The organism is Streptomyces sp. NBC_01089, assembly GCF_045162975.1.
GTDB lineage: Bacteria > Actinomycetota > Actinomycetes > Streptomycetales > Streptomycetaceae > Streptomyces.
In genome coordinates this window covers 8,170,961-8,227,571 of the sequence record NZ_CP108660.1, presented here as the reverse complement: position 1 = coordinate 8,227,571, position 56,611 = coordinate 8,170,961, and the positions used below count along the sequence as shown (strand labels likewise).

52 protein-coding genes and 3 pseudogenes (1 of these 55 only partly in view) are annotated in these 56,611 nt (G+C 69.4%); 21 read left to right on the top strand and 34 right to left on the bottom strand.

Annotated elements, in window-relative coordinates; all coding sequences use genetic code 11:
- A protein-coding gene (locus OG510_RS37010) for a hypothetical protein (protein ID WP_406134547.1) crosses the window boundary here: on the top strand, positions 1-15 show its end. Its footprint begins 1,107 nt before the window's first position; 15 of the gene's 1,122 nt are visible here — the last part of the coding sequence; its start codon lies off the left edge, out of view; it ends in the stop codon at positions 13-15.
- Between the two features lie 343 nt (positions 16-358).
- Here the strand turns inward: OG510_RS37010 and OG510_RS37005 are convergent, their stop codons facing one another.
- The 7 genes from OG510_RS37005 to OG510_RS36975 form a co-directional block, all read right to left on the bottom strand.
- Complete coding sequence (locus OG510_RS37005; protein WP_406134548.1) at positions 359-841, bottom strand: Mov34/MPN/PAD-1 family protein; 483 nt, start codon at positions 839-841, stop codon at positions 359-361.
- Positions 838-2,118, bottom strand: a complete 1,281-nt coding sequence (locus tag OG510_RS37000) for a ThiF family adenylyltransferase (protein ID WP_406134549.1) — start codon at positions 2,116-2,118, stop codon at positions 838-840. The genes OG510_RS37005 and OG510_RS37000 overlap by 4 nt, the downstream gene beginning before the upstream one ends.
- Positions 2,112-2,696 carry a hypothetical protein gene (locus OG510_RS36995; protein ID WP_406134550.1) on the bottom strand — a complete coding sequence of 195 codons (585 nt, stop codon included), beginning with the start codon at positions 2,694-2,696 and terminating at the stop codon, positions 2,112-2,114. Before OG510_RS36995 ends, OG510_RS37000 begins: the two co-directional genes overlap by 7 nt.
- The gene (locus OG510_RS36990) at positions 2,693-3,667 is read right to left on the bottom strand and encodes a hypothetical protein (protein ID WP_406134551.1); all 975 of its coding nucleotides are present in this window, start codon (positions 3,665-3,667) and stop codon (positions 2,693-2,695) included. The genes OG510_RS36995 and OG510_RS36990 overlap by 4 nt, the downstream gene beginning before the upstream one ends.
- A 1,436-nt stretch (positions 3,668-5,103) precedes the next feature.
- The gene (locus OG510_RS36985; protein WP_406134552.1) at positions 5,104-5,442 is read right to left on the bottom strand and encodes an SAVED domain-containing protein; all 339 of its coding nucleotides are present in this window, start codon (positions 5,440-5,442) and stop codon (positions 5,104-5,106) included.
- 14 nt (positions 5,443-5,456) lie between these two features.
- Positions 5,457-6,785, bottom strand: a complete 1,329-nt coding sequence (locus tag OG510_RS36980; protein ID WP_406134553.1) for an IS630 family transposase — start codon at positions 6,783-6,785, stop codon at positions 5,457-5,459.
- 45 nt (positions 6,786-6,830) lie between these two features.
- The gene (locus tag OG510_RS36975) at positions 6,831-7,784 is read right to left on the bottom strand and encodes an IS481 family transposase (RefSeq protein WP_406134554.1); all 954 of its coding nucleotides are present in this window, start codon (positions 7,782-7,784) and stop codon (positions 6,831-6,833) included.
- 162 nt (positions 7,785-7,946) lie between these two features.
- On the opposite strand from OG510_RS36975, the gene OG510_RS36970 reads away from it, so the two are divergent.
- A protein-coding gene (locus tag OG510_RS36970; RefSeq protein WP_371628382.1) for an IS5 family transposase occupies positions 7,947-8,805 on the top strand; the annotation gives its coding sequence in 2 pieces (ribosomal slippage) (positions 7,947-8,302 and positions 8,301-8,805; 861 coding nt in all).
- Here the strand turns inward: OG510_RS36970 and OG510_RS36965 are convergent.
- Together OG510_RS36965 and OG510_RS36960 are read right to left on the bottom strand one after the other, a co-directional pair.
- The gene (locus tag OG510_RS36965) at positions 8,739-9,845 is read right to left on the bottom strand and encodes a hypothetical protein (RefSeq protein WP_406134555.1); all 1,107 of its coding nucleotides are present in this window, start codon (positions 9,843-9,845) and stop codon (positions 8,739-8,741) included. The two genes, OG510_RS36970 and OG510_RS36965, sit on opposite strands and share 67 nt — an antisense overlap.
- 809 nt (positions 9,846-10,654) lie before the next feature.
- Positions 10,655-11,143: a GNAT family N-acetyltransferase gene (locus OG510_RS36960; protein WP_406134556.1), complete on the bottom strand. Its 489-nt coding sequence runs from the start codon at positions 11,141-11,143 to the stop codon at positions 10,655-10,657.
- Between the two features lie 147 nt (positions 11,144-11,290).
- On the opposite strand from OG510_RS36960, the pseudogene OG510_RS36955 reads away from it, so the two are divergent.
- Together OG510_RS36955 and OG510_RS36950 are read left to right on the top strand one after the other, a co-directional pair.
- A pseudogene (locus OG510_RS36955) lies at positions 11,291-11,803 on the top strand (GNAT family N-acetyltransferase); the annotation flags it as partial.
- A 75-nt stretch (positions 11,804-11,878) separates the two neighbouring features.
- A complete protein-coding gene (locus OG510_RS36950; RefSeq protein WP_406142729.1) occupies positions 11,879-12,406 on the top strand; it encodes an AAA family ATPase in 528 nt (175 codons plus the stop codon).
- Between the two features lie 837 nt (positions 12,407-13,243).
- Here the strand turns inward: OG510_RS36950 and OG510_RS36945 are convergent.
- Positions 13,244-14,023 carry an SGNH/GDSL hydrolase family protein gene (locus tag OG510_RS36945; RefSeq protein ID WP_406134557.1) on the bottom strand — a complete coding sequence of 260 codons (780 nt, stop codon included), beginning with the start codon at positions 14,021-14,023 and terminating at the stop codon, positions 13,244-13,246.
- Complete coding sequence (locus tag OG510_RS36940) at positions 14,020-14,586, bottom strand: PadR family transcriptional regulator (protein ID WP_406134558.1); 567 nt, start codon at positions 14,584-14,586, stop codon at positions 14,020-14,022. Before OG510_RS36940 ends, OG510_RS36945 begins: the two co-directional genes overlap by 4 nt.
- A 95-nt stretch (positions 14,587-14,681) precedes the next feature.
- On the opposite strand from OG510_RS36940, the gene OG510_RS36935 reads away from it, so the two are divergent.
- A complete protein-coding gene (locus OG510_RS36935; protein WP_406134559.1) occupies positions 14,682-15,074 on the top strand; it encodes a nuclear transport factor 2 family protein in 393 nt (130 codons plus the stop codon).
- Positions 15,075-15,271: 197 nt separating this feature from the next.
- Here the strand turns inward: OG510_RS36935 and OG510_RS36930 are convergent, their stop codons facing one another.
- A complete protein-coding gene (locus OG510_RS36930; RefSeq protein WP_406134560.1) occupies positions 15,272-16,300 on the bottom strand; it encodes a saccharopine dehydrogenase family protein in 1,029 nt (342 codons plus the stop codon).
- A gap of 111 nt (positions 16,301-16,411) precedes the next feature.
- Here OG510_RS36930 and OG510_RS36925 point away from each other — a divergent pair, with 111 nt between their 5' ends.
- The 12 genes and pseudogenes from OG510_RS36925 (at position 16,412) to OG510_RS36870 (ending at position 28,767) form a co-directional block, all read left to right on the top strand.
- Positions 16,412-17,398, top strand: coding sequence for a helix-turn-helix domain-containing protein (locus OG510_RS36925; RefSeq protein ID WP_406134561.1), 987 nt, complete (start codon positions 16,412-16,414; stop codon positions 17,396-17,398).
- A gap of 185 nt (positions 17,399-17,583) precedes the next feature.
- On the top strand, positions 17,584-18,804 hold the full coding sequence (hemA, locus tag OG510_RS36920; protein WP_406134562.1) for a 5-aminolevulinate synthase: 1,221 nt from the start codon (positions 17,584-17,586) through the stop codon (positions 18,802-18,804).
- A 72-nt stretch (positions 18,805-18,876) separates the two neighbouring features.
- A complete protein-coding gene (locus OG510_RS36915) occupies positions 18,877-19,773 on the top strand; it encodes a TauD/TfdA dioxygenase family protein (protein ID WP_406134563.1) in 897 nt (298 codons plus the stop codon).
- On the top strand, positions 19,761-20,720 hold the full coding sequence (locus OG510_RS36910) for a 3-oxoacyl-ACP synthase III family protein (RefSeq protein ID WP_406134565.1): 960 nt from the start codon (positions 19,761-19,763) through the stop codon (positions 20,718-20,720). The genes OG510_RS36915 and OG510_RS36910 overlap by 13 nt, the downstream gene beginning before the upstream one ends.
- On the top strand, positions 20,717-21,925 hold the full coding sequence (locus tag OG510_RS36905; RefSeq protein ID WP_406134566.1) for an acetyl-CoA carboxylase biotin carboxylase subunit family protein: 1,209 nt from the start codon (positions 20,717-20,719) through the stop codon (positions 21,923-21,925). Before OG510_RS36910 ends, OG510_RS36905 begins: the two co-directional genes overlap by 4 nt.
- On the top strand, positions 21,922-23,856 hold the full coding sequence (locus OG510_RS36900) for a phenylacetate--CoA ligase family protein (RefSeq protein WP_406134567.1): 1,935 nt from the start codon (positions 21,922-21,924) through the stop codon (positions 23,854-23,856). Before OG510_RS36905 ends, OG510_RS36900 begins: the two co-directional genes overlap by 4 nt.
- Before the next feature lie 62 nt (positions 23,857-23,918).
- Positions 23,919-24,917 (top strand): NADP-dependent oxidoreductase, encoded by a 999-nt coding sequence (locus OG510_RS36895; protein ID WP_406134568.1) that lies wholly within the window; start codon positions 23,919-23,921, stop codon positions 24,915-24,917.
- A complete protein-coding gene (locus tag OG510_RS36890) occupies positions 24,914-26,173 on the top strand; it encodes an MFS transporter (protein ID WP_406134569.1) in 1,260 nt (419 codons plus the stop codon). The genes OG510_RS36895 and OG510_RS36890 overlap by 4 nt, the downstream gene beginning before the upstream one ends.
- Before the next feature lie 70 nt (positions 26,174-26,243).
- Positions 26,244-27,518, top strand: a complete 1,275-nt coding sequence (locus OG510_RS36885) for a PLP-dependent aminotransferase family protein (protein WP_406134570.1) — start codon at positions 26,244-26,246, stop codon at positions 27,516-27,518.
- Positions 27,515-27,757 (top strand): annotated as a pseudogene (locus OG510_RS36880) (amidohydrolase); the annotation flags it as partial. The gene OG510_RS36885 and the pseudogene OG510_RS36880, both read left to right, overlap by 4 nt.
- Positions 27,758-27,843: 86 nt before the next feature.
- Complete coding sequence (locus tag OG510_RS36875) at positions 27,844-28,482, top strand: hypothetical protein (protein WP_406134571.1); 639 nt, start codon at positions 27,844-27,846, stop codon at positions 28,480-28,482.
- A gap of 96 nt (positions 28,483-28,578) precedes the next feature.
- Positions 28,579-28,767, top strand: coding sequence for a hypothetical protein (locus tag OG510_RS36870; RefSeq protein ID WP_406134572.1), 189 nt, complete (start codon positions 28,579-28,581; stop codon positions 28,765-28,767).
- A gap of 16 nt (positions 28,768-28,783) precedes the next feature.
- Here OG510_RS36870 and OG510_RS36865 read toward each other — a convergent pair whose 3' ends face one another.
- The 11 genes from OG510_RS36865 to OG510_RS36815 form a co-directional block, all read right to left on the bottom strand.
- Entirely contained in the window at positions 28,784-31,843 is a 3,060-nt protein-coding gene (locus tag OG510_RS36865; protein ID WP_406134573.1) for a BTAD domain-containing putative transcriptional regulator, read from the bottom strand.
- An 86-nt stretch (positions 31,844-31,929) separates the two neighbouring features.
- Entirely contained in the window at positions 31,930-32,181 is a 252-nt protein-coding gene (locus OG510_RS36860; RefSeq protein ID WP_406134574.1) for a hypothetical protein, read from the bottom strand.
- 329 nt (positions 32,182-32,510) lie between these two features.
- Entirely contained in the window at positions 32,511-33,044 is a 534-nt protein-coding gene (locus tag OG510_RS36855; protein ID WP_406134575.1) for a GNAT family N-acetyltransferase, read from the bottom strand.
- Between the two features lie 149 nt (positions 33,045-33,193).
- On the bottom strand, positions 33,194-34,165 hold the full coding sequence (locus tag OG510_RS36850; protein WP_406134576.1) for a 3-oxoacyl-ACP synthase III family protein: 972 nt from the start codon (positions 34,163-34,165) through the stop codon (positions 33,194-33,196).
- On the bottom strand, positions 34,162-35,640 hold the full coding sequence (locus OG510_RS36845) for an MFS transporter (RefSeq protein ID WP_406134577.1): 1,479 nt from the start codon (positions 35,638-35,640) through the stop codon (positions 34,162-34,164). The genes OG510_RS36850 and OG510_RS36845 overlap by 4 nt, the downstream gene beginning before the upstream one ends.
- Positions 35,641-35,707: 67 nt before the next feature.
- Complete coding sequence (locus tag OG510_RS36840; RefSeq protein WP_406134578.1) at positions 35,708-36,205, bottom strand: hotdog fold domain-containing protein; 498 nt, start codon at positions 36,203-36,205, stop codon at positions 35,708-35,710.
- A complete protein-coding gene (locus OG510_RS36835) occupies positions 36,202-36,678 on the bottom strand; it encodes a holo-ACP synthase (RefSeq protein WP_406134579.1) in 477 nt (158 codons plus the stop codon). Before OG510_RS36835 ends, OG510_RS36840 begins: the two co-directional genes overlap by 4 nt.
- Positions 36,672-37,493, bottom strand: coding sequence for a hypothetical protein (locus OG510_RS36830; protein ID WP_406134580.1), 822 nt, complete (start codon positions 37,491-37,493; stop codon positions 36,672-36,674). Before OG510_RS36830 ends, OG510_RS36835 begins: the two co-directional genes overlap by 7 nt.
- A 14-nt stretch (positions 37,494-37,507) precedes the next feature.
- Positions 37,508-37,792 (bottom strand): phosphopantetheine-binding protein, encoded by a 285-nt coding sequence (locus OG510_RS36825; RefSeq protein WP_406134581.1) that lies wholly within the window; start codon positions 37,790-37,792, stop codon positions 37,508-37,510.
- 92 nt (positions 37,793-37,884) lie between these two features.
- Entirely contained in the window at positions 37,885-39,249 is a 1,365-nt protein-coding gene (locus tag OG510_RS36820; protein ID WP_406134582.1) for a type III PLP-dependent enzyme, read from the bottom strand.
- The gene (locus OG510_RS36815) at positions 39,246-40,454 is read right to left on the bottom strand and encodes an ATP-grasp domain-containing protein (RefSeq protein WP_406134583.1); all 1,209 of its coding nucleotides are present in this window, start codon (positions 40,452-40,454) and stop codon (positions 39,246-39,248) included. The genes OG510_RS36820 and OG510_RS36815 overlap by 4 nt, the downstream gene beginning before the upstream one ends.
- 727 nt (positions 40,455-41,181) lie before the next feature.
- On the opposite strand from OG510_RS36815, the gene OG510_RS36810 reads away from it, so the two are divergent.
- Positions 41,182-42,189 carry a GlxA family transcriptional regulator gene (locus OG510_RS36810; RefSeq protein ID WP_406134584.1) on the top strand — a complete coding sequence of 336 codons (1,008 nt, stop codon included), beginning with the start codon at positions 41,182-41,184 and terminating at the stop codon, positions 42,187-42,189.
- Between the two features lie 124 nt (positions 42,190-42,313).
- On the opposite strand, the gene OG510_RS36805 is transcribed toward OG510_RS36810, so the two are convergent.
- Positions 42,314-43,099 carry an alpha/beta fold hydrolase gene (locus tag OG510_RS36805; protein ID WP_406134585.1) on the bottom strand — a complete coding sequence of 262 codons (786 nt, stop codon included), beginning with the start codon at positions 43,097-43,099 and terminating at the stop codon, positions 42,314-42,316.
- A 418-nt stretch (positions 43,100-43,517) separates the two neighbouring features.
- Here OG510_RS36805 and OG510_RS36800 point away from each other — a divergent pair, with 418 nt between their 5' ends.
- A complete protein-coding gene (locus OG510_RS36800; RefSeq protein WP_406134586.1) occupies positions 43,518-43,718 on the top strand; it encodes a hypothetical protein in 201 nt (66 codons plus the stop codon).
- Here the strand turns inward: OG510_RS36800 and OG510_RS36795 are convergent.
- Both OG510_RS36795 and OG510_RS36790 read right to left on the bottom strand, forming a co-directional pair.
- Positions 43,715-44,707 carry an aldo/keto reductase gene (locus tag OG510_RS36795; RefSeq protein ID WP_406134587.1) on the bottom strand — a complete coding sequence of 331 codons (993 nt, stop codon included), beginning with the start codon at positions 44,705-44,707 and terminating at the stop codon, positions 43,715-43,717. The two genes, OG510_RS36800 and OG510_RS36795, sit on opposite strands and share 4 nt — an antisense overlap.
- 514 nt (positions 44,708-45,221) lie before the next feature.
- Complete coding sequence (locus OG510_RS36790; protein WP_406134588.1) at positions 45,222-45,812, bottom strand: TetR/AcrR family transcriptional regulator; 591 nt, start codon at positions 45,810-45,812, stop codon at positions 45,222-45,224.
- Positions 45,813-45,941: 129 nt separating this feature from the next.
- Here OG510_RS36790 and OG510_RS36785 point away from each other — a divergent pair, with 129 nt between their 5' ends.
- Positions 45,942-46,673 (top strand): SDR family oxidoreductase, encoded by a 732-nt coding sequence (locus tag OG510_RS36785; RefSeq protein ID WP_406134589.1) that lies wholly within the window; start codon positions 45,942-45,944, stop codon positions 46,671-46,673.
- Between the two features lie 164 nt (positions 46,674-46,837).
- On the opposite strand, the gene OG510_RS36780 is transcribed toward OG510_RS36785, so the two are convergent.
- Positions 46,838-47,473, bottom strand: coding sequence for a TetR/AcrR family transcriptional regulator (locus OG510_RS36780; RefSeq protein WP_406134590.1), 636 nt, complete (start codon positions 47,471-47,473; stop codon positions 46,838-46,840).
- Between the two features lie 113 nt (positions 47,474-47,586).
- Between OG510_RS36780 and OG510_RS36775 the strand changes: the two genes are divergently transcribed.
- On the top strand, positions 47,587-48,504 hold the full coding sequence (locus tag OG510_RS36775; protein ID WP_406134591.1) for an alpha/beta fold hydrolase: 918 nt from the start codon (positions 47,587-47,589) through the stop codon (positions 48,502-48,504).
- A 424-nt stretch (positions 48,505-48,928) separates the two neighbouring features.
- Here the strand turns inward: OG510_RS36775 and OG510_RS36770 are convergent, their stop codons facing one another.
- The 7 genes and pseudogenes from OG510_RS36770 to OG510_RS36740 all read right to left on the bottom strand — a co-directional run bounded on the left by OG510_RS36770 (position 48,929) and on the right by OG510_RS36740 (position 56,378).
- Positions 48,929-49,099 carry a hypothetical protein gene (locus tag OG510_RS36770; RefSeq protein ID WP_406134592.1) on the bottom strand — a complete coding sequence of 57 codons (171 nt, stop codon included), beginning with the start codon at positions 49,097-49,099 and terminating at the stop codon, positions 48,929-48,931.
- A 112-nt stretch (positions 49,100-49,211) separates the two neighbouring features.
- On the bottom strand, positions 49,212-49,736 hold the full coding sequence (locus tag OG510_RS36765; protein ID WP_406134593.1) for a VOC family protein: 525 nt from the start codon (positions 49,734-49,736) through the stop codon (positions 49,212-49,214).
- Positions 49,737-50,263: 527 nt separating this feature from the next.
- A pseudogene (tuf, locus tag OG510_RS36760) lies at positions 50,264-51,235 on the bottom strand (elongation factor Tu); the annotation flags it as partial.
- 266 nt (positions 51,236-51,501) lie between these two features.
- The gene (locus OG510_RS36755; RefSeq protein ID WP_406134594.1) at positions 51,502-51,855 is read right to left on the bottom strand and encodes a beta/gamma crystallin domain-containing protein; all 354 of its coding nucleotides are present in this window, start codon (positions 51,853-51,855) and stop codon (positions 51,502-51,504) included.
- 495 nt (positions 51,856-52,350) lie between these two features.
- Positions 52,351-52,941: a hypothetical protein gene (locus tag OG510_RS36750; protein WP_406134595.1), complete on the bottom strand. Its 591-nt coding sequence runs from the start codon at positions 52,939-52,941 to the stop codon at positions 52,351-52,353.
- A gap of 3 nt (positions 52,942-52,944) precedes the next feature.
- Positions 52,945-54,318, bottom strand: a complete 1,374-nt coding sequence (locus tag OG510_RS36745; protein ID WP_406134596.1) for a helix-turn-helix domain-containing protein — start codon at positions 54,316-54,318, stop codon at positions 52,945-52,947.
- Between the two features lie 410 nt (positions 54,319-54,728).
- On the bottom strand, positions 54,729-56,378 hold the full coding sequence (locus OG510_RS36740; protein WP_406134597.1) for a helix-turn-helix domain-containing protein: 1,650 nt from the start codon (positions 56,376-56,378) through the stop codon (positions 54,729-54,731).
- Positions 56,379-56,611: the final 233 nt, after the last annotated feature.

The window sequence follows — 56,611 nt, the reverse complement described above, 5'->3', positions numbered from 1 at the left end:
AACGGCGCATGGTGACGCACAGCGCGCGGGCGTGGGGGTTCTGGTCCCCTCCCAGGGCCGCGAGGTGTCAACTCGCCGGGGACCAGGCGCAGTGCCCGTTCTGCTGATCGGTGGTCGTCTCAGGCGACCCTGAAAACGGCTGGGAATAGAGCCTTCTGCCGAAAAGCACAGACCATGCCGAGGCCTGGGTGAGCGGACCTGGTGACGGGCCCAAGCCTGCGCGGTGAGTTCACTGTTATCGCGGGTGCGTACGGCCGGGTTGAGGACTGCGGGCGGCGATGGCGGGTTCGTCGTGCGGTGACGCGGGTGCCGGCCGGCGCGGAGGCCGGAAGCGCCATGGCCGGGGAGGCGGGTCTTCTCACCTCGGCCCGTCCACGGGGCTTATGGTGAGTTCCACGGGGGCGACACGCCGGCCGTGGCAGGTCCAGGCGGCCCCCGTCCAACGGCCTTGCCGGGGAGCGAAAACCACTGCGATGACGCTGTGAAAGCCCAGCTCGGGATCGTCCAAGAGATCTCGGTAGGTGGCCGTGTCGCGCGCGCTGGGGACCGGACGCCCGGTGGGGTGGGTGTGCCATTCGCCGACCCAAACGCTGCTGTCGGCCGCGAAGGCCGCGTCGGCGAGCGCCTGAGCGTGCACGAGATCGCGCAGGAAGTACGTGGGGGTGCGTACGGCGGCGGGTCCGGGAGTTCCGGCGTGGTGGACCGTGACGGTGTCACGGGTGTGGTGTCCGAGCAGGATTCCTCCGGTCTCGGTGGTGTGGTCGGCCGTGCGCAGTTCGGTGGTGATCACGCGAGCGGCCGGGGCAGTGAGGTGCACGACGGCCACGGGCTGTTGTGTCATGGCTCTTCGCAGGTGGGGCAGCCGGGTCTGGGTGGGGTAGCGGGAAGCCAGCGCAGTTCGGCGGTGCGGTGGAGGTCGAAGGGCGGGGCCCAGCCGGGTTGGCGGCGCAGTCCGAGCAGGGCGTGCTCTCCGGGCAGGCGCTGGTCGGGGTGTCCGGCGCGTTCGAGGAGAGTGGCGACGGCGCTCTTCGCCGCGAGGTGGGCGACGAGGTGGAGGTCAGGTCCGACAGCGGTCATCGGCCGGTGCCGCGTGCCGGTGCCGTATCCGGCGTCCAGAGCGGGCTCGGGGTCGACGCTGCCGGCTTCGGCGAGGGTTTGCCGCCGACAGGTCAGGCAGCCGTGCTGGGGCCAGGGGCGCAGTCGGAGGATCTCGCCGAGGGCTCCGTCCTGCAGGACGCAGGCGAGGACGGCGGTGAGGCCCGCTCGGCGGGCCAGGTGGCCGGTGACGCGGCGTGCGGCCACGCCGTCGGCCGCGCACACGACGAGGTCGGTGTCTGTGAGGAGGGCTCGGATCCGGTCGGCGTGCTCGATGACGTCCAGGGCCAGGGGCGCCACGCGCGTGTCGGGGCGCAGCTGGGTGAGTTCCTCGGACAGCGCGGTGGCCTTGGTGCGGCCGATGTGTTTGCGGGAGCTGGTGTGTCGGACGAGATTGTGCCATTGGAGGCGGTCGGGATCGACGAGGGTGAGGTGGCCGACGCCGTAGCCGGCCAGCGCGTGCGCGGTGGCCGAGCCGATACTCCCCGCTCCGATCAACATGACGCGTGTGCTACGGAGTTCTTCGACGGGCCAGTGGCCCTCGAGCTGCGGAACCCCGGTGACTTCGGGCTCGACCGACACCTCAAGCGGCTGGATGCCCGCACGGGTGACGTGCCAGGCGAGGAGGTCGGGCAAACCGCTTTCGGGAAACGCGTCCTTCACGCCGGGGGCGTGGGTGATGGCCACATAGCCGCCGTCGCCCGGCGTCTTGAAACCGCTGGGTACGGCGTCCTTGAACGCATCGAGCTTCAAGGACGTACCGCGCCGTACTCGCAGGAGGTACCAGAGCGCCTGCAGTTCGCCGGTGGCCCGGTACCAGTAGCCGGTGGGAAGGGAGTCGCAGCCCGCCAGCAGCCGGTTTCCGGGTGCGGGATCCACCGAGATGATGGATCCGTCCGCTCCGTCGGAGATGCCGCTCACGACGGCAAGGTCGTCGGGCCGGCTGATGCGCAACGACAGCCGGCCCGATGGGCCCGCGGTGCGGAGTCTGGTCGCGGCGCCCCTTGGGATGAGGATCAGCACGCGGGACCGTCCTGCCCGGCGGTGTCCGGCTCACCGTGCCCGGTGGTGTCCGTGGGTGTCGGGGGCTGGGCCAGGAAGTGGTCGAGGCGACTGTCGGTGACTATTCCACTGCCGGTCATCCCCTCGATCGTCTGGTGCTTCATCAGCGCGTACTCGATCCGCCAGCCGGCGGCCTTCAGCAGCAGGTCGCCAACGGACTCGCGGCCCGTCCATACGTCGTCGCGCAGGAGGCACAGGCTGGAGTCGCCGTTGACATGCCAGCGGTGCTGGGTCCACTCGAACGGTTCGGGCAGCGGGTCCAGAGGGAAGATCCGGGGGGCCACCATGGGGTAGGCCTGACCGTATTCCAGGCGTAGCCGGAGGCCGCGCTCGCCGATCCAGTCGGTGAGGTGGGCGGGCTCGGGCCGGTCGAACGGCCAGCGAGGCAGCATGCCCTCCCATCCTCCCGCTCCCTCGTCGCTGAAGACGAGGTGGGGAAAGGGGGCGGGGATCTCCTCCTGGTCTCGTCGCAGTCGGCGTGGTTCGCACTCCCACCAGGTGATGGAAGTGCGGGTGCTGCGAGCAGGTACGGTCGTCATCCCTGGGGTGCGTCCTTGATGGGGCGGGGAGTGATGAGCGCGGGCGCGCCGATCAGCGAGGTGGTCTTGGAGGCAGGGGCGGGCGCCGGGAAGTCCTCACCGAAGATCTCCTGCCACAGTCGCAACGCCTCGTCGGTGTCGCCTTCGGCCGCCGCCGCGCAGGCCTGGTCCGCCAGGTCCGCGGCATTGGCGAACGCAGCCGACAGGCCCTGGCGGTCCAGGTCGGGCTGGACCTCGCCGCACAGACCGGCCGGGTCCCACACGCCCTCGTTGACCCGGGTCGCGGCGGCGGTGAAGAACGTCTTCAACCCCTGGGAGCGGTTTCCGGACATGGGCAGGCACTGCAGGGCGAGGACCTCCATGACGAGGGACTTGACGCGTCCCTCGACCGGTGCGTCGAGCCGCCACTGCTTGAGCAGCCTGACCATCGGCCGGAAGTATGACCAGGAACGCTGGTGTTCGGCGACCAGTTCGATCAGGTATTCGGGGTTGGCCGGCACCCACCTGGCGCTGAGCTTCTCGGGTATGAGCAGCGAGTTGTCGGGCTGCCGCAGCGCGGTCATCACGTCGACGGTGAAGGCCTCCGGGTCGTCGGGGTCGTCGAGGAAGCACTTGACAGCGTGGTTGCGCAGCAGGGTGTGTCGGACCACGGTGGCGTGGGTGCCTTTGCTCTGGCTCAGCAGCCGGTTGACCTGGGAGCGGATGTGCTCGAGGGCCTCCTCCGCGCTCGGCCCGCTGCTCCCCCACTCAGGGTGCTCGTCCGGGTCGTAGACGACCACGATGTCGACGTCGTGGATGGGCTTGAGCTGCGTGCTGCGGCTCAAGGAGCCCGATCCGAACGTCTCGAGGACATCGGGCTCTTTCAGCAGCGCCTCCTTGAACAGGTCCCGGCGCCCGCGGGCCAGCCTCGTTTTCTCAATGTCCTCGTCGACGGTCTGCTGCAGCGCGTCGAATGCCTCGTCGATCCTCATGCGGTGTGCCTCCTCGGGCTCGCCGTTCAGCCCGGTGCACGCCCCGGACGTGGCACCTCTGTGGTGCGCGGCCGAAAAAGGACGTTCGCTGGCTGCTCGTTGCCACGGTACGGGCCCCCACTGACAACACCCTTCGGATCAAACCGCGTTGATCTTCAGGATGAGGTGCTGTCCCGTGTCTGTCGCCGATCCGGCTGCCGGGGGCAGCACGTCGGGGCGGTTAGGAATCTGCCCCGGCAGGCATGGAACGCTCGCCCGTAGAGCGGGATCGCACGCAGTGCGCTCCCAGAAGAGCGCATTCCGACCGACGAGTTGGGGGGCATGAGATGGCTCGGGCACTTGAGGCGACTTGCGCTGTCCCGGGAAGGCGGCGGCACGATGGTGACGGCAGCAAGCACGGCCGTCGCGCTTGGTGTCGTGCCGAACATCCTGGAGCAGTTGACCAGCCGACCGCGGGTGTTCGCCGTGGTCTTCGCCGGTGCGCTGGCCCTGATCGTCGTGGGATGGGGACTGCAGCGCCCGCGCGGCCTCGGCGTGGTGATCAGCCTGTATCCGGCACGCCGCACGCGGGCCTCGCGGGTCGTGGCCTTCAAGGCAGGCCTCCCGCCAAGCACACAGCACGACGCTGGTCGTCCACCGCGCGGTCCTGTGGCCAGGCGAGCCCTCCGCCCCACACCGATCGGACGTCGTCGACTTCGTCGCCCGGCTCGTCGACGCGCAGATCGAGGAACTCCGGGCAGCGGGAGCAGCGGATCCCGAGGTCGTGCTCTACGTGCTCGCCCACCCACCTGCACGACGGATTCCTTCTGGGGCGACGCCTGACCGACGAAACGCAGTCCGGAGTCAGCCTCGGCAGTGCGCTGCGCGCCGAACTCGGCCCCCGCCAGCACGGCCGGCTCTGCCACCACCTGGCATCTGCCGCCTCCGGTCCTCCGCAGCTCATGGACATCCCACGAGTTCCCGGACAGCAGCGCCCCCGGGTCGCGCGCTGATCGTCCGTCTGGCATCGGCCGCTTCCATGGTCGACGACGCCCGCCACGTGGCAACGACCGGTCAGGTCGCCCACGGGCCGGGACACCACACCGGCTACCACCTCCGCCCGAGGACACCACCGGTGCGAACGGCCCGTGCGGCGCCTACCTCGTCATCGACACCGGCAACGCCTACCTGCCCGACGACTCCGCGCTCCATGCCGCCGTCACCACCCACATATGGGAGCGCTGGCAGACGGCACACCGGCAGTGGGCAGCGCAACTCGGCGACGCCACCCCGGTGGAGGAGCTGCTGATTGCTGTTCTTCCATGGCCCGCTGCCGATCGCTGTCGCGTTGGGCTGACGGCCCGTGACCGCCTCACCCTGGTCTCCCACGACCTGCACGAGGCGCGCTGAGCAACCGCTTCACCCGGGCAGCGTGATGGTGGAGATGCGGGCGGGTTTTACGCGTCGACGACGAACGCCTTTTCATACACCTGCTGTGCGTTGACGTCCTCGTACACGGTGGTGGGGCGCAGGCGGTTCCACCGGTTACCCAGCAGCAGAGCCAAGCCCATCGGGCTAGCCTGGAAGAGGTGGATCGCAGGATGCGCGCGGCAGGCACGACGCAGCAGATCCCGGATGCCGACGGCAAGGGCGCTGGCCGTCGCCGCATCCGGGACGGAGTTGTCCTTGGCGCCACCGGGCGGGCGCAGCACCAGCAGCCGGGAGACGGGTGCACGCTGCTCCCGCAGGAAGTCCAGCACATCCTCGGTGGGGTCGATGGTGACCGCGATGGCCACGGCGAGCTCCGGCCCTAGTGTTCTGCGCCTGAAATCCTGGCGATATATTTCGCTAACGAGTTGAGGATCTCGTCGGCGCTCTTGGTCCATGTGAAGGGTTTGGGGTCCTCGTTCCAGGTCTGGATCCAGGTGCGGATGTCGGCCTCAAGCGCTTGGACCGATCGGTGGGTCCCGCGGCGGATGAGTTTGTCGGTGAGGTGCCCGAACCACCGCTCGACCTGGTTGATCCAGCTGGAACCAGTTGGTGTGAAGTGGACGTGGAATCGGGGGTGTCGTCCGAGCCAGGCTTTGATCGCGGGCGTCTTGTGGGTGGCGTAGTTGTCGCAGATCAGGTGGACGTCGAGTTCGGTCGGCACTGCCTTGTCTATCTTGACCAGGAATTTCTTGAATTCCACGGCCCGATGGCGGCGGTGCAGGGAGCTGATGACGCTGCCGTCTTCGATGTCGAACGCGGCGAACAGGCTGGTCACACCGTGCCGTTGGTAGTCGTGGGTGCGCCTCTCTGGCATGCCGGGCATCATCGGCAGGACCGGCTGCGTGCGGTCCAGGGCCTGGACCTGGGATTTCTCGTCCACACACAGCACCACCGCCTTCTCCGGGGGGTGGTGGTAGAGGCCGACGACATCGACGACCTTCTCCACGAACTGCGGATCCGTGGACAGCTTGAACGTGTCCTGGACGTGCGGCTTCAGGTCGAACTGCCGCCAGATCCGTCCGATCGTCGACTTCGACAGGCCGGTCTGCTCGGCCATCGACGCCCGCGACCAGTGCGTGGCATCACGCGGCGACCTCTCCAGCGTGGTGGCGACAACCTCCTCGACCCGGTCGAGGAGGATCGACGGTGGCCGGCCCGGCCGCAGTTCGTCGGCCAGACCTTCGAGTCGCAGTTCAACGAACCGGCGTCGCCACCGGGCCACCGTGGACACCGAGGTCCCCAACCGGCCCGCGACCCGCTTGTTCGACGTATCCGCGGCGCACGCCAGCACGATCCTCGACCGCAACGCCAATGCCTGCGAGGACTTCGCACGGCGGGCCCAACGCGTCAGCTGTTCCCGTTCCAGATCACTCAGGATCAGGAAGGTCTTCGGCCGTCCCGGCCGGTCGGTGTCCTCCAGGCCTTCCAACCGTGACTCCGCGAACCGCTTGCGCCATTTGCCGACCGTCATGGCCGACACACCCAAGTCATCGGCAACCCGCGCGTATACGACGCCGGGCTCGGCACACCGCAACACAATGCGCGCCCGAACAGCCAACCTCGACGACCCCTGCGACCAGCGCACCAGCTGGTCACGCTCGTCAGCGGTCAACACGAACTCGACGGAAGAGCGCCCCGAAAACGACATCCAGAAACCGTAGCAACTTAACGCCAGGATTTCAGGCGCAGAACACTAGGTGTATTGCCTTGTGAGGTTGGGGACGCGGCTGGCGGGTGGTTTGCCTGCGAGCGCGGTGTGTCCGCGGTGGTGATTGTAGGTGTGGAGCCAGGCGGGGTAGGCGTCGCGTCGTTCCTGTTCTGAGTGGTAGGGCTTTGCGTAGGCCCATTCGTCGGGCAGGGTGCGGTTGAGGCGTTCGACTTTGCCGTTGGTCTGGGGCCGGTAGGGCCGGGTTCGCTTGTGGGTGATCCCGGCCGCTGCCAGGGCATCGCGCCAGAGGGAGGACTTGTAGCAGGCGCCGTTGTCGGTCAGGACGCGTTCCACGGTGATCCCACAGGAGAGGAAGAATTCCTGGGCGCGGCTCCAGAACCCGGTGGCCGTCTCCTTCTTCTCGTCGGTGAGGATCTCGCTGTAGGCCAGGCGGGAGTGGTCGTCGACAGCGGTGTGGATGTAGCTGTAGCCGACACCTGAGCGAGTCTTGCGTCCCGCTGGGCGGCCGAGTGTCTTGTGGCCGCCGCCCTCGGGGATGTTGCCGAGCTTCTTGATGTCGACGTGCACCAGTTCGCCCGGGTGGTCACGTTCGTAGCGGCGGATGACGCGGCCGGTGGCGCGGTCCAGGTAGGTCAGGCGGGCCAGACCGTAGCGGGTCAGTACGCGGTGGACGGTCGAGGGCACCAGCCCGAGTAGGTAGGCGATACGGGCCGGTCCCCACCGGCGTAGGACGCGGACCTTGATGATGCGGCGTTCGGTGCGGGTCGGTGTCTGACGGGGGCTGAGGTGGGGGCGGCTGGAGCGGTCGCTCATGCCGGCCTCGCCCAGGGCCCGGTAGCGGTCTGCCCACCGCCGGGCCGTCGTCGGGGAGACCTGGAAACGCTCCCCGGCCCGGCGCAGGGGCCAGCCGTCCTCAACAACGCAACGGGCAACCCGCAGGCGGCCGGTCTCGGTCAGGGGTGCATTACGGTGAACCACGAGGGCCTTTCTGGTCGGTGTAGACGTCGCAATCCACACCGAACCCGGAAGGCCCTCACCCGTTCAAGATCCCTCAGCCGAGATCTCCCTCACCCGACCACAACCTCCCCGGACAGAACACCTAGGCCGTGTCTTCAAAGCTGTTTTAGGTGTTGAGGGATCATGTCGGTTGTGGTGCGTCGTCATGAGCTGTCGGATGCTGAGTGGGCTGTCCTGTCGCGGTTGTTGCCGAGTTCGGGGACGGCGGGGCGGCCGCGGTCGGATGACCGCGTGGTGCTGAACGGGATTGTGTGGAAGTTGCGCACGGGGTCGGCCTGGCGGGATGTGCCGGAACGCTACGGCTCCTGGCAGACGCTCTACACGCGTTTCCGCAGGTGGGCACTGGATGGCACGTTCTCTCGCATGCTGCGGGCTCTGCAGGCGGAGAAAGATGCGGCCGGGGACATCGACTGGCTGGTGTCGGTCGATTCCACGATCGTGCGGGCCCATCAGCACGCCGCCGGCGGCAAAAGGGGTCACCGAGGGGGACGAAGCGGGTGATCACGCCCTCGGTAGATCCCGAGGCGGACTGAGCACCAAGCTCCACTTGGTCTGCGACGGACACGGCCGCCCACTCGCCTTCGTTCTGACCGGCGGGAACGTCAACGACTGCACTCGCTTCGAGGAGGTCCTGGACGCCATCTGCGTTCCCCGCATCGGTCCAGGCCGGCCACGCACCCGGCCCGACCACGTCATCGCGGACAAGGGCTACAGCTCCCGTAAGATCCGCGCCTACCTGCGAAAGCGCGGCATCCGCCACACGATTCCCGAACGCATCGACCAGGCCAGCGGCCGCCTACGCCGAGGCTCACGTGGCGGCCGACCACCGCGTTTCAACAGGGAGGTCTACCGACTCCGCAACGTCGTCGAGCGCTGCTTCAACCGGCTCAAACAATGGCGCGGCCTGGCCACCCGCTACGACAAGACCCACGAGTCGTTCCAGGCCACCGTCACCATCGCCTCAATCCTGTTATGGATCTGACCTTTGAAGACACACCCTAGGCCGAGAGCGTGCTCGTCGACCTCCGGGGCCAGCACAGCGTCGTACCCGGCAGCGGACGACCACACCTGTCCGCGCTGGGCCACGGCCAAGTCGACTCCAGTCACCATGCGGAAAGCCGCGCCGACCACGAACGCGGGTGCCAGACGCAGACTGCCGGTGACGGCGATGGAGGTCGTGCCCGGCGGCATCCGAAACGGTGCCGCTTCGATGTCCGCCTGCAACTGCGCCCAGGTCGCCGGGGCAAGCGGACGCCGCTTCACGTAGGGCGAGGCGCCCTCGAAGCGGTCCGCCCAGTCCACCGTGTAGTCGGCGTCCTCCGCCATCGGGTCCGGTTTCAAAGTGGCGACGGAAAGCACCGCCCGTGACGTGCCGGCCTCCAGACGCAGAGACCGGATCGCCTCCCTGACGTCCGCCAGGGACAGCCTGCGCTGCCCATCGGCGACTCGGCGGGCCACCCAGTCCGCGCCGGCGTGCATGGCCTCCTCATCGAACCGCAGCCCAGCAGCGAACATCAGCATCTGCAAGTGCTCATGCAGGTGCATCACGTCCCGTGCCAGGTCGAAGCGCAGCACCTTCAACAGATCCAGCAGCCTGTCCTCGCTCAGCCCGATACCGGCGGCCCAACGGCTGCGCGCCTGCCCCTTCTTCGATCGCGGTCCCTGCTGCGCCGCCTTCGGCACGAGCAACTGGGTGCGGGAATCCCTCAGTGAGATCAGCGGATCCCCGGCATCCGGGGACCGGTTGCTCAACAGGGCAAGATCGACCGGAGTGCCGCCCCCGGCGAGTTGCTGCCAGGCCTGCGCCACCTTGCGCAGGATCGACGGGCCGCCCTGGTCGCTTGGCTTGAGCAAGTACTCCTCGTTGACGGGTGAGGAACTGTCTGCGGCGTACTTGACCTGCATGTAGGTGTGGGGCGGCTCCTCGCGGTATAAGACGACGTCATCCACGTTTCCCACGCCGTCCACCTCAACACCGACCGCCACCACCGGGTTCGGCACGCGCAGCGCCGCGTCACGCACCGCCGTAACATAACCCTGCCACGCGACCAGCCACTGGTACCGGTCACCGGCGATACGAACACCCGTCGAACTCGGGGCAGGCAAGTCAGGCACGAAACACGGTCTCCCATTCGAGCGGCCGCCATACCGCAGCCAACGAGCAGATCATCACCCGCGAACCCTCCCCGCGCCCAGCCCATCAACGCTGGAAGCCCGTCGGGCTGAACGACGGCGTTCTCGGGCCCGCCCGACGCTGACCAGCTTGCAAAGATCAGAAAGGGCGCAGAGCGGGCATCTGCGCTCCCCCAGCCACTGCTCTATACGCGTCAGGAGCACTGGATGCCCAGTCCATGACAGACGCCCACCGGCAAGGGTTCGTCAGCCGAAGGCATGCAGACACCCCTGGCTGCTACCGGAATTCTCAATACATCTGCGGGATTCTCAACAAGCCTGCGGTACTGCAGCTCAAGGTCCTGATCCGCACGGAGAAAGCATAGCGAGGCATCTCTCAGCCATCTGCATCCTCGCAGGTCAGAGCGATCTCTCTACCGCAAGAGAAATGAGAACTCATAGGGGTCGGCGGCGAGAGCGGGCTCTGTTCCGCTTCGCGTGGTGCGGTGACGCTCGGTCACGCCAGTAGGACGCGTTTGCGGAGAAGTTCGAATCCTGCGCGGCCGAACATCTGCTCTTTCACCAGACGGTTCAGGCGGCCGGTGGTGAAGCGCCTCCGATCGGACCGGCCTCCATCTGCTCCCTCCCCCTCCAGGACACCGGTTCGGTCGGAAGCCCGGCTCGCACCCCGGGTGGCCGGCCCGGAGAAGGGCGAAGTCCTACGACAGGTCCTTGCGCATCATGGTGCATATCGTTTCGTGGCGGTACAGCGTCCCGTCGGGGGCCTGCTCTTCCCACGCGTCCGGCCGGTGGTCGTAGGCGCGGTAGCCCAGCCTCTCGTAGAGGGCACGGGCACGTGGATTGCCGTCCTCCACGCACAGCTCGGCCTGGCACAGATCCCGATTCCTGATGCGCTGTTCCAGGGCCTCGACGAGAACCGTGCCCACGCCACAGGACTGCAGTGCGGGGTGGACGGCGAGTTGCCACAGCGTGCCTACGCCGTCCTTCGCCCGGTAGTCGACACCGCCCTTGGCGATCGGAATCCCGGCACGGGCACACACGGCCAGATAGTCGACGTCGCCGGACGACCCGCGATCCAACTGCATGGCGACATTGTTGAGATGATGCGCGGATCCGGACCAGCCGCACGACGCCAGATCCGCTTGCACCAGATCCCGCACGGTCAGTCCCAGCACGACGCTCGTCACGTGGAACACCTCCGTAAGTCAGCATCCTCCCCCGTCCCGAACCGGTGCAATGCGGTTTTGGCCGCTCCGTACCGTCTCTCTCCCCTCTCTCATCCGGCCCGCGCGGGAAGGATGAGGGGGACACGCACACGAAAGGGGTCGCATTCCGTGAAGGGCACACCTGAGGGGCGCATCGAGGGCGAGGCCGTATCGCTCATTCCCGCCACCGAGCACCACCTGCCGCTGCTCGCCGGATGGTTCGCCGACGCCGAGTTCGTCCGCAACTGGGGCGGGCGGCCTCTCACCCGCGAGGAAGTGGCCGCCAAGTACATCGGAAGGCGGCGTCCCGCAGTGGTCTCGTTGCTGGTGCTCCGAGGCGGTGATCCCGTGGGGTACGCCCAGTACGTCGCCTCCGGCCCGCGCGAGGGCGGTGTGGACATGGTGCTCCTGCCGCGCGCACGGGGTCAGGGGTATGGCCCTGACGCCGCTCGGGCCCTCGTCCGGCATCTCCTTGCCGTCGGGGGATGGGACCGGGTGACAGTCGATCCCGAAGCGGCCAACCGCCCGGCGGTCAGAGCATGGAGCAAGGCAGGCTTCCGCCCGGTCGCCGCACGGGGAAGCCGAGTTCTGATGGAGTGCAGGACCGCACGGAACGGCCCATCACAGACGGCCCCGGCGGACCCTCCCTCCGAGGGGCCCCGCCCAGAGCCCCACGGGCCGGCACCGTCAGGGCTGACGCGTATACCCGCGGGACTCGTGGTCCTCGTCGGCCCGCCGGCTTCGGGCAAGAGCAGCTTCATCCGAGCGCTGATCGCACGCGGGCTTATCGACGAGGACGCTGTGGTGTCCAGCGACGAGATCCGCGCGGAGCTCTTCGGCATCGCACCCACCGAGGCGCACACCGACGCGGCGGACGCTCGGATCTTCATGGAACGCGACCGACGGATCGTCGCCCGGCTCGCCGGTGGACACACAGCAGTAGCCGAGTCCACGAACGTGACCCCCCAGGCGCGCGCCCGTCTCATCGCCATTGCGAGGCGCTTCGACGCTCCGGTGACCATGCTGCGGTTCAACCCGGATCTCGGCGTGCTCCTCGAACAGCAGGCGGAGCGTGGCCGGACCGACATCACCACCGCCGACGTCCATGCCTTCGCCGCGCTCATGGCCCGGCACGCCGGCAGCGACCAACTGCGCTCGGAGGGCGCACACGTCGTTCACGACGTTCCCGGGCGTAGTCAAGGGGTGACTCCCGCCGAAGCCGCGCAGCGCTTCTCGTTCAGCTGACAGACCGGCCCTACGCCCGCGCACTCGTCTTCTGCCGCCCCCACGAATTTGCGCGGAGCAGCCCCAGGGCTTCCTGGAGGCGCGGCGAGGGGGCAGACACCGGCCGGCCAGGTTGGAAAGGGCTGAGTGTGTACATGGATAGGGCCCAGTAGGCTATTCCGCTCTGCTTGCGGCCGATCTGGCTCTAGGTCAATTCCAGTGCCGTCGGTAGGGCGACTGCTGCTCGCCGGTCCGGTGCGCGAGCGCGGCCACCGTCACCCACAGGATTCCCTCCGCGCTCATCAGTATGCGATTAACGCATTTTAAATGCGAGATGGCATATTTTCGGAGCTCTTTCTTCCTCGGCCCTAGCAGCCGCTGCCCATCGGAGCTGCACGCGGGGCGCTCTGACGTACAGGGTGCCGGCCACCTGTCCGGCCCGCCTGTTCGCCCGCATCATTCATCTGCGGCTACCGACGATGAAGAGGACCGGGGCGCGGCGCTGGCGTCGGCAGGGTGGGCCGATGCGGGCCGCCCTGCAGAGCGGCTGCGCGCGGCGATCGGTGAGGCGCGGCAGGCCGCGGTGGTCCTGGCCGTGCGGGTGCCTCGGGTATTCCGGGTGGGGGCGGGACGTGTCGCGGCGGGGCTCCCGGCTGGGGCGTCGAAGCTGGGAAGGTGGCGACGGCCTGTAGGCAGTGCACGAGATCAAGTTGCTGGGAGAACAAGCTCGCTGCGGTCCGGGCGTACCGGCAGTCCGCCGGGGCACCTCGCGCCGCGGCAGGCCGCGATGTGAGGCCGGCCTGACCGTGGCGGTGGACGGCTGTCCGACGCTCGCGGATCTGGCGCCCGAGGCGCTGGTCACGGTGCCGTGTCCCTGACCGGCAGCAGCTGCGGGCGCCGCGCGCTGCGGCCGTCGCCGGAAGAGCGGCCTCGCAGTCGCCGGCCGAGCCAGGGTCCCAAATAGGAGGAGATCCAGCCGAGTTCGGTCAGCACGGTGCGGGTCACGGTCGGCGCTCCGATCGTCGGCAGGGGCCGCCGCCAGGCGTCGTCGCTGCCGGGCAGCTCCAGGGCGTGGGCGACCGCGGCTGCGATCCGGGCGTGGCCGAGGGGGCTCGCATGCAGCCGGTCGGCGCTCCACAGCCGCCGGTCGACGAAGACCTCCGCCCGGTCCGTCTCCGCCAGGGCGACGTCGTGACGGTCGGCGGCGGCGCGTATCCGGGCATTGAGGGCAGCGACCCGGCCGGCGAGCGGGCGGGCCACCGGGATCATCCGCCCGACGTCGGGGAAGGTCACCGTGGCCACCTTGGTGCCCGCGCCGGACAGCGCGGCGAACGTCGCCTCCAGGTGCCCGGCGGTCTCGTCAGCGTCGAAGGACGGCCGCATCAGGTCGCTGACCCCGGCCACGACCGTCGCCAGGTCGGGGCGCAGGGCGAGCGCGAGCGGCAGTTGCTCGGCGTGCACCTGTCCGGCGAGCCGGCCGCGCACGGCCAGGTTGGCGTACCGCGCCCCGGGGTCGAGCTCCGCGAGCCGCTCGGCGAGGCGGTCGGCGCAGCCGCGCAGACCGGTCCTGTCGTCGCCGTCGCCGACGCCCTCGGTCTGGCTGTCGCCGAGGGCCACGTAGCGCAGGTAGGCCGTCATCGGCCGGACCTCGCCGTGCGCAGGTCGAGGATCTCCAGAGCGCGCTCGCCCCACCGCAGGTTCTCCTCCTCCAGGGAGATGCCGCGCAGCAGCGTCAGGTAGGGGCCGATCCGCTCGCCGTCCCGCAGGAACTCCTCCTCGGTCATGCCCTGCAGCAGGTGGGTGCGCACGCGCTCGTACCGGGCCAGCTTGCCCGTGGCCCACGTCATGCGCTCCTCGATGTGGGTCCGTACGGCGGCTGTGTCGCCGAGGTCCGCGGCCTGCACCTTCACCATCAGCTCGTCGCGCACGGCGATGGGCCGCGGCTGCTTGGTGGTGAACGCGGCGAGGCCGGCACGCCCGCTGTCGGTGAGTGTGAACAGCCGCTTGTTCGGCCTGCGTTCCTGCGGGACGACCCGGGCCTCGATCAGGCCGTCGGCGGCGAGTCGTTCCAGCTCGCGGTAGAGCTGCTGGGGTGTCGCGGCCCAGAAGTTGGACACGGACACATCGAAGATCTTCGCCAGGTCGTAGCCCGAAGCCTCACCCTCCAGGAGGGCCGCGAGCACGGCGTATTTCAATGACATCTGGACACCGTACAGTGATGCGATTATTTTCATCCACACCTATTAAACAATTTGCGTATGGGTGCATCGGGGCCCGGATCAGGAGAGGTGTCGTCATGCAGGCATTCCGCAAAGCCGTGGAGGCGAACGACCACGGGGCGATCGAGGCGCTGCTCGCCGACGACGTCGTCTTCACCAGCCCGGTCGTCTTCAAGCCGTACCCGGGCAAGGCGGTCACGATGGCGATCCTGCGCGCGGTGACCCGCGTCTTCGAGGACTTCCGCTACGTCCGGGAGATCAACGACACGAGCGGGCGCGATCACGTTCTCGTCTTCGAGGCGCGCGTCGGCGACCGCTCGATCAGCGGCGCCGACTTCCTGCACGTGGACGACGAGGGCCTGATCGACGAGTTCACGGTCATGGTCCGCCCGCTGTCGGCGGCGAACGCCCTGCAAGCGGCGATGGCGGAGCAGTTCGACCGGATCGCGAAGGAGGCCGCTCAGGGCTGACGGCGTACAGACGCATGGAACCAGCTCGACAGCCGGCTCGCGTTGCACGCCTCGAACGACCTGGCCCCCTGGAACCTCCTGGAACCCCCGTGGTCGCAGACGAGACGCGGTGGACCCTCATCGGCATCGGCTGGGACGCCGCAGCCCCGGGTCCCGTCTGTGGAATAAGTACGGTGCATGTAGGGGCAGTTGGCCCGCTACGGCCGCAGTTCCAGGGTGATGTGCGGGGACAGTGCGCGGAGGAAGTCGGGGGCGTCGAAGATCTCTCCTGCGGAGGCGACGCCGTACGCATGGGTCCGGCCGGTGAGGATACGGTCGACCGCCTCCACCACGAGCGGCGCCGTGACGGCATAGATGTCCTGACCGCGGGCCACGGCGCGGCGTTCGGCGGTGCCCGAGCACACGACGACGTCGACGAGGAAGGTCTGAGCGGACCGGCCTCGCTCGTCGACCGCGGCCGGCGTCGGCGTGTCCGGGGCGGCGATGTCCCGGGCCGCCTCGACCGTCATATAGGTGCGCACTTCGGGGATGGACAGGTGGCTGGGTACGGTCACGGCCTCGGCCATCGTGAACTCCCCGATGACGGGACGGGGGCCCATCGGTTCGGGGAAGGGCCACTCAAGGGCCGGCGGGGCATCGTCACGGTGCTCCAGCCTCCCTTTGGTGTAGAGGATGCGCCGGCCGCCCCGCCGCTGCCGGGAGACCGCGCCCGCTGTGCGTGTCCCTGCGGTGGGGTGCCAGCTGCTCAGCCCGTACGCGATGTGTGCCTCGTCGGCCGCCGTCCAGTCACCCATAGCCGCGGTGGCCAGCAGGTCGCCGAAGCCGCCGAAGAAGGCCATCGCCGGGACGATCAGCGCTCCCGCGTCCCGTGCCCGGTCGGCGAAGTGCGCGAAGGTGTCGATGTTGGCCTCGATCTCGGCCGCCACGTCCAGATACGGGATCCCGGCCCGCAGGGCCGCTTCGATCACGGGGGCGGCCGTCGTGGCGAAGGGCCCGGCGCAGTTGATCACGGCGGCCGTGCCGGCCAGTGCGCGGTCGAGCGAGACCGGGTGCTCGACCGATGCCGGGCGGGCGTCCGACTGGGCTTCTTGCGCCAGCGTCTTCAGCTTGTCGGCGTCGCGGCCGGAGAGAACCGGGAGCAGCCCACGCTCCCTCAGTTCCGCCACCACGAACCGCCCGGTGTGCCCGTAGGCGCCGAACACAGCCACCTTCTGGCCCGATCCCATGAGTTTCTCCCCCGCACTCGGTGATCCGCTTCGCTCTGTCACGGACATCCTGACGAAGGCTGCCCACTCACCGCGACTGTCTGGAACGCCATCACCCATACAGTTCCGGACATGAGTACTGTCGCGCTGGCCGTCACCGACGGCATGCTCCACTTCGAACTGGCCCTGGTGTGCGAAGTCTTCGGAGCCGACCCACCCGGCGGGGCGGACCCGTGGTACCGCCTCTCGCTCTGCGGACCGGGCGCCGTGCGGGCCGGCCGCTTCTGGCTGGAGCCCGACCACGGGCTCGACCGTCTCGCGCGCGCCGACACCGTGATCGTCCCGGGCTGGGCCGACATCGGCCAGGACCCGCCGACCGAGCTGATCGACGCGGTGCGCGCGGCCCATGAGGCGGGCGCACGCGTGGTCTCCCTCTGCACGGGCGCCTTCGTGCTGGCCGCCGCCGGCCTGCTGGACGGCAGACGGGCGACCACGCACTGGGCGCACACCCGGGAGCTGGCCGAGCGCCACCCCCGTGTGACGGTTGACCCGGACGTCCTCTACGTGGACAACGGCAGCTTGCTCACCTCCGCAGGCAAGGCCGCCGCCATGGACCTGTGCCTGCACCTCGTCCGCCTCGACCACGGCTCGTCGATCGCCAACACCCTCGCCCGCCGCCTTGTCGTGCCGCCGCACCGGGACGGCGGCCAGGCCCAGTTCATCACCACTCCGGTGCCCGCACCGGACAACCACCCGCTCGCCGGACTCCTGCCCTGGGTGATCCAGCGGCTGGACCAGCCGCTCACCGTGGAGGACCTGGCCCGCCGGGCACGGATGAGCTCGCGCAACCTGAGCCGTCACTTCAGGTCAGTGACCGGCACCACCCCGCTGCAATGGCTGCTCACCCAACGGATCCGCCACGCGCAGGAGTTGCTGGAGACCACCGACGACACCGTCGACGCCATTGCGGCGGCCACCGGTATGGGCACCGCCACAACACTGCGCCGGCACTTCCACCGGACGGTCGGTGTGCCGCCGGACACCTACCGCCGCACCTTCCGCGCGCGGGCCCGCCCCGGCCCGGACGACGGCGGGCCACACCGTCGATGCCCTGCGTGATCGTAGCCACGGTCGGCATACGGTGTTGTGCCCCACTGCCCGGTGTTGCCACGATCATTCATCCGGACCCCAGCAGAAGTTCTGACGACCGCCCCAGGAGGTGCGGGAACGGAGAGGGAGCGGATCGGGAACGGATGGATCCATGGTGATTCCAGTCCGAGTCACCGACCCGAGAGGGCAGCACCGTGATCTCCACCCTTGCTCCGCCACGTGCCCCGGATACCTACGCCGGCCTCCGCGCCGGACTCGACCGTCTGAGGGCGGAAGGCCTTTACCGCGACTTCGTCGCCTGCTCCTACCTGGCGGAGGACCGGGGTCACGCCCTGCACCAGGGGCGCCGTATCCAGGTGTGGTGCACCAACGACTACCTGGGCATGAGCCAGCACCAGCACGTCATGAACGCCCAGCTCACCTCGACCCTGCGGCACGGGACGGGCAACGGCGGTTCGCGGAACATCGCGGGCACCAGCGAGGCGCACGTGGAGCTGGAGACGCTCCTCGCCGGCTGGCACGCCAAGGAGCGGGCGCTGATCTTCACCAGCGGTTACGTGGCCAACGTGGAGACGCTTGCCACGCTGCTGCGGGCGGCGCCGGAGACCGTGGTGTTCTCGGACGCCCTCAACCACCGTTCCTTGATCGAGGGGGTACGGACCTCGGGCAACACCAAGCACATCTTCGCCCACAACGACCTGACAGACCTCGAACTGGCGCTCGCCGGGCAGCCGCTGGACCGCCCGAAGCTGATCGTCTTCGAGTCGGTGTACTCGATGGACGGCGACATCGCGCCGATCCGTGAGATCTGCGACCTGGCCGAGCGGTACAACGCAGAGACCTACCTGGACGAGACCCACGCGATCGGGGTCTCGGGACCCACGGGCGCCGGTATCAGCGAGGCGATCGGCGAGGACCGGGTCACCTTCGTCCAGGGCGTGTTCGGCAAGGCGGTGGGCACCACCGGCGGCTATGTCGCCGGTCCCGACGTCCCGTTGGACTACGTACGCTCGCATGCCCCCGGGTTCATCTTCACCACGACCATCCCCCGGGCCTCCCTGGACGCCACCCTGGCGAGCCTGGCCGTCATCCGCAGCGCCGAGGGCGCCGCGATGCGGGAGGAGCTGCACAGCAAGGCGGAGCTGATGCGCCGTCGGCTCACCGAGGCGGGCATCGGCCATGTGCCTGCCCCCACGCACCTCGTCCCGGTCCTGGTGCCGGGCGGTGACCGGGTGAAGCGGATATCGCGCCGGCTGCTCGACGAGTTCTCCGTCTACGTGCAGCCCATCAACTTCCCATCGGTGCCGAAGGGCGGCGAGCGGTTCCGCGTGACCATCGCCCCCTTCCGCACGGAAGAGCAGATCGACCGGTTCGTCGAGGCGCTCGCCCGGTGCCTCGCGGACGACCCCAGCTGAACGGCTTCCCGTTCCGCTGCTCCCCTCGCTCCCCTTCACGTTCACGTTCCTATCCGAGGAGACGACAGAACCATGACCATGACCGTGCCCGACACCACCGCCACCGCCACCGGTATCCGGATCAACGACCTCACGCCGTTCATCGGCGCCGAGCTGACCGGAGTCACCTACGAGGATCTCCAGGACTCCGGGCTCTGGGACAAGGTGAGCACGCTGCTGCACGAGCGGGAGCTGGTCGTCATCCGCTCCCTGGACATCACCTCCGAGCAGCAGATCGAGCTGGCGAGCCGTATCGGCCGGCCGAAGCCCTTCCTGATGGCCAAGTACCGCCACCCGGAACACGAGGAGATCATGATCTCCTCCAACGCCAAGAAGAACAACATGGCGATCGGTGTCGCCCGGGTCGGCAACTTCTGGCACCAGGACTCCTCCTACCAGAAGGATGCGCCGCCCTACACGATGCTGCACGGTATCGACGTCCCCGGCACCAGCGGCCACACGCTCTACGCCAACGCGGCCGATGTCTACGACCGCCTGCCCCAGGAGTGGAAGGAGAAGATCGAGGGGCGTACGGCGGTCCACACCGTCTCCAAGCGCCAGCGCATCTCCGACAAGCACGCGGGCCTGTCCATCGCGGAGTTCAAGGCGCTGGTGGAGGTGGAGTACCCGCCGGTCCAGCACCCGCTGGTGAAGACCGACCCCACGACCGGCCGCCGGTACGTGTACGGGGCGCCGGAGTACATGGAGCGGGTGATCGGCTTCGACGCGAATGAGAACGAGGAGTTCTTCGCCCTCCTGGACCAGCTGATACAGGACCCGGCGCACGTCTACGAGCACCGGTGGACCCCACGGGACCTGGTGATCTGGAAGTGCGAGCTGACGTACCACGCGGCCACCGCGGTGGAGCCGGGCGTCGACCGCACCGTGCACCGCGTGAGCATCGAGGCGAGGGACCCGTGGGCGGCATAGTCGACTTCGACGTGTGCTTCCCGTCCGCGACGGCCGACATCCGGGACATGCATCAGGTCTCCGGGGTGTCCGTCGCGGACCTGGCCGCCATCACCCACACCGAGTCTTTCCCGGTCCTCGCGGATGGGGAGACGGCGTCGGGGCTGGCGGTCAGGGCCGCGTCCCGGCTGCTGGAGCGGCTGGGGACCGACCGCTCGGCCGTACACGAGGTGATCTACACAGGCTCTGGCGAGTGGGACATCCCGTTCTGGTCGCCGGCGGCCAAGGTGGCCGGCGAACTCGGCATCAGGAACGCCCACTGCTACGAGCTCACCAACTTCTGCAACGCGGGCCTGACGGCGATCCGGCTGGCGGCCGAGTCCACCGGCAAGAGGCCCGGCACGTACACGCTGGTTCTCCTCGGGGACCGGCTGAGCCGGATGGTGGACTACGGTGACCCGGATTCCAAGGCGCTCTTCAATTTCGGTGATGCGGGCGCGGCGGTGCTGCTGGCGGATGACAACCCTCTTTTCCGGGTCCTCCACTCGGCGATGCGCACCGACCCCGGATGGGCCGACTACTACCAGGGCGAATGGCGCGACGGCCGGGTCGTCATCCGGCGGGGTGCGCACCGGCGGGGTCTCGCCTCCGCCTACGTGGACAACTTCACCCGCCTGGTCGACGAAACCCTGACGGTGACCGGACGGACCATCGGTGATGTCGCGTGGTTCCTGATCAATCAAGGCGACAAGGGGATGCACGAGCGTCTGCTGACGACTCTCGGCATCCCCGCTGAGCGCAGCGTTTTCAACTACGGACGGCTCGGCCACATGGGCGGAGCCGACACCCTGATCGCCCTCGACGGCCTCATGGAGGAGAAGAAGCTCCGTGAGGGGGACCTGATCCTGCTGGTCACCAGTGCCATGGGATTCAGCTGGGGCGTCACTGCCTTGGAGTACTCCGGATGAAGATTCTCGTGATCCATCAAGTGCCCTACCGCAAGATCTCCTACCACCGCGGCGTCGACCACGACCAGCACGAGGTGACCTACATCGGCCGGCCGGCGTCACTGCGGCAGATCCCCGGGGACCTCCGCTGCTCGCGGATCCCGATGGGTGAGGACGACGGCCTGGTGGCCGGGGTGACGGCCCGGGTGAAACCGTCCGACGGCTACGAAAAGGTGTTGTCTCTCTCCGAGTTCGGGATTCTGGAAGCGGTACACATCCGCCGCCACCTGGGGCTCCCCGGTCCGTCGGAGAGCCGTACCGAACTCGTCCGCGACAAGGTCCGGATGAAGGAGGCGCTGAGGGGATCAGGAATCCGCCACCCCCGTTTCGTGAGCGCGCCTCCCCCGTGCGGACCGCTGCCCTGGAGCGGGAAGACGGTACTCAAGCCCCGCAACGGGGCTTCCAGCGACGGGGTCATGGTCCTGGAGACCGCCCGTGAGGCGCTCTGCGCCTACCGGAAGCTGGCCGACCCGGAGAACTACCAGATCGAGGAGCACATCGAGGGCGACATCCTGCACATCGACGGACTGATGCAGGACGGCAGGTTCGTGGAGCTGGAGACCAGCCGCTACATCAACAAGCCGGTGGAGTTCGCCGGCGGCCTGCCGCTCGGCTCGCACCAGATCCCGCTGACGGAGGCACACCGCGGCCTGGCGCAGGAGGTGTCCGTCGCCCTCGGTATCGAGGAGGGCTGTGTCCACCTGGAGGCGTTCCACACGGCCGACGACGAACTGGTCTTCCTCGAGGTCGCCAACCGGGTGGGCGGGGCGGGTGTGGTCACCGCGCACGAACGCCGGACCGGTGTCCACCTGCCGTCCCACGAGATCGCGGTACGCCTCGGTCTGGAACGCCCGCCGTCGGACGAGCCCAGCGGCCGCTACCACGGCTGGCTGGCCTTCCCGGGCCACCACCTCCCCGGTGGTACCGCCGAGGTCACGCTGCCCCCGGGGCTGGCCGGCCACCCCTGCGTGGACCAGCTGTACGTGCTGCCCGCCGACCGTCCGCTGACCGCACACATCACCTACCAGGAATGGGAGTGCCCCGTGTTCATCGAGGCCTCGCACACCGACGCCGCGGAACTGGGCCGTTTTCTGCGGGTGTGCGCGGACAGCATCACCGTCATCTCCCGGACCCGTGAGCCGGCCGTCCTGGGGAGCGCCGCATGAGCTGCCGCCCGGTCCGCCACTATCCGACCGATCTCCTGCTGGCCGTGGAGCACGTCCAGCAAGTACTGGCCGACGACGTGTCGTCGCCGGTGGCCAGGGCTCTGAAGGAGGCCGACCTTCTCGAAGTCGGCGGCCTGCTGGACGCCGACGCGCTGGCCCACGCCCTCGACGAGGCGCTCGGCGGTCTCAGCCAGTTCCCCTGGCGCCCGCTCACCGACACCGGCGACGTCTGGGAGCAGACACCGGTGGGCCGTGTCGTCCTCGACGACGGCCGGGCGGGCAACACACTGCGGGGGCTGCTGCTGGCCTGGGCGGTGGGCAACGCCGTTCTCGTCCGTACCTCCCGGCCTGCTCTGTGGACCACGGTGACCGAGGCGTTGCGCGAGCCGGGTTTCCCGCTGCCCGCGGCAGAGATTGCGGCGGCCGGGGCCGAGGTGGAGGGCACCGTCGTCGTGGTCCCTGACCTGGTGGTGCTCAGCGAGGAGGCGGTGTCCGCCTCGGGTGAGCTGTACGCGGGGGCCGGGCGCCCCGGGGTCCCGTCGGTGCGGGTCAGGGTGACGTCCGGTCAGGACGGCCCGCAGGCGCCCGTGGCCGACATTGACTGCAGGTCGCCGTGGTTCCGGCAGCTGTTCACTTCCGTCTATCTGGCCGGCACCTCGCTGGATGCCGCGCGCCGCGACGACCCCGGGCGGGCATCGCGTATGGACGCCAGGGTCCGTTATCTGGTCGGGATGGCCCGGCGCACGGCCCACTACCGGGACCTGCCGCGGGTCGAGGGTGTATCCGGTCTGGCCGCGCTGCCCGTCCTGGAGAAGGCGGCCCTGGAGGCGGGGTCCCTGCCCCGCGCCACCGGTATGTCCAGCGGTGCCCGCCCCAGCGGCGAGGTGCTCCGCAGCGGGGCGTCCGGCGGGGAGCCGCGGTACATCGTGTACTCGCGGACCGACTGGGAGAACATGGTCCGCGAGGCGATCCCGCTCCTGCGGGCGCTGGGTATCCACCCCGGGGACCGGGTCCTCAACGCGCTGGTCGGCGGCGGGTTGTACGGCGGACTGCTGACGACGTCCAGCGAGCTGACCCGGATGCCGGTGGAGGCCTTCTCCGCCGGCCAGCAGGTCACCGCCGACCTGGTGCTGATGCTGGTCCGCGACTTCTCGGTGAACGTCCTGCTGGGCCAGCCCGCCGTGGTGCTGCCCCTGCTCCGGGAGGCCAGGCGCAAGGATCCCGGTCTGCGTCTGGAGAAGGTCGTCTACGGCGGAACCCCGATGACCGAGTCCGACAAGAGGTGGCTGCGGGAGGAGCTCGGCACCCGGTCCATCACGAGCATCCTGGCGGCCAACGACGGTGCGCAGATCGGCTACCAGTGCGAGGGGCTCGGCGGCACGCTGCACCACGTCAACGACGACTACAACCTCGTCGAGGTCGTCGACGAGGACGGCGCCCCCCTGCCGGACGGCGAGACCGGGCACCTGCTGATCACCGCGATGCAGAAGTTCGAGGGGCCGCTGATCCGTTACCGCATCGGCGACATGGGCCGGGTGACCGAACGCGACTGCGACTGTGGGGTGTCCGGGCGGGTGCTGGAGTACCTCGGGCGCAGCGACGGCCTGCTGAAGTTCAAGTCGGCGACCGTGCACTACGGCGAGATCGCCGCCGCCCTGGAGGAGTTCCAGGTGTCCCAGCTCCAGGCGGAGCTGACAACCAGGGAGGGCACCGAGACGCTGGTGCTGCGCACCGAGTCGCGGGAGGAGCTGGACCCCGGGGCTCTGAAGTCCTTCCTTGCCGGCGCCTTCCCGGCGCTGAGCGGCGATCACCTCTACGACGACGGCCTGCGCCTGTTCGAGTTGGTGGTCGAGTGCCACCCGGAGGGCGGGCTGGAGCGTAACCCGGTCAGCGGAAAGATCCGGACCGTGATCGACCGCCGGCTCAGCTGACTTCCCGCCGCCCCGCACTTCCCCTCCGCCCGTCCCTCTCCGCACAGTTCTGGAGCTTTCCGATGTCTCAGACCGCCCGATCCGTTCAGCAGGTCAGCCGCCCCCGTGGCCGGCCGACCGGTGCCGAGTTCGTCTTCACCGAGGAGCCGGTGCCCGTACCGCAGGCCGGCACCGCGCTCGTCGAGAACGAGCTCCTGTCCGTGGACCCGTACATGCGGGAGAACATGGACGCCGGGTGGGAGCTGTCCGCCCCGTTGGAGGGCCGCTCCATCGGCCGGGTCACCGAATCCCGCGCTCCTGGCCTGAGGGAGGGCGACCTGGTCTTCCACCGTCAGGGCTGGCGCACCCACGCCGTGGTGCGCCCGGAGGACGTACGCGTCCTGCCGCGGACACCCGGAGTGCCGCCCGAGACCTATCTCGGCATCCTCGGCGGCACCGGCCTCACCGCCTACGTGGCTCTCAGCCGCATCGCCCGGCTCGCCCCCGGGGAGACGGTCTACATCTCCGCCGCGGCGGGCGGCGTGGGCAGTGCGGCGGGGCAGCTCGCACGGCTGATGGGTGCCGGCCGGGTGGTCGGCAGTGCCGGCTCCCCCGCGAAGGTCCGCCTCCTCACCGGGGAACTGGGTTTCGACGCGGCGTTCGACCACCGCGAGGGCCGGCTCGCCGAACAGCTGGCGAAGGCGGCGCCCGACGGGATCGATGTGTACGTCGACAACGTGGGCGGTGAGCACCTGGAGGCCGCGATCGGGGCGATGCGCGAGTTCGGGCGGATCGCCTGGTGCGGCGCGATCTCCCAGTACGACGCCACCGAGCCGCCCCCCGCGCCGCGCAACCTCTTCGACCTGGTGGAGAAGAGCGTCCGGCTGGAAGGCTTCCTGGTACGCAACCACCGTGACAGGCAGGACGAGTTGGAGCAGCTGCTGGTGCCCGCGCTCGCCTCGGGCACGGTCACGGACCGGCACACGGTCACCGAGGGCTTCGACCGGATCGTCGACGCCTTCCTGGGGATGCTGGCCGGCGGCAACACCGGCAAGGCGACGGTTCGGGTGGTGGGGTCATGATCCTGCGGGACACCACGGCGCGCACCATGCTCGGCTCGATGCTCGTGTCGAGCATCGGGATGGGCCTGTACACCCTGGCGCTCGGGCAGACGCTGTTCCACCACACCGGGGATGCCCAGGCGTTCGCCATGATCTTCGCCCTCCAGGGGCTGGGGGCGGTGGCGGTCCTCCCCTTCTCCGGGCCGGTGGTCGATGCCTTCGATTCCAGGACCGTCTACGTGCTCTGCAGCCTGCTGCGGGCCCTGACTGTGGGCGTCATCGTGGTCGCCCTGTCCACGGGCGACGGAAGTGTCGTCACCGTGGTGGGCACGGCCGCCGTGTTCCTGGCGGTCTTCGACAACATCCAGCGCACGGCGTTCTTCAAATTCACCGCGCACCGCATCGCGGGCGAACGTGCCGTGGCCTTCAACAGCCTGATCGGCATCGCGATCCAGGCAGGCAGCCTGATCGGGATGGCGGCGCTCGGCCTGGTCCTGATGATCGGTACGGCCACTCAGGCCCTGCTGGTCGACGTGGCGGTCTCCCTGGTGGCGGCGACGGTGGTCTCGAGGCTGCGTGCCCCTCGCCAGGAATCGGCGGGACGGCTCCGGGACAGCACCCTGCGCTCGGCGCTGCCCGATCTGCTGCGCGACTGGGCGGGGCTGTTCCGCCGGCACCGTCACGAGGCCGTGGTTTTCGGGATGGTCCTGATGTGCGCGGGTGACTTCGTGTACTCCTACAGCCTCTCCACCCTGGTGGTGCCTCTCGTCGACGCCTGGCACGGCGGGCAGCCGTGGGCGATCTCGGCTCTGGAGGGCACGCTGGGAGCTGGGATGATCGTGGCGACCTTCTTCACCCGGCACACCGTGCGTCTGGCGCTGCTCCCGCTCTGGGTGTCGCTCCAGGCGGTGATCGCAGTGGCGCTCGCCTTCACCGCCACGCCCGCCCTGCACTACGTCGAGTTCTTCCTGGCCGGCTTCGCCAACCTGAACGCCATCACCCTGCTCCTGACGCTCCTTCAGCAGCAGGCCGGCCCGCTGGACAAGGCGAAGATGGCCTCCCTGCGGCTGCTGGCGATCGGCGGCGGGACCGCCGCCTTGATGCCGGTGCTGGGCGTGGCCGCCCGGCAGTCGCTCACCACCGCCTTCCTCACCCTTGCCGCCCTGCTCGTGCCCTTCGCGGCCTGCGGGTTCTGGGCCGCGTTCCGCTTCATCCCCCGCGCCGCCGGCGCGGCGAAGGACGAGGCCGGGACGCAGCCGGAGCTGACGCCCGCCTGAACTGCCCGGAGCGCGCACCGCTCGTACCACCCTTCACGTCATCCGCCGTCCCACGTCTTCTGGAGACACCATGCTCTCGTGCCAGCCGGTCCTGCCCCTGGACACGGTCGCGGCCCCACCGCTGCTCCTCGCCGAGCGGGCCCGCCGCATGGTGCCCTCGGACACCAGGGCCTTGTTCTCCATGGCCGCCCGGGAGGACGTCGTCTCGCTGGCCGGGGGGATGCCCAGTTCCGAAGCGCTGCCGGCCCAGGCGCTGCGCACGGTCCTGGGGGACGTGCTCAGAACCGACGGGCCGGGTGCGCTCCAGTACGGCTCCGCGCAGGGGGACTTGGTGCTGCGCGGGCAGATCTGCGAGGTCATGGCGGCGGAGGGCATCGCGGCGACCCCGGACGAGGTCCTGGTCACGGTCGGATCGCAGCAGGCGCTCGACCTGGTGACCCGGATCCTCGTGGACCCGGGCGACACGGTGGTGACGGAGGGCCCCACTTACGTCACCGCGCTGAGCACCTTCGCGGCGGGCCAGGCCCGGGTGGTCGAAGTCGCCATGGACAAGGACGGCGTGGTGCCTCAGGCGCTGGCCGACGCCTTCGCCCTCTGCGCGGCGGAGGGACGCCCGGCGAAGTTCTTCTACACGGTGCCGACCTTCCACAACCCCACCGGCCTGGTGCTCGGCGCCGGCCGCAGGAAGGAGGTCCTGGAGATCTGCCGGCGGGCCGGTGTCCTGGTCGTCGAGGACAATCCGTACGGGCTGCTGCACTTCGGGGAGGAGCCGCACCGCGCTCTGTGCGCCGACGCCCCGGACGGGGTGGTCTATCTGGGCTCGTTCTCCAAGACCTTCGCTCCCGGGCTGCGCGTGGGCTGGGTCCGCGCTCCGCGCGCCCTCGCCGGCACGCTGGTGCTCGCCGCGGAGAGCGCGATGCTCTCCCACTCGGGACTGGCCCAGCGGGCGGTGAGCCGGTTTCTGGGCGAGTGGTCCTGGCAGGGGCATCTCGATGCCGCCCGGAGCCTGTACCGCGGACGCCGTGACGCCATGCTCGACGAACTGGCTGTCACCATGCCGGACGGGGTGTCCTGGACGGTGCCCGAGGGAGGGTTCTTCGTCTGGGTGACGCTGCCGGGCCGGCTGGATGCACGCGCGATGATGCCCCGTGCGATCGACAGCGGGGTGGCCTATGTGCCGGGTTCCGGGTTTCACACCCGGGGCGGTGCGCAGAACCTCCGGCTCTCCTACTCCTACCCGCCCGCGAGTGCTGTCCGGGAGGGCGTGCGGAGGCTGTCGGACGTGATACGCGACGAGGTGGCCGGGGCCGGCACGCACCGGCTGCGCGAAGCGGTGGCCCGATGAGCGGCCGCCCGTCCGACGGTCTGCTGGACGACGCGCGGAGCATCCAGGACGACATGGTCCGGCTGCGGCGGACTGTGCATTCCCGCCCCGAGGTTGGCCTGGACCTGCCGTACACCCAGGAGGCCGTGCTGAACGCCCTGGACGGGCTGGGGCTGGAGATCAGCACCGGGCGGCGGCTCGGTTCGGTGACCGCGGTGCTGCGGGGCGCCCGGCCCGGCCCGACGGTGCTGCTCCGCGGCGCCGGCCGCCGACACCTGCACGCCCCCGGCCCGTCAGTACTCCACGCCCCCTCGGGCCGGCCCAGTTCACGAACGAGGCGAACCTGATGTACAAGCCCTGCCGAGTCCTGCTGCTGACACCCGACGCCGGACTGATCCGGGCCGTCTCGGACACCGGGCTGGAGCCCTGGGCCCTGCGCCGCACCGGCGCCGGGGCGCCTGGCGGGATACCGCCGGAGCGGACCCTGACCACCGATGACCCGGCCCGTACCCTGCGGGACTTGGCCGCGGACGAGGACGCCGGGCACGGTATCGACTTCGTCGTGAGCGGCGGCGACACCGAGCCAGCCGTGCTCGACGCCCTGCGGGGACTGGCCCTCGGTCCCGGGCGGACGGGGCCGTGGCTTCCGGACCGGGCCGAACTGCGGGAGATCCTCGGGTGGGGCCCGGTGCCCGGGCCCGCCCCGGCCGGTGTCGAGCCGGCGCCGGTGTGCCAGGTCGACACGGTGTCCGTGAGCGGTATGCACCTCCTCCTGGGCATTGCCTGGCCGGAGTCTCGGCAGCCCATGGGTGAGTCGGAGCAGGCCGGCGTACGGGAAACGGTCCGTTGCCTGCTCGATCTGATCGGGCACCAGTTCGGAGGGACGCGGACGGACGTGGCGCTCACCCCCACCGGCCCCGACCCGGTCGGGATCGCGGGGACCTCGGTCCTGGTCTCTTCCCTCGGGCCGGGAACGAAGCGGTAACCGCCCGGGACCGGCTCCGGGCACCTTGGGATCTGTCGAGAGCGGGACGGGGAACCGGGCCGCTCACCACGTCCACAGATCTGCGAGGAGTTCGAGATGAACGAGAACCTGAACGGCAACCCGGTCCGGACCGCACGCATCGTCGGCGCGATCGTCGCCCTCGTCCTGACGGTGCCGGCGCTCATAGTGGCTGTCGGCAACGAACTGCCCGAGGACGGTGCGGCCGCGACAACCACGGTCCTCGCCACCAACGCCGGTCCCGCGACTCCCCCGTCGGCCCCCTGAGCCCGGGGCCCCGGGGTCAGGGGAACACGGTCTGCGGATTGCGGACGCCCATGAAGGCGTAGAGGCGGTCGGCCTCGGCCCGGTGTCCTTCGGCGTCCTCCCTGTCGCCGAGGGCTTCCTGCGCCCGGGCGATACCGGCCAGCGCGGACGCCTCCTCCGAGCAGAAGCCCATCTCCACGGCCGCCTTCCTGGCGTGCCGGTGAAGGACCAGGGCAGCCTCGTGGTCCCCCAGCGCGTACCGCAGATGGCCGATGATGTTCTCCACCTCCGCCAGCCGTACCGGCGTCGCCCCCGTGCGGACCACTTCCAGGGCACGCAGCGCGAGTTCCTCGGCGTCGGCTGCCCTCCCCCGCATATACGCCACCTTCGCGGACAGCGCGAGCACCAGTCCCACGTCCCCCGGCGCCGTCCGCAGTTCGCTCAGCAGCCGCGCCTGCGCCAGGTTCTCGTCCGCTTCCTTCAGTTCCCCCAGTCCCACCTGGGCGAAAGCCAGATCGGTCAGCGACATGACCAGGTTGCCGTGGTAGCCGATGGACCGGCTGATCTCCAGGGCCCGCCGGGCCGTGTCGGCTGCCTCCGTGTACCGGCCCCACTTCTCGTACAGCGTGCTCAGCGTGGACAGGCCCTCCGCCTCGGAGCGGCTGGCGCCCAGCTTCGCGGAGCGGGTGACGGCCTCGCTCAGCAGCGTCAGCGCCTCCTCGTACCGGCCGAGCATCGAGGCGAGGAGTCCGATGGTCGATTCGCTGTGGGCCTGGATGCGCCGGTCTCCGAGGCCCACGGCGACGTCCCGGGCCTCCTGCGCGGCTTCCAGGCCGTCGGCGAATCTGCCCACCTTCCAGCAGGCCACCCCGACGTTCGACAGGGTGACGCAGAGCAGCTGGGGATCGTCCAGATCGCGGGCGGCCGCCAGGGCTCTCCGGCAGATGTTCCACAGGTCGTCGAACTGCCCGCGGGCGTTCAGGTGGAAGCTGAGGTTACGGGTGAGGCAGACGGTGTGGCGGGGCAGGCGGTGCAGCACCGCCAGCGAGACGGCAGCCAGCAGTCCGCTGTGCTCACGGTCGAACCAGGCGCGGGCGGCCTCGGCGTCCTGGCAGGGCGGCAGGCTGCCGTCGTACGCCGGGATGCCGGTGTCGCGCTGCTCGCGTCCGGGGAAGAGGATCTGGCAGGCCGCGTCCGTCGCCGTGAGGTAGTAGCCGAGCAGCCGTTCCACCACCGCCGCGTCCTGCTGCGCCGTCGCCGGGCCGCACAGGCCGCGGGCGAAGCTGCGTACCAGGTCGTGCAGGGTGTAGATGCCCAGCTGCGGCTGCTGCACCAGCCGCATGTCCAGCAGGACTTCCAGGGTCGACTCGGCATCGTGGGGTCCAGTACCCAGCAGGGCGGCAGCCGAGTGGACGTCGACGCCGGTGCTCGGGTGGAGTCCGAGGGTACGGAAGGCCGCACGCTGGGGCTCGTCCAGTGCCATGTACGACAGGTGCAGCGTCGCGGAGACGCTGCGCTGTGGGGAGCGCAGTTCGTCGAGTCTGCGGGTCTCGTCGCGCAGCCGTTCGGCGAGGTAGCGCAGGGTCCAGGAGGAACGGTTGCGCAGCCGGGCGGTGGCTATGCGCAGGGCCAGCGGCAGGTGGCCGCAGAGCTCGGCCAGTTCCGCCGCCGACTCCGGCTCGGCCTCGACCCGGTCCGCCCCCAGGGTCGCCGCCACGAGGGCGGCGCTGTCCTGCGGCGTCATCAGACCGACGGAGACCCAGCTGACACCGTCGAGGTCCAGGAGGCGGGAGCGGCTGGTGATCAGGACCAGGCAGCCGGGGGAAGCGGCCAGCAGCGGGGTCACCTGGTCCACATGGGCGGCGTTGTCGAGGAGCAGCAGCAGCCGTCGCCCGGCGACCGTGGCCCGCCAGAGGTTGGCCCTGGCCTCCGTGTCGCTGGGGATCTGGTCGTCGTCCACGCCCAGCGAGCGCAGCAGGTGATGCAGCGCGGTGCCGGGCGGGACCGGAGGCTGCTCGCCCGGAGTGAACCCGCGCAGGTCCACGTGGAGCTGCCCGTCGGGGAACCGGTCGGCGAGCCGGTGCGCGGCCCACACCGCAAGCGAGGTCTTCCCGGATCCGCCCATGCCGTCGACGGCCACGACCCGGGCGGATCTGCTGTCGGAGCCTTCCTGCAGATCGGCCGCGTCGACGCAGTTCAGGAGTTCGGCGAGTTCCCTGGCCCGGCCGGTGAAGTCGGCCAGCGGCTGGGGCAGGGTGCAGACCCGGACGGGCGGGGCGGGGGGTTCGTCCGGGACGGGCGCGGACTCCTGCCACGGCAGCACCAGTCCGGGCTCGTCGCGCAGGATCCCCTCGTAGAGCTTGGTCAGCGGCGGGCCGGGGTCGACGCCCAGCTCGTCCGCGAGGAACTCACGGACCTGGCCGTACTCGTTGAGTGCCTCGGCCTTCCGCCCGGTGCGGTAGAGAGCAAGCATGAGCTGGCTGCGGAAGGTCTCGCGCAGCGGGTGGGCGGAGACCAGCATGCGCAGGCCGGCGACGAGTTCACCGCTGAGTCCGAGTGCCAGCCGCAGGTCGTAGAGCTCCTCCGTGGCCACCAGCCGGCGTTCCTCCAGGGCGGTGGCCGCCGCCTCGATGACGGAGCCGCCCTGGCCGGAGAGGACGGACCCGCGCCAGAGCCCGAGCGCGGCATCGAGTCGGGCGGCGGCCTCCGGCCGCCGGTCGTCGCGCAGGTCCTGTTCGGCGGCCCGGATCCGGGCGTCGAACTCCAGCAGGTCCAGCTGCCCCGGGGCCACGACCATGCGGTAGCCGCTGCCGTCGGTGAGGATGACCCCGTCGTCCGGGAGGCGGCGGCGCAGGTCGGAGACGGCCTTGCGGACCTGGTGGGAGGCGGTCGCCGGCGGATCCTCCCAGGCCGCCTCGACGAGCCGGGGCATGGGCACGACCCGGCCGGGTTCCAGGAGCAGCATGGACAGCACCCGCTCCTGCACCACACCGGACAGCAGGAGCCGCTTCCCGCTGACCGCTGCCTCCAGTGGTCCGAGGATCCGGAAGCACAGCCCTCTGGTCGTCGTCCCTCGTTCCGCGTTTTCTTCTTCCATGTTCTCGTCCCCCCGTGAGCGGCTCCGCGGCACTTCAGACGAGTGCTGCGGAGCCGCTGATTCCAGCCTGATCCAAACGAAAGCCCCTAAGCGGCGATGCGGCCGATCGCCCTGACCACCTCGTCGATCAGCAGGATGTTCTCCTTCTCCGCGCTGTCCCCGAGCGCGAACCGGTTCCGGCCGTATCCGTATCCGATCCCGAGACGCGGGCTCGCGAACACCCGTGCGCCGGCCGTGCCTCCGTGGCCGAGGGCGTACGGACCGAGGACCGGGATCTCCTCGCCATGGGCCGGCGAGCGAAAGCCGTGCGCGCAGAAGCGGGTGAGCTGCACAGTCAAGAGGCTCCGTATCCCCCCGTTCTCTGCGGGACGGGGCATGACGTGCGGGTAGCGCCGATGCCGCAGTGGTGCGTGCGGTCTCGGCGCAGAACGCCATATTAGAACGTCACATGCAACGGTCGGCCACTTCCGACCAGTTGGTGATACGCCCCTGCGCCGGACAGGCCATCGCGGGCCGCTCCCGGCTTACCTGCTGCGCCGCTCCCCCGCTCCCGTTCGCTCCGGGGTGGAGTATGTGCCGCATCCGCTTCTGCCTGCTGACAGTTTTGGGGCCACCTGCCGCCTGCCGGCACTGCACGGAGCCGTCCGTAGGTCACACGCCTGGCGTGTCAGAGCCCTCTCGTGGTGAACAAGGTGGTCCCGTGCACCGCGTCCGCTTCCTTCCGGCCGGTCTCGGTGAACCCGGCCTTGGCCAGCACTCGGCGAGAAGCGGTGTTCCAGTCCCAGACCGTGGCCCACAGACGTCCGTACCCAGACGATCGCGCCCATTCCACGACCGCCGACGCTGCCTCGGTCGCGTATCCCTGACGCCAGACCCGGCGCAGCAGCTCGAATGCCAGTTCCGGTTCCCCTGCCGGTCCTCGTCCGCTGTCGACCAGCCCGCAGTAGCCGATGACGTCACGAGAGGTTTTCCGTTCGACCGCCAGCAGCCCGGTCGACCACACCTTGTCGGTGCGGATCGAATCCTCGAGCTCCGCGACCGTGGGGTGTCCGTCCGCGTCGACTCGACGGTGGGGCGGCACCCGTGGATCACGTTCGGTCCACAGTTCACGCAGGACGACAGCCTCGGCTGCCCGCCAGGGTCTGAGCAGCAGGCGGCTCGTCTCGAGTGCGACCTCGCCGCCCGGTGTGCCACTTGCCATGACAGCAACCGTCTCACGGGCGCACGCGCTGTCGTGCCACGGGGCGCGGTCGGTCCTGCCGGGCGTGGACGCCCGGTATGCGGGACAGCCGCGATCAATGCCCGAGCGCCGTGTTGGGCCGGGGCCGCCCGGTGCGGCTGCGCGGAGGGTCAGATCGTGGTGAGGCGGGGCAGAGCGGGTGCCTGGTGCTGGAAGGTCATGGAGGAGTATGTGGCCCCCAGCCCGGAGGCCACATAGATGTAGTGGCGGCCTGGCTGTAGCCGGTGGGAGTCGCGAAGCTCGGTGTAGTTGAGGAACACGTCCGAGGCGAAACAGTGGCTGTACTCGGCCAGTTTTTCCAGGTAGACGCGCGCCGGGTCGATGCCCAGGTGTTTGACGGTCTCGGTCAGGGGCGCGTTGTGGGGGATGACCCAGTCAATGTCGTCCCATGTCAGTTCCGCCTGCTCGACGGCCTCCTGCATGACGTCGGCCAGGGCACGGGCGCTGTCGCGGCCGTACTGTTTGGACTCCTCGGGCGAGAGCAGGACTCCTCCGGAGTACTGGCCCATGGTTCGGGTCGCGTAGGACAGGACGCGGTCGCCGGCTGTGTCCGCGGTGGCCACCAGCATGGCGGCGCCGGCTTCTCCCATGAGGGCCCCGGTGTTGTACAGCAGCTGGTTGCCGGGGGTGAACGCCTTGTCGCCGGTGACGATCAGTACGCGGGCGTAGGGGTCGCCGTCGTCCTCCAGCAAGGTGCCCGCCAGTTCGATCGCGGCCAGGGCGGTGGCGCAGTTCTGCTGGGTGACGGCGAAGGAAGCGGCGTGCTGGAGATCGAGGGCGTCGCTGATCAGGGCGGCGGCGTTGAGGTGGGAGGGTGTGACTTCCTGGGTGGAGTGCACGTAGAGGACGTACCGGATGTCGGTGGGGTCGGGGACCCGGTGAAGCACCCGCCGGGCGGCGGGAAGGACCAGGTCGAGGAGGCTCGCGTCGGGGTCCTGGCGGATGCGGCGCAGCCCATGCACCTTCTGCAGCAGGCGGATCTGGGCACGCTTGAGGCCGAGGGGGCCGGCCAGTTCCTCGATGGTGTGGGAGTTGTCGGGCAGGAATGACTCGACGGCTTCGATGGTGGCGATGCGGTTCATACGGCTTCCTTGGGGTGCGGAAGGGCGGCCGGGGCCGGGGATGTGGTGTTGCGGCCGATGGCGAGGGCGAGGAAGGCGGCCAAGAGACACAGGGCTCCGGCGCCGTACCAGGCCATCGCGTAGTCGCCCAGCTGGTCGCGGACGGTGCCGGCGAGGATGGCCGCGGCTCCTGCGCCGACCTGGTGGGCGGTCCACAGCCAGCCGAAGATGATGGCGGAGGCGGAGCCGTAGCGCTCCTGGCACAGGGCCATGGTGGGCGGGACGGTGGCCACCCAGTCGAGGCCGTAGAAGATCGCGAACAACAGCATGCTGGGAGTGGCGGTCCGGGCGAACAGTGAGGGCAGGGCGAGCAGGGACACGCCGCGCAGGCCGTAGTAGACGAAGAGCAGGACGCGGGCGTTGAAGCGGTCGGTGAGCCAGCCGGAGGCGATGGTTCCCACCAGGTCGAAGAGGCCGGCCATGGCCAGCAGACTCGCCGCCGTGGTCTGCGGCATCATGTGGTCGCCCGCGGCCGGGATGAAGTGGGTCTGTACGAGTCCGGTGGTGGTCGCACCGCAGATCGCGAACCCCGCGAAGAGCATCCAGAACGGGCGGGTACGGCCGGCCGCCAGCAGGACACGGAAGGCGCCGGTGACACCGAGGGGGTTGTGTTCCGGTTCCGGTTCCGGGGCGGTCCGAGTGGCCTCCGGTGTGTCGGTGGTGTCGTCCTTCGGTGAGGTCGCGGGGTCCTCGCCGAAGGGGCGCTGGCCCACGTCCTTCGGGTGCTCGCGGATGAAGAACATGACCAGTGGAACGACCGCCAGGGCGGCGGCCGCCACCGTGAAGGAGGCGATGCGCCAGTTGGTGTGGTTGACCAGCCAGGCCAGGAGGGGCAGGAAGACCAGTTGTCCGGCGGTGCTGCCGGCGGTCAGGATGCCCGTGATGAGGCCGCGGCGGCGCGTGAACCACCGGTTGGTGACCGTACCGACGAAGGCGAGGGCGACGGCCCCGCTGCCCACGCCCACCAGGACCCCCCAGTACAGGGTCAGTTGCCAGGGGGAGCTCATGAACGTGGGCAGCGCGCTGCCCACGGCGATCAGGAGAAGGGCGGTGGTGACCACGGGGCGGATGCCGTACTTCTCCATCCAGGAGGCCGCGAAAGGGGAGACCGCTCCGTAGAGGACCATGTTGACCGACGCCGCGGTGGCGATGGAGGCGTGGCTCCAGCCGAATTCCATGTGCAGCGGGTCCATCATCACGCCGGGGACCGCGCGGAATCCGGAGGAGCCGGTCAGGGCCAGGAAGGACACGACGGTGACGATCCAGACCCAGGGCAGACGGGATGCCTTGCTCAGGCCGGCGGGGAGGCCGGTGCCCGCCCGGGGGTGGTCTTGCGGGGCGGAGTCGGAGTCGGTGGGTGTGTGCGTGGCGGTGTCGGTGGGTGTGTGCGGGTCAGCGTCGGTGGGTGTGTGCGTGGCGGTGTCGAGTTCGTTCATCAGCGGTTCCTGGTCAGTTGGTTCTGCAGAGCGGCGCCCGGCCGTATGCCGGTGGGCCGGGCGCCTTTCATCCGGCGTGGCGTGCGGCTTGTGCCTTGGCCATGGGGACAACGCTTGTGCCGGTGGCCCGGCAGACCACCTGGGATTCGCTCAGGACGGCCGCGCTGCTGGCGCCGTCCTGGTACCGGGCGGCGATGACCTTGCGGGCTTCGAAGGCGATGGTGCGGCGCAGACGTGTGTGGCGCCGGATGGTGCCTGTTACTTCCAGGAAGTCACCGGCGTGCACAGGGGCGGTGAAGCTGACGTCGGCGTAGCCCGTCAGCAGCCCTTCGTCGCTGTCGGTGCGGATGGTCAGCTCGGTGGCGACGTCGCCGAACAGTTCCAGGACTCGGGCCCCGGGGACGAGGTCTCCGCCGTAGTGCACGTCGCCCGCGCTGATCCGTACACGCAGGGTCGCGCTCAGACCCTCCGGCGGGAGCGCGCTGGTGGCGGTACTGGCGGTCGGGGCACTGCCGGAGGCCGGGACAGTGCGGGAAGTCGGGGCGGTGCGGGAGGGGGTCGTCACGGGGTGAGGCTCCTTTTCGGTAGGCCGAGGGCCAGGGCCAGGACCACGTCTCTCTTGTGCGTGAGGGTGACGGTGATGCCCGCCAGCCCCAGGGTGTTGCTGCGGTGGCGGGCGCTGCCGGCCAGCTGCACGTCGGGGCGGCCGGAAGCGGTGCGGTGTACTTCGATGTGCCGGGGCAGCACCTCGCCGAACAGACCGCAGTCGAGGACCTTGAGGACGGCTTCTTTGGCGGCGAAGCGGCCTGCGAGGAAGTCACGCCTGCGCCCGCCGGTGAGGGTGTCGGCATGCCGCAGTTCGGCTTCGGCGTAGAGGTAGCTGAGGACCCAGGGGCGTTGGAGCAGTGCGTCCAGCTCATCGAGGTACAGCAGGTCGATGCCGATGCCGGGCATGGCGGTGGCCGGCCCGGCCGCCTGCGCGGACGTGGTCTCCCGGGCCTCTGCGGAGGCCGGCCGGACGGCCGGGGCGCTCACCACGAGGTGCGCCGTCCTGTCAGATCGATGACGGCGGTGGCGCGGGCTCCCGAGCGCGGATCGACGTCGTGCAGGACGAGCGTTTCGTACTGGCGTCGCCACTGCGGCAGCCGGTTGCTCAGTTCGAGCCATACTCCGGTGCAGTAGGTGTCGGGGCGTGTGCGGTGGATGTCCGCCCTGGTGGCGGGGGGCAGTTCGGTCCGCTCACTGGTGACGAGCAGAGTGGCGCCGTGCTCCGGGGCGTCCAGCAGCGTATGCAGTGCGCCGAGGCTTTGGCCTTCGGTGCCGGCGCGCAGGACGCGCGGGAGGCCGCCGCCGTCAGCGTCAAGGCTCAGCAGCACACCGGAGTCGATCAATGCGGCGTCGTGCACGAGCGGGTCGTACGCGGGCAGCGTGGTCTGTTCCAGTACCGCGATGACGGCGCGCCGGCTGCGGCCGCTGCGCTGATAGGCCGAGACGATCTGCAGGGCCGTGAAGGGGGCGAGCAGGCCCTGTTCGGAGACGGCGAAGCTCCTGGCCCGGTCGCCGAAGTGGTGGTTGATGTAGGAGGCCGTCGTGGTGAAGGGGTGCAGGTCCGGGAGGGCATAGGCGACGATGATCAGGTCGGGGGCCGGGGCGGCCTCGGCCCCGTGGGTGCCGAGGAGACCGTCTGCCAGGTCGGGGAAGCCGACCTGGGGCCCGGTTTCCCACCGCTCTTCATCGAGGTCTGTGCCGTACGGGCGCAACAGGTCGGCGTGGTACTGGGCCAGGCCCGGAATGTCGGGGACGGGGCGTCGGGACGGGGCCAGCACGTGGTGGGTGGCGGTCAGGGTTGCCATGGTGTTCTTCCGCTTCAGTGGGCGGCGGCCGCGGCCGGTGCGTCGGCCGGGGTTCCCGTCGCGGCGAGTACGAAGTCGGTGAGGGTGCCGATCGTCCGGAAGTCGTCGGCGTCGATCTCTTCCGGGTCGACCTCGATGCCGGCCGAGTCCTCCAGGGACATCAGCAGTTCGAGGACGGAGGTGGAGTCGAGGTGCAGGTCCTCGAAGAGGCGGGTGCTCTGCTGAGTGCCGGTCACCTCACGGTCCAGGACCTCGGTGAGGGCGGTCTCGATGGCTGTGACGGCGTCGGTGCGCTGCATGATGGCTGCTCCTTCGTGTGGGTGGTGTCGTCCGGAACGGGATGTGCGGGGCAGCGGTCGTGCCGGGTGCGGCGGCCCGGCACTGAGCGCTGTCACAGGTCGATCAGGTGCTGCGGTTCGAGCAGGTCATCGAGGGTGGCGCGGCGGCGGATGAGGTGGGCGGCGCCGCCGTGGACCAGGACCTCGGCCGGGTGGCCGTGGCTGAGGAAGTTCACCGGTGAGGCGCTCGGGCCGTACGCGCCCGAGCGTTCTACGCCGATGAGGTCGCCGGCCTGGACCGGTGGCAGGGTGGCGCGCTTGGCGATGACGTCGTTGGGGGTGCACAGCGGACCGGCCAGCGTGTACTGCCGGGTGGCCGGGGCTTGGTAGTGCGTGAGCGAGGTGACCGGGAAGTTCCGTTTGACGAAGCTTCCGATGCCGACGGCCGCCATGTGGTGGTTGGTCCCGCCGTCGGCCACCACGAACTCTTCCCCGAGGGATTCCTTTACGTACAGGGCGCGGGTGACGTACGTGCCGGCCGGTGCGGTGAGGTAGCGGCCGAGCTCCATGATCAGGCGGCACTGCGGGTGGCGGGCGGCGAAGGGGGCGATGATCTCGCCCAGTCCGGCCGCCAGAGCCTCCAGGTCCAGGTCCTTCTCGTTGTCGAAGTACGCGATGCCCAGGCCGCCGCCGAAGTCGAGCGTCTCCAGGGCGATGCCGAGGTCCGCGCTGAGCTCTTCGGCAGTGCTGAGGATCTGCTCGGTGTTGTGCACGATGTCGCTGTGGTTGAGGAAGCGCGTGCCCATGTAGGCGTGGAGGCCGCTGACTCGCACGGCGCGAAGCCGGGCGATCTCGGGGGCGGCGGAGCGCAGAATGCCGGCGTCGATGCCGAATTGGCGGGGCTTGCCGCCCATCGCCAGTCCTGATCCCTTGGTATGGAAGTCGGGATTGACCCGCAGCATGGCGCGCACGCCGGTCAGTTGCTGCTCGGCGGCGAGCCGGTCCAGCAGACGCAGTTCTTCCAGGGATTCGCAGACGACGGCGTGTATGCCGGCGTCCAGGCATGCCTGGAGGTCCTCGGTGGTCTTGCCGGGGCCGAGGAAGATGATGTCGCGCGGGGCGACGCCGGCCCGCAGGGCGGTCTCCAGCTCGGCCCGGGAGGACAGTTCCGCCCCGGCGCCCAGCGAGTGCAGGTAGCCACAGATGCTGATGTTCGGGTTGGCTTTCAGCGAGTAGAAGATGTCGACCGCGGGCGGGAGGAGGTCGCGCAGGTGCTGATAGCTGTGGCGCAGGGTGTCGGTGTCGTAGATGTAGGTGGGGGTGCCGAAGGTCTCAGCGATCTCTGAGACGGGCACGCCCTGGAAGTGTCGCTCCGGGCCGGGAGCGGCATGGGCAGGCGCGGTCTGGGCGGGTGAGATCTGGGTGGGCGAGGTCTGGGTGGGCGAGGTCTGGGTGGGCGAGGTCTGGGTTTCGGTCATCGTGCGGCGCCTTCCTTGGTGCTGAGGCAGGCCAGCCGTGCGGTGGCTGCCGTGTCGAGCTGCAGCAGTCGTTCCTTGTCGGGAGCGAAGAGCAGGGTGTAGAGCCGGCCGTCGAAGCCGGCCGGGGAGACCTGGGCCTGTGCGTTGACGGTGCCGAAGCAGTTGATGACGACACCGGTGGTGTTCTCGTCGAGGCCGTCGTACGGGCCGAGTACTGCGCGGATGTCCTCGAACGTCAGGGGCCGGTCCAGTTGCAGCGGGTAGTGCTTGGCCAGCACGGTGCCGCCGTTGGGCGCGAGCATGTCGATGGCGTGGCCCTGGTAACTGGACATGTTCAGGCGGGCGTTGATCTCCAGTACGGGGTAGACGAGGTCGTCGGCGCCCAGGATGGCGTCCACGCCGACGACGCCGAAGAACCCGTCGGCGTACAGACGCGTACCGAGGGCGTAGGCGGCCTGCTCGATCTCCGTGGACTGCGGTGGGGTCAGTCCGGCGGGCATCAGGTGGCCCTTGTGGACACCGTTCTCCGTCAGGGCTTCCTTCACGAAGTCGAAGTACACCGAGCCGTCACGGCCGATGACGAACTGGTAGTTGAGGTCGGCCTTTTTCTCGAGGAAGCGCTCGACGACGACGTCGATCCGGTCCGAGCCCGACTGTCCGGCGCGCCGCTGCACCATCCGCAGCAGCCGGTCCGCCTTCTTCGGGCTGTCGATGACGATGAGGCCGCGTCCGGAGACGCCGTATGCCTCCTTGACGATGACGGCAGGGGAATCCGCGAGCCCCCAGGTCAAGGCGTCAGCCAGTTCCCCGGCGTTCTCGCAGCACCGGCCGGCGATGGTCCGCAGGCCCAGTTCGTCGGTGATCCGGCGGCTGTAGATCTTGCTGTTGACCTTTTCGGCGATATCCGACCGGGCGCTTGCCAGGCGCAGCCCGGTTTCTTCGGCTATTTTCTGTTCCTCTGCCGAGGTACCCATGGGCATGAGGTACGCCCCGTTCTCCGCCAATTCCCGTAACCGGGCGAGGAGCTGCGGTGAGGAGAGGACCGCTGCGGCAGTTCCCGCGCCCTCGGGACAGTTTTCAGGTATCAGTTCGGTCGGCGGCGTCAATCCGAGTGCTGCGGCGTAATCGCGGAATGAAGGGTCGAGCGGTTTTTGCACCAGCAGAAAATCGCTCTCCGCGCCGAGCAGCGCTCCGAGCTCTTCCATGCGCTGAACGGTTTCGTCCGATCCGGACAGCTGGGGCCCGGGCAGCCCAACGTAATCCTCTGCCCAATTCCGCTCCACCTCGAAATTGCAGAGAAAGACGAACACGGCGTCCGGGTCGCCGGCTACGGCCTTTTTCATCGCCCGCAAATAACTGGACATATGGCGAGGATTCCTCCCTTTCACTGGAACTGCACACACAGCACTGATTCAGCACTGATTCGGCACCGATTCTGAACGGCCTGGTCAGTCTTCGAATGTGTTGCTACGGTCGTTGGTTGTCCGGGCGCCGGCACAGTGGCGCGCCTGGAATGCCGGACGGGAACCGGACGAGAAGGGGCGGGGGAATGCACCACTCGACGCAGTCACGGAAGCTCCGGCGGCAGCCCGAGGGCCGCCCGCTCCCCTGTTCGGCAGGGGCGGTCTCTTGGCCTGCGGCGGATATCAGGCACGTCTTCCGTCCAGGATTCAACGAAAAGGCGCCGAGTCCTCACTGCGCCTCTCCCGCGGAGCGTGAGCGTCACCTCGGTGGCCCCTGTGGTCGCCAAGGAGCGAATCCCAGCCATCTGGCCTGAATTCTGATGAGGTTCCGATGAACCCTCGGTAAAAAGTCTGTCCGACCTCCACTTTGTGTACTGACGCGCCGTGGTGTTCGCCCCGCCAAGAACACTGCCGCATCTCTCACTGCGCCCGCGAGTAATGCCGGGCCAAAAAATGAAGGATCTGGGTCATGCCAGCAGAGTCTCCGCAACCCCACCGTGTCGCCGTCCTCGCCCTGGAGGAGGTGACCCCTTTCGATCTGGGCATTGCCGAACGGGTCTTCGCCGCCGCGAAGGACAGCACCGGCCGTTGCCTGTACGAGGTCATCACCTGCACGCTGGACGGCGCACCGGTCAGCACTGACGCCGGTTACCGGATTCATCCCGCGTACGGCGAGGATTCGCTGGCCTGGGCCGACACTGTCGTCATCCCCACCCCCAACGGCTCATCCGCCATCCGGGACGGGACCCTCCAGCCGGCCCTGGCTCACGCTCTGACCGCCGCCGCGGACGACACCCGCATGGTCACCATCTGCACCGGGTCATTCGTCCTCGCCGCAACAGGTCTCCTCGACCACCGGCAGGCCACCACGCACTGGTCCTACACGCAGCACTTCCGTTCGCTCTTCCCCGATGTGGAACTGCTCCCGGACGTCCTCTACGTCGATGACGACACCATCCTGAGTTCCGCGGGCGGCGCCGCCGGACTCGATCTGTGCCTGCACATCGTCCGCCGTGACCACGGCAGCGAAGTGGCCAACCGCGCCAGCAGAAGCTGCGTGGTGCCTCCCTGGCGAGAGGGCAACCAGGCCCAGGTCGTCGAGACACCCGTCCCCGAGGCGACCGGCAGCACCACAGGACCGACCCGGCAATGGATCCTGGACCACCTCGCCGAGCCCCTGGCGCTCCCCGACCTCGCCCGGCACGGGCGAACGAGCGTACGCACCTTCACGCGCCGGTTCCGCGACGAAACCGGCCTGAGCCCGGCTCAGTGGGTCCTCCAGCAACGCATCGCCCGCGCCCGCCACTTACTCGAAACCACCGACCTGCCCATCGACCAGGTAGCCTGCGACGCCGGCTTCGGCTCCGGTACGACTCTGCGCCAGCACCTGCGGGCCGCCGTGGGGGTCTCTCCCGGCACCTACCGACGCACCTTCCGCCACGAGCCGGGCGACTTCGGATCGCGCTCCGCCGGCTGACGGCCCCGCTGTCAGCCGGCGGCACCGTGACGCTCCAGCGTTTGCGCCCCAACTCGCCCCGGAACCGCATGAGATGGCGCACCGCATCGGGCGAGTCCCGTCTCGGCGCATACGGGGCGGCCGGTCAACACCGGGTGAGTGCGCGGATGTGGGCGGCGATGGCAGCGGGCTGCTCCGCGGGCGCGTCGTGCCCGGCCGGTACGCGGACAAGGCGGCTTCCCCTGATGCCCTGGGCGAGCTCGTCGGAATGGCTGGGGGCAACGAGAATGTCCTCGGACGCGGCGACGACGAGAGTGGGTGCATCGATGCGCCCAAGGTCGGCACGGACATCGAGATCGAGCGCGAGGTCGATGTGGTGCCGTGTGCCCGGCGCCATCCCGGTGACCATCTCCTGCGCGATCCGGTCGAGATCCGTGCCGTCCAGCTGCGCCAGGGCGGCCGGGCCGCACGAGAGCTGCATGAGGTAACGACCGAGCACCCGAGGATCGGCCTCCAGCAGATCCCGCCAGTTGCGCAGCGCCAACTGCAGCCGGCAGTCAGGCCGGGCGAATCCGGCGACCAGCACGAGCGCGGCGGTGCGGGCGGGGTGCCGGGTGGCATGCCGCACGGCGATGGCACCGCCCATCGAATACCCGACGACGCTGTAGCGATGGAGACCGGCGCGCTCGGCTGTCGCGGCGATGCTGTCGGCGAGCACGTCCAACTGAAGCGGAGCACCGGGGAGCGGGCTGTGGCCCGAACCGGGGTTGTCGACGGCGATGACGCGATGGTGCTCAGCGAGATACTCCGGCAGACTCCCCCAGCTGCCGGCGATGGAGCCGGCCACTCCGTGGACCAATACCAGCCCCTCCCCCTGTCCCCGCTCAAGGAAGTGGAGAACGACAGACTGCGCGGCGGAGAGGTCGGGCATAGGACTCCTTCGAATGAGGCCAACGGCGAACTCACGCCACCGTATGCGCCTCAAGGGGACGGGCGTCGGATGCCTGGGGCTCGCCTGGAAGGCGCGGTCGGCGGCCAAGTCCGTGGCGGGCGCGGTGGCGGGCGATCAGCCGTACTTGGGCCCCGGCACGCCGCCGGAGTCGGGCCGGCTGTTCGGCGAAGGGCCGGGGAGAGCTTCAGCGTCGCGTGCCCCTACGCGACGCTGAGACGCACTTCAGGCATGCCCCGAACACTGGCCTGCTCCGAACCACTGGCCTGTTCCGTCGGCGTCGCACCGAACACAAGATCGCCGGCCTTCACGCCGTCCCGTATGACACCGAGACCGGGTGACGTGCAGTGATGGCTGTCGGGTCGCCCGGAGAATTCAAGATGGCGCAACGGGAGGGTCCTTGGGCCGGACGGGTACCGGGCGCTGGTCTCCTACGGCGAGAGCGCCCCGGGCTCCGGCAACCGGGGCGATCCTGGCCGTCGGGCAGTACGGGGCGCCGCCGGCCCGCCCCGGGCTGGTCGTGACCGGCGAGGTCACCGGTGGGCGGGACGTCTACGACGTCGTCGAGCTGGACGTCGTACGCGTCGGGCCCACCGGCTAATCCCGAGCGACCTCAGCGGTGTGCGCGGGGGTGTAGCGCTCGCCCGTCACCTGGTCGCTCAGCGGGTCCAGCGCGGCCAGCGCCTCGGCGTCCAGGGTGAGTTCCAGCGCGGCCGCGTTCTGCTCCAGCCGGGCCGGGCTGCGGGTGCCCGGAATGGCCGCCACCGCCACCCCGAGCCGCTCGGCCTGGGCGTACACCCAGGCCAGCGCCACCTGGGCCGGGGTGGCACCCAGCCGGTCGGCCACCTCGCGTACGGTCTGCGCGATCTTCTCGTTGGCCTCGCCCGCCTCGCCGGCGAAGCGGGGGTTGGTGCGCCGGAAGTCCTTCTCGCCCAGTGCGGAGCGGTCCAGGGTGCCGGTCAGGAACCCCCGCCCCAGCGGCGAGTACGGCACCAGCCCGACCCCCAGCTCGGCCATCACCGGGGTGATGGCCTCGACGTCGCGGGTCCACAGCGAGTACTCGCTCTGCACCGCGGTGATCGGGTGCACCGCGTGCGCCCGGCGCAGCAGCTCGCCGTCGACCTCGGACAGGCCCAGACGGCGGACCTTGCCCGCCTCGACCAGCTCGGCCATCGCTCCGACGGTCTCCTCGATCTCCACGTCCTGGGGCGGGCGGTGGGCGTAGTACAGGTCGATCACCTCGACGCCCAGCCGCAGCAGCGAGGCGTCGCAGGAGCGCAGCACGTAGTCCCGGGCACCGCGGATGTGGCGTGCCCGGTCGCCGGCACTGCGGTCGATGCCGAACTTGGTGGCCAGCTGCACCTGGTCCCGGCGGCCGTGGATGGCCCGGCCCACCAGCACCTCGTTGTGCCCGGTGCCGTAGGCGTCGGCGGTGTCCAGGAACGTGATGCCCAGCTCCAGGGCCCGGTCGATGGTGGCCAGGCCGCCGTCCCAGTCGGCGGCGCCGTAGCTCTCGCTCATCCCCATGCACCCCAGGCCCATCGCGCTGACGGTGAGACCGGGCGAGCCGAGTGTGGTTCGGGTGTTCATGCGCGGATACTCCTCCTGCCCGGCGGACCGGGCGGTACTTCACGGGCTGACGAACGGCGCCGACACTAGGACTTGGAGCGCGCTCGAAGTCAACCCGGAGGACCGGCCCCGCAGGCGGGTCAGGCGCGGCTGAGCGGCTGAGGGTGAAGCGGTCCACCGGCAACAGGTCGCCACGGACGCCGTGTAGTACCGGACACGGCGTAGCAGGTGCCGTGCATCGCGGTGGTGGGCCCGCCGCCACCACCCGAGTTCACGTCGAAGGCGGCGGCCGTAAGAGCGCCCGGACCGCCACCCCGGCAGTTCTCGCCCTCAAAGCCTGCGGCGACCGCATCACAGTGCGTCTGCCGGTAGGCCCGGCCCGCTCCGCCTCGCCGAAGTGGTGTCGCCGAGGTGGTGTCGCCGAGGTGGTGTCCGGGCTTGACGACAAGACCGCGATGCGCTACGCGGGCTCCGCGCGAGCACCACTGGAACAGGCCGCTGAACAGTGGCTTCGATGACGTCCTGGCTTCTGCCGTCAGTTTTCGGAGGGCCGCGACGGCGTAGGTCTCAGTCCGTCCAGGGTGAGGTCGAGGAGGCGTTCGGCCCGCTCTCGGTGCTCGGGCCTGGCCGAGGTGAGGGCGATACCGGCGAGGGCGGCGAACATGTCGGTCGGGCTGATGTCGGAGCGGATCGTTCCGGCAGCGGTATTGGCGTCCATGAGGGAGGAGAGGGCGGTCTGGATCATCTCGTGGCTGTCGGCGTAGGGGTTGGTTCCCGAGGTGACGACGGCTCGCAGGGCGTCGGCCATGCCGAGTTTGGCGGTGGCGTAGTCGATGAAGCGGCGCGTCCAGGCGCGCAGGGCCTCAGGCGGCGACATCGCCGCGAGGAGGCCGGGGACGGCGTCGCACAGCCGGGCCACTTCGTTGCGGTACGCCGCCTCGATCAGAGCTTCCCTGGTCGGGAAGTTGCGGTAGAGGGTGCCGGTTCCCACGCCCGCTTCTCTGGCGATGCGCTCGAAGTGCGCGTCCAGTCCCTCCTCGGTGAACACGTGCACCGCGGCGGCCAGGATCTTGTCCCGGTTCCGCTGTGCGTCAGCTCTCAGCGGGCGTCCTGCGTCCCGGGCCATCGGTGGCTCTCCCCTGTCTCCATTTGCTAAGTGGAGGAGCCGCCACTTAGTGTGGATGAAGTGGCGGGGCCTCCACTTTCACTGTAGGGCATGGCCGCCCCCACTCCCCTACCGGAAGGACTGCCCATCATGTCGGGAATCGACGGCAAAGTCGTGGCGATCACGGGCGCCGGCAGCGGCATCGGCGAGGCGACCGCGCTGCTGCTCGCCGAGCGCGGCGCGAAGATCGTCCTCGGGGCACGCCGTCCGGAGCGTCTTGAGGCCCTGGCCGCCCGCATCGAGAAGGCCGGCGGTGAAGCCGCCTGGGCCCGCACGGACGTGACGCGGCACGCGGACCTGTCCGGCCTCGTCAAGCTGGCACGCGATCGATACGGCAAGCTCGACGTCCTCGTCAGCAATGCCGGGATCGGCCTGATCTCCCGTCTGGACGACCTGCGCGTCGAGGACTGGGAGGAGATGATCGACGTCAACCTCAAAGGGGTCCTGTACGGGATCGCCGCAGCCCTTCCCGTCTTCCGGGAGCAGGGCTTCGGACACTTCGTCAACACCGTGTCCACCGCCGGACTGCGCATCGTGCCGCTCCAGTCGGTGTACGCCGGCACGAAGAACGCCGTGCGCACCATCTCCGAGGGCCTGCGCCAGGAGGCCGGCGACAGCCTGCGCGTGACCGTCGTCTCGCCCGGCGCCGTCCGCACGGACTTCGCGGAGCGCATGGATCCGGCCGTGAAGGACCAGATCGACAAGATGATGGAGACCGCTCTTTCGCCGGACGCGGTGGCCCGCGCCATCGCCTTCGCCATCGAACAGCCGGACGGTGTCGATGTAGGTGACATCGTCGTTCGCCCCACCGCCCAGGGATAGTCCTGCGCGGCAGCCACGCCGCACCACACACCTATCCCTGTCGAACCCAAGGATACCCCCAGCTGGCACACACGGGCCGACCCCCGAATTCCCTCTGAACAAGCTTCAGTTCGGCTGAACCCACGGGCCTCCAACAGGCACGGGTGATGTTCCGGGAAATGGCGTCACTCCTGCGTCCGCGCCTCCGCGTCGGCAAGGTCGCCTCGGAAGATTCGGTTGAGGTGGTGGTTCATGACCGTTGCGGCCGACTCGGGGCTGCGCTGGCCGACAAGGATGCTGGTGCCGAGTCCTGCAGACATGGCGAGCAGGCTGACAGCTTCCAGACCCGCGTCCACCTCGGGCCGGATGAGATCGCCATCCTCTGCCTCCCGGAGGAGAGCGACGAGGGCGCTCTCGGCGGCATCAGGGTTCGTGATGAAGGGCTGGGCCGCGAGCACCTTGTCGGTGACGGACAGAACGGCGTACGAGGTGTAGACGAGGTGGAAGACGCGGCTCTCCGCGTCGATCGGCAACGCCGCCATCAACATCGCCTCGATCACGGCACGCGGTCCCGGATCATGGCCGGCGGCCCGAACACGGGCGGTGACCCGCTCCCCGAACCTCTCGGCCAGATGCTGCAGCCCGTAGAGCAGCAGCTTCTCCTTGGTCTCGAAGTAGTACTGCACCAGCCGCAGCGAGACGCCCGCCTCCGCTGCCACATCGCGCATACCCACCGCGTGCAACCCGCGTCGCGCCGCCACCCGAAGGAGCGCCTCGGCGATCTCGGCACGCCGCACTGCGTGGTCCACCCGCTTGGGCATCGACCGCTCCTCCGCTCGCCGCTTTCACCGGCCGGGGTCGCCCCCGTCGCCTTGATGGTACAGCCGTATTATCAAGGTGATACGTTCGTATCATCAAGAATCGACACCCGGAGGTGGCCGTGTCCCGGACCGAGACCCGCACCCAGGCCGACGTCGGCCGTTATGTGAGTGACACCCGGCGCGACCGCTACTTCGCGGCCTGCGACGCGGTCTATGCGATGGGAGCACTCGCTCACGCGGAGACGGACGTGGAGACCTCCTTCGGCACCACGCACGTCTACAAGTACGACCCCACGGACCCGGCCGCCCAGTCACGTACCCCCATCGTCCTGGTGCACGGAGCGGGCTCCTGCTCCGCCATGTGGTACCCGAACACCCCAGCCCTCAGCACCGCCCGCCCGGTCTACGCGATCGACACCCCGGGCGATCCCGGCCGTAGCGTCCAGCGCGCACCCATCCATCAACCCGAACGTGCCGCACAGTGGCTGGACGAGACGCTTGCCGGACTTGGGCTCGAACGCGTGCACCTGCTCGGCTCCTCCTACGGCGGTTGGCTCGCTCTGAACCAAGCGCACCGCAGGCCCGGCCGCCTCGCCTCGGTCACCCTCCTCGACCCCGGCGGCCTGGAAAAAGTCGGTCTGCGTTTCTTCGTCTGGATTTTCGCCAGCCTGTTCGCGACCTTCGCACCCAAGGCGCTGCGCCCACGATTGGCGGCGTGGCTGGAACAGCCGGTCCTGGTCGTGCCGGAGCTGCGCACCATGATCAGGCTGGGCGTTCGCGCATTCCGCATACGACGTCCCGCCCCGCTGCCTCTGTCCGAGGGCGAGCTCTCCACCATCCGCACCCCGCTCTACCTGGCACTCGGCAGGCGAAGCCTCCTTCTGCACCCGCACAGGCAAGTCGAGCGCGTCCCGCGCCTCATACCGAGTGCCCGAGCCGAAATCATCTCCGACACCGGCCACGGACCCCAGATCGACCACGCGGACGAGATCAACCGCCGGATACTGGGCTTCATGGACTCCACCGACTGACAGCGAGTTGGTCCTCCTGCCCCTAGCGGTACGCCTGACGGATCTGGCCCCGGCCGCCCTGGCGGATCGCGCGGGCGAGCTGGGGATTCCTGCACGGTGAGCTGCCGGTTCATCAGACGGCGACAAGTGTCGTCCATCGGGTCGACCAAGGCGAGCAGGTTCAAAGTCTTGCCGATCCGCCCGCACCCGGCCCTGGTGGGTGATGAGCGGCCCGGCCACCCGGAGCATGTCCGGCCAATGTGTTTCGATCCGCTTCAAGTTGACCTTGCAGCAGGCCAATGCCTCCAGCGGCCCGTACCCAACGGTCGGCACTTCTCCATTGGGCAGGCCGCCGGCGGAGGCGAGCAGGCCGCCGCCCCGCATCCGGGCCGGCTCGATGCGGGACTGGGCAGCGACCAGCGTGGCGTTCGCCGCGGCGAGGGTGTCAGCGGCGTACATAGTTCTGGTCTGCGCGGGACAGCCGCGGGCGGGCCAACGCCTCGCTCTGCGGGTCGATGACCGGGGTCAGACCGATGGTGCAGCTCTGCGAGACCAACAGGGCGACCAGAGAGACGAGCAGGCCCTCCTCCAACGCACGCGCCTGTGTCTGGCCCACCCCCATACTTCGCCGCCGGTACTCCAGGGTCGGGACGGCCTCGGTCGGGGCATCCGGATCGGGCTGACGGGCACAGCACGTCCACCCAGACACCGACGATCAGCCGGGTGGTTCAGTGGCGGGCCGGAGCGGAGATTCCTATCCCGCCTGGGAGGTCGGCACCGAATTGTGCGATGACCGCGTACAGGTCGAGTGGTGCGAAGGCCACGGGGTGCACCTCGTTCGTCCTGTCGGCGGGCACCAGCCAGCACACTTCGAACTCCAGGCCGTCCGGGTCGTTGGCGTACAGCGACTTGGTGGTGCCGTGATCGGTGTCGTAGGCCAGTGCACCTTTCTGCAGCAACGTGCCGCGGATCTGCTGGAGTTCGGCCAGGGTGTTCACCTCCCATGCCAGGTGCGCGAGTCCGGGGCGCCGGCCCGGGCTCTGCGGGGAAGCCGGGCCTTCGATCTGGAGGAAGGCCAAGTCGTGGTCGTTGGCCGACCCCTCGGCCTGCAAGAACGCGCCCTCGGGCACCTTGCCGCCGTCGGCGTGGAGGCGGAAGACGGTGCGGAAGTTCAGCAGGTCGGTGTAGAAGGCGACGCTGCGTTCGACATCGCGGACGTAGAGCACGGCGTGGTTGAGACGCTGGACCGGCATGTCACTCCTACGCTTGGTTACGATTAGTGCGTAGCCCCACCGTAGGGATGTATTGGGGACCTCACAAAAGGCACATCGATGTGCGCGAAGCACACCAGTGCCCCTGACCGCCGTGCCTCCGTCCCGCACCCGGGCGGCACCTGGCCTGGCCGACCGGTGGCCCCCACCGTGCGAGAGCCGGCCGGACAACGGCCGGAGATTCCGGGAGGCCCTCGAATCGAACCCGTCGGGGACGGCCGCCTCGGGTGCGCCCGCGCCCCTTGCCCGTCCCGCCCTGGAGATCGGTCCCCCAACGCCACCACGCCCAGGGCCGGCCGGGCCCGTCATCCGTCTCGCCGCAACACCCGATGTGCCGTTCCTCGAACGGGGAGAGCCGGGCGGCGTCCTCGTCCCGGATCTGGTGGCCTCGGCGCGGAGTTGGGTGACGGGCGCATCGAGGTAGCGGGGGTTCGGTGTTCCGCGGCGTCACGTGCGAGGGACCCGCAGAAGACAGCGTCCGAAGATCACGTGCCGATGGGCACGAGCGCCTACGGTTCCTGCCGCGCTCCGGCCTTGGCCACTACGCCGGCGCCCACCGTCCGGCCACCCTCACGGATGGTGAACCGCTGCCCGGCTTCCATGGCGATGGAGTGGATCAGGGTGACTTCCATGTTGATGGTGTCACCGGGCATGACCATTCCAACGCCTTCGGGCAGCTCGATGGCACCGGTGACGTCCGTGGTGCGGAAGTGGAACCGCGGGCGGTAGCCCTTGAAGAAGGGCGTGTGGCGGCCGCCTTCCTCCTTGCTCAGGATGTAGAGCTCGGCCTCGAACTGTGTGTGCGGCTTGACCGAGCCGGGACTGGCCAGGACCTGGCCCCGCTCGATGTCCTCGCGGCTGATGCCGCGCAGGAGCACCCCGCAGTTCTCACCGGCTCGCCCCTCGTCCAGCGACTTGCGGAACATCTCGACACCGGCGCAGGCCGACCTGACCGTGTCCTTGATCCCGACGATCTCGATCTCCTCTCCGGTTCTGATGACGCCGCGCTCGATGCGGCCGGTGACGACGGCGCCACCACCAGGAATGGAGGAGACGTCCTCGACCGGCATCAGGAACGGCTTGTCGATGGCCCGCTCCGGCTCGGGTACGTAGGTGTCCAGGGCCCCTGCCAGTTCAAGGACCTTGGCCTCCCACTCCGCCTCGCCCTCCAGGGCCTTGAGCGCGGAGCCGCGGATGACCGGCACGTCGTCACCGGGGAAGCCGTACTGCGAGAGCAGCTCCCGGACCTCCATCTCCACCAGCTCGACCAACTCCTCGCCGTCGACCAAGTCGCATTTGTTGAGGAAGACGACGATGCGCGGCACTCCGACCTGGCGGGCCAGCAGAAGGTGCTCCCGGGTCTGCGGCATCGGGCCGTCGGTGGCGGCGACGACCAGGATCGCTGCGTCCAGCCGTGCCGCACCGGTGATCATGTTCTTGACGCAGTCGGCGTGGCCGGGGCAGTCCACGTGTGAGTAGTGGACATCGACGGGGCGGGCCTTACGTCCGCCCAAGCCGTTGCCTACCACGCCGGTCGCGCAGCCACCGCCGGTCCTTTGCGTCACGGAGCCACCTGATGCCGGGGTACCGGCGCCGGCCACACCGCGAAGGCGCAGCCGGCTCGGCGAGCCATACGGAAACGGGTTCACGGCCGGGGGAACCGGCACCGTATATCCGCCGAACCGGCGTTACGCACGGCTCGAAGTCCAGGAGAACGGCTGCTCTTCGGACTCACCTGGTGAGGACGTCACAGAATTTCGATTGCGTTGACCTTCGGCGGGCGATTCGGGAAGGAGATCTCATGCCACCTGTCGACCTTCACCGAGTCGCCATTGTTGTCGTAGTAGATCAGGTCGTTGTTCCCTGTGGAGATCTTGTCCACCCACCATCCGCCGAAGGACGTCTTCCCGCGGTTCGCGTAGCAGTCGACACGCTGGGTGCCGCCGCTGTGCGACCAGATCTTCAGGAAGTTCTCACCGCCGCGGCAGGCGACCTTATCGATGGCGAAAGCGTTGCTGGCCGGCATGGTGACGGTGAACGCGGCGGCCACCGCGAGGGCCACGGCCGCAGAACGTGTGGCCTTCTTCAACTGTGAGATCACAGATCCTCCTTGCTCTGGATGGCGGACCAGGGGCTTTTCATCGCAGTGCGCCTGGATCCGGAGGCCAGAGGCCAGGCCAGGAACCAGGCCAGGGGTGGTCAACGCCAGCGATATTCACCCTGCAGATCAGCCATCTCTGCCTCATCTTTTACTTACTCGGCAGAGAGTCCTGCACGGACGGCGCATACGGCCGCCGGCGTTGCCGCAGAGGCCGGTTTCCATCCCTCGAATGTCCAAATCTGCGAATGCCGGTGGTTTTATAATCCGCATAATGCGCACACTCTCCGCTTGCGTATCGCAGCGGATCCCTGCCAGCGGTGCCGTTCCCGAATCGTTTCCCTGGCCGCCGGTCGCGGCCCGCATCTCCGCGAGCGGTGCGGCCGTACGCGCAGCCGCAGCCCTTGGCTCACTCGGGGCAGACCATCCCGTGCGGCCGTCCGGAACACTCATGGCGGGGCGGAGGGCGCTTTCTGACGGGTAAGACCGGTGTGGTCGTCAGGCGCCGATTCCGATGGCTCCGACGTAGGCGTATGCGGCGTAGTCGGAGTCGAGGTCGGTGATGATGTCGTCCCAGATCTCGTCCAGGGTGCCCATGTCGCCCTTGCCCCAGGCGTCGACCATGTCGTCCCAGACGTAACGCGCCTGCACGGAGCGCTCGCTGAGGTTCGCCCGGCGGTACTGCTCGGGGACGGTGGCCTGGTCGACGGGGTAGATCTCGATACGGCGGCCGCGGCCTTCGTTGTCCAGCAGCCGCTTGAGCGTGCCCGAGCGCACCAGGTTGTTCTTGCGGCGTTCCTGGTAGGCGCGGTCGACGGCTTCGAGCTTGGGGCGGCTGGGGTGCGCTCCTCGCTGCCAGGAGCGCAGGAGGCGGGTGGATACGCCGTGCTGGGTGAGGACTTGGCGTCCGGGGCGGGTGTTGAGGTAGCGCAGGCGGGCGAAGAGGCCGCGGTTGGTGGTGACGGGTGAGGCGATGGCGCCTTCGCGGGTGATGCGGTCCAGCTCGGTGGCGAGTGCCTGGGCGCCGCTCAGTCCCTGGGCGCCGTGTTTCTGCCATTGGCCCCAGAGGTCGGTTGCTCCGCCGGACACGGACTACTCCCCCAGTGTGTAGATGGCTTTGGCTTTGACCTGGGTCAGGTCTCGGCCTTCCGGGAACACCGTTTTCCAGTCTCCGGCGATATGCAGTTCGTCGGTGCCTGACATTTGAACGACCGTCAGCCCTGACGTGTGGGCTTTATGCGCTTTCAGCCACAGGTTCGCGAATGCCTGGGAGCGGATGATGTGCATCCAGTCGGGTCGCCGGATCTCCCGGTTCGCGCTGCTCTCGCCGATAGTGGACACGAACTTAGAATACATGGATTTCACGTATTCCAGGGCCACTTCGTCATTCCTGGAAATGGCGTCCTTGCGTACTTCGGCGAGTGCGCGGCGCATCTTTTCCAGGAGTCCTTCGGAGGCGCCGGATGTCCAGGATTCGTGGATGACGGGTGCGTCGCAGTAGCCGAGCTTCGCGCAGCGCAGCAGAAGGCGGAGTGTGGGTTCGGTGACCCACAGGTCTCCGGGTTCTTTGCGTGCGCCGAGTGGTGAGGGCAGGTCCGGCTGTTCCCAGGCGGCCGGAGTGACCCGGTGGATGCCGGAGCGCTTCGCGTCGTGATACCCGCCTTCGGAGTGCACCAATTTGCCGATCGGCAGCCATGATTTCAGCGCACTGAGGTAGGCGGCGTTCATGTCCAGGGCGGTCACTTCGAGGGTCACGTGGCCGCCGCGTGCGGCGCGGTGCAGTTCCTCGGAGCGCCATTTCGGGCGGGCTTCCCAGACCTGGTCCGCGCCCCTCTGTCGCGCCTTCGTGAGGATCGCCGCGGTGGGCGGGAACTCGGAGTGCTCGTAGCGGCCGCCTACCCGCGAGGCCGCGAACAGTGCCATCACGTCCGGGACCGCCGACTTGATGAGCGCGTTCCGCGCCGCTTCCAAGTCCCCTTCATGCGCGGTCAGTTCAGCCCGTACGCGGGCGTGGACACGGTCGGCGAGCGGGCCGGCGGGCGCTGCCACCCGCCTCGGGGGCGGTGGTGCGGCCACCCGTTTCGGGGCAGGTGGTGCGGCCGGCTCCGGGGCCGGCGCCGCCTTGGCCTCGGCCGCGGCGGGGGTCGGAGCCGGGGTGCGCCGGGGCGCCGGGGCCCGGGCGTCGAGCGGGATCAGCGTCTGTGTGCCGCCGCCCGCGATGCGGTCCGCGGGCAGCTTCGTCATGGCGTGCGTGGGACCGGCGAGCAGATCCAGTACGGGCATCCCCCAGTGCTCGGCGAGGCGGTCGACGTCCGTCAGGGTCCATGCGGCCTGTCCGCGCTGCCTACGGCTGATCTGACTCTGCGTCAGGCCCAGGGCGGCGGCCAGGACGGACTGCTGCTCACCGGTGCGGTGCGCGATCGCGGCCACTGTCACCCGCAGCGTTTCCTCGGTGCTCATCAGCATACCCACACAGTACCTATCGCATGCGGATACCGCATTCACGCTGCGGCTTAGGCATGCAGTCGGAGTGCGTACAAAACCGCTCGGCCTGAGCGTGCCCCGGCGAAGCGCTTGGAGCCGGGCGGGGTGCCGGTCCGCTGCCAGGACGCCGGTGATGGCGTCCGGCCCCGCGGTCGCGAAGTACGCGAAGTACGACTGGCCGTTGGCCGGGCTGCTGGTGGTGCGGGGACGGGTGGCGAACGGGGCCGGCACGACACCAGCGACCAGCACGGCCGCGCCGCAGAACCGCGAGGCCCAGGGCTACGCCGTAGACATCCGTTCCGAGGAGTGCCGTCGCAGCAACGAGCAGGCCGTCCGTGGCCCGGACAGGTCCTGCCCGTCGTGCGATGTGGGCAGGGGGCCGTCCCCGCGTATCACGGAGTGTCTCCTGCTTCCTCGGAGAGTGTGATCAATACGGGTTGCCCGGTGATGCGCAAGGTGTGTGGGGCTGAGGTTGTGGTGCCGTCCAGGGACTGGACGGTGTGTGCGCCGCGGTCGACGGGCATGGATGCGGTTCCGGATTCCGTCCAGCGGATGACGGCCGGGAGTGATGCCTTTCCGTCTGCTGCGGCCAGGAGATAGCGGCACTCCCAGATCGGGCCGGCCAGCCCGTCCTGCTGTCCGTGGCCGCATGACGTGATGCGGGCCCCGGCAAGCCAGTGCTGCAGTACGGCCACCGCACGGGCGGCGGCCGTCGGTTGACCACCGGCGGCCTGGAGGACGAGCGGGATCTTCGTGCCGCCCCAGTTGTAGAAGTACATGCGGTCGTAGCGCAGGTACATGCCGACCAGATAGAAGCGCGCCGCGTATGCGATGGCATCGGCCTGGTCCAGTGGCTGGTCCTCAGGGATGCGGTAGGTGGTTCCGGTGTTCCACAGGCGGGGGTGTACTCCGGCTTCGTGGAAGGTCTTTTCGATGGTCTGGGCGAGGCGGATGAAGGTTTCCGGAGGGTCGCCGTCGCTGCGGGGAGAAAGCTTCACTCCGGCGACGTCACAGTCCTGGTAGCCGCCGGCTGCCGCGAAGTCGCGCAGGAACCGAAGCGATGCCGGCTCCCAGAGATTTCCCATGGAGGGGCACACGACCGTTGCTTTCGGGTCGGCCCGCCGGATCACGGCGCCGGCCCTTTGGGTCATGCGGGCGAGCGTCGCGGCGTCGCCGGTGAAGAAATGCGGGGAAGGCGCGAGGGCCCATAGTTCGTATGCCCCGATCCTGCCCGCGTACTTGGTGGCGACCTTCCGGACGAAGTCGACCCAGTCGTTGATGTCGTCAGGCGGGGCTACACGTGACCTGTCGGTGTACGGGCCCAGCGGCGCATCCGGGGCTGCCCACGACGGGGTCGCTCCGAACGTGTACAGGACCGGGAGGTGTGCGTGCTCAGCCCCGTTAACCAGCCGGTCCAGGACAGTCCAGTCGTACCGGCCGCGTGCGGGCTCGACCTGTGCCCAGCGGGTCTCGCTGTCCCACAGCCGGACCGCCCCCACACGGAACGTGGGCATCGCCCCGCTGCCGTTGTTCATCGTCACCCCGTAGAACACAGAGGGCACCGCGGACGGGTACTGCGACCAGGCCGGGCCCGATACGCGCTGAACCGCCCGCGCGTCATGGTGCCGGGCGGGAGACGACGCCGTCGCCCCGAAAACCAGGGTGAGCAGGAGACAGCTCACGAACGCGAACCACCGCACCCGGCCGGACCGCCGACCGGGAAACCACGGAACACCCGCGTCCCGCACGGGTATCGGGGCCGGGGCGGGTGCCTCGCCGGCATCGTGAGGGGCGGGGACGGATTCAGCGGCTGCTCCGGCCCGGGCGGCGTCGGCTTGTTCCCACAGCTGGTAGAGCTCGGCCCGTTCGGCTCCACAGGTCCGGGCGATGCGCTCGACCATCCCGTAGCTGTCCGGCAGGACTTGGCCCCGGCAGTAGCGGTGCAGGGTGGAGGTACTGATTCCGCATCGAACGGCAAGTTCGGCGTAGCTGCTACCACTGCGTTGCTTCAGCTCATGCAGGCGTCCCGCCAGATCGGACATTCCCCAACTCCCCGATACGCATCCCCACTCCGGCGTCCCAGGCCGCCCCGTCGGAGCAGGTCAGAGGCCTCGTTTCATCCCTTCCCCTGCCAGGGACGCCGAAGCCTTGCCGCGCAGTTGCACCGCCCGGCACGCTCGATGTGCCGTGGCCCGCGGCGACCGTGGCCCGCGGCTCTGACATGCGGCGGTTCCTGCTGACTCGCTGCCTGAGCACGTGATCCGAAGGCAGGAAA

Coding starts and splice junctions, on each gene's coding strand:
- OG510_RS37005 (WP_406134548.1), bottom strand. CDS start 841: ATGACACAACAGCCCGTGGCCGTCGTGCACCTCACTGCCCCGGCCGCT.
- OG510_RS36995 (WP_406134550.1), bottom strand. CDS start 2,696: ATGACGACCGTACCTGCTCGCAGCACCCGCACTTCCATCACCTGGTGG.
- OG510_RS36990 (WP_406134551.1), bottom strand. CDS start 3,667: ATGAGGATCGACGAGGCATTCGACGCGCTGCAGCAGACCGTCGACGAG.
- OG510_RS36980 (WP_406134553.1), bottom strand. CDS start 6,785: ATGTCGTTTTCGGGGCGCTCTTCCGTCGAGTTCGTGTTGACCGCTGAC.
- OG510_RS36945 (WP_406134557.1), bottom strand. CDS start 14,023: ATGACGGCCTACCTGCGCTACGTGGCCCTCGGCGACAGCCAGACCGAG.
- OG510_RS36940 (WP_406134558.1), bottom strand. CDS start 14,586: ATGTCATTGAAATACGCCGTGCTCGCGGCCCTCCTGGAGGGTGAGGCT.
- OG510_RS36935 (WP_406134559.1), top strand. CDS start 14,682: ATGCAGGCATTCCGCAAAGCCGTGGAGGCGAACGACCACGGGGCGATC.
- OG510_RS36930 (WP_406134560.1), bottom strand. CDS start 16,300: ATGGGATCGGGCCAGAAGGTGGCTGTGTTCGGCGCCTACGGGCACACC.
- OG510_RS36925 (WP_406134561.1), top strand. CDS start 16,412: ATGAGTACTGTCGCGCTGGCCGTCACCGACGGCATGCTCCACTTCGAA.
- OG510_RS36915 (WP_406134563.1), top strand. CDS start 18,877: ATGACCATGACCGTGCCCGACACCACCGCCACCGCCACCGGTATCCGG.
- OG510_RS36905 (WP_406134566.1), top strand. CDS start 20,717: ATGAAGATTCTCGTGATCCATCAAGTGCCCTACCGCAAGATCTCCTAC.
- OG510_RS36900 (WP_406134567.1), top strand. CDS start 21,922: ATGAGCTGCCGCCCGGTCCGCCACTATCCGACCGATCTCCTGCTGGCC.
- OG510_RS36895 (WP_406134568.1), top strand. CDS start 23,919: ATGTCTCAGACCGCCCGATCCGTTCAGCAGGTCAGCCGCCCCCGTGGC.
- OG510_RS36890 (WP_406134569.1), top strand. CDS start 24,914: ATGATCCTGCGGGACACCACGGCGCGCACCATGCTCGGCTCGATGCTC.
- OG510_RS36885 (WP_406134570.1), top strand. CDS start 26,244: ATGCTCTCGTGCCAGCCGGTCCTGCCCCTGGACACGGTCGCGGCCCCA.
- OG510_RS36875 (WP_406134571.1), top strand. CDS start 27,844: ATGTACAAGCCCTGCCGAGTCCTGCTGCTGACACCCGACGCCGGACTG.
- OG510_RS36870 (WP_406134572.1), top strand. CDS start 28,579: ATGAACGAGAACCTGAACGGCAACCCGGTCCGGACCGCACGCATCGTC.
- OG510_RS36865 (WP_406134573.1), bottom strand. CDS start 31,843: ATGGAAGAAGAAAACGCGGAACGAGGGACGACGACCAGAGGGCTGTGC.
- OG510_RS36855 (WP_406134575.1), bottom strand. CDS start 33,044: ATGGCAAGTGGCACACCGGGCGGCGAGGTCGCACTCGAGACGAGCCGC.
- OG510_RS36850 (WP_406134576.1), bottom strand. CDS start 34,165: ATGAACCGCATCGCCACCATCGAAGCCGTCGAGTCATTCCTGCCCGAC.
- OG510_RS36845 (WP_406134577.1), bottom strand. CDS start 35,640: ATGAACGAACTCGACACCGCCACGCACACACCCACCGACGCTGACCCG.
- OG510_RS36830 (WP_406134580.1), bottom strand. CDS start 37,493: ATGGCAACCCTGACCGCCACCCACCACGTGCTGGCCCCGTCCCGACGC.
- OG510_RS36825 (WP_406134581.1), bottom strand. CDS start 37,792: ATGCAGCGCACCGACGCCGTCACAGCCATCGAGACCGCCCTCACCGAG.
- OG510_RS36820 (WP_406134582.1), bottom strand. CDS start 39,249: ATGACCGAAACCCAGACCTCGCCCACCCAGACCTCGCCCACCCAGACC.
- OG510_RS36815 (WP_406134583.1), bottom strand. CDS start 40,454: ATGGAAGAGCTCGGAGCGCTGCTCGGCGCGGAGAGCGATTTTCTGCTG.
- OG510_RS36810 (WP_406134584.1), top strand. CDS start 41,182: ATGCCAGCAGAGTCTCCGCAACCCCACCGTGTCGCCGTCCTCGCCCTG.
- OG510_RS36805 (WP_406134585.1), bottom strand. CDS start 43,099: ATGCCCGACCTCTCCGCCGCGCAGTCTGTCGTTCTCCACTTCCTTGAG.
- OG510_RS36795 (WP_406134587.1), bottom strand. CDS start 44,707: ATGAACACCCGAACCACACTCGGCTCGCCCGGTCTCACCGTCAGCGCG.
- OG510_RS36790 (WP_406134588.1), bottom strand. CDS start 45,812: ATGGCCCGGGACGCAGGACGCCCGCTGAGAGCTGACGCACAGCGGAAC.
- OG510_RS36785 (WP_406134589.1), top strand. CDS start 45,942: ATGTCGGGAATCGACGGCAAAGTCGTGGCGATCACGGGCGCCGGCAGC.
- OG510_RS36780 (WP_406134590.1), bottom strand. CDS start 47,473: ATGCCCAAGCGGGTGGACCACGCAGTGCGGCGTGCCGAGATCGCCGAG.
- OG510_RS36765 (WP_406134593.1), bottom strand. CDS start 49,736: ATGCCGGTCCAGCGTCTCAACCACGCCGTGCTCTACGTCCGCGATGTC.
- OG510_RS36745 (WP_406134596.1), bottom strand. CDS start 54,318: ATGCTGATGAGCACCGAGGAAACGCTGCGGGTGACAGTGGCCGCGATC.
- OG510_RS36740 (WP_406134597.1), bottom strand. CDS start 56,378: ATGTCCGATCTGGCGGGACGCCTGCATGAGCTGAAGCAACGCAGTGGT.